This is a genomic window from Streptomyces sp. NRRL S-87 (assembly GCF_000719335.1).
In the GTDB taxonomy this organism is placed as follows: domain Bacteria; phylum Actinomycetota; class Actinomycetes; order Streptomycetales; family Streptomycetaceae; genus Streptomyces.
In genome coordinates, this window is the sequence record NZ_JOGB01000004.1 from 1 (window position 1) to 57,671 (window position 57,671).

At 74.4% G+C, this 57,671-nt stretch carries 46 protein-coding genes and 1 tRNA gene (1 of these 47 running past the window's edge); 34 read left to right on the forward strand and 13 right to left on the reverse strand.

Annotation, left to right across the window (positions count from 1 at the left end):
• The 7 genes from IF43_RS0103830 to IF43_RS0103860 all read left to right on the forward strand — a co-directional run.
• On the forward strand, positions 1-412 hold a 412-nt coding region (locus tag IF43_RS0103830; protein WP_030193748.1), incomplete at its 5' end, for a sugar phosphate nucleotidyltransferase.
• 4 nt (positions 413-416) lie between these two features.
• Positions 417-1,751, forward strand: a complete 1,335-nt coding sequence (gene glp / locus IF43_RS0103835) for a gephyrin-like molybdotransferase Glp (protein ID WP_051794643.1) — start codon at positions 417-419, stop codon at positions 1,749-1,751.
• 71 nt (positions 1,752-1,822) lie between these two features.
• A complete protein-coding gene (gene moaC, locus IF43_RS0103840) occupies positions 1,823-2,302 on the forward strand; it encodes a cyclic pyranopterin monophosphate synthase MoaC (protein WP_030193753.1) in 480 nt (159 codons plus the stop codon).
• A gap of 119 nt (positions 2,303-2,421) precedes the next feature.
• A complete protein-coding gene (locus IF43_RS0103845; protein ID WP_030193756.1) occupies positions 2,422-2,910 on the forward strand; it encodes a molybdenum cofactor biosynthesis protein B in 489 nt (162 codons plus the stop codon).
• Positions 2,911-2,927: 17 nt separating this feature from the next.
• Positions 2,928-3,533, forward strand: a complete 606-nt coding sequence (locus IF43_RS0103850; protein ID WP_030193759.1) for a GNAT family N-acetyltransferase — start codon at positions 2,928-2,930, stop codon at positions 3,531-3,533.
• A 152-nt stretch (positions 3,534-3,685) separates the two neighbouring features.
• Positions 3,686-4,768, forward strand: coding sequence for a membrane protein (locus IF43_RS0103855; RefSeq protein ID WP_030193762.1), 1,083 nt, complete (start codon positions 3,686-3,688; stop codon positions 4,766-4,768).
• Between the two features lie 138 nt (positions 4,769-4,906).
• A tRNA-Ala gene (locus tag IF43_RS0103860) sits at positions 4,907-4,980 on the forward strand.
• Positions 4,981-5,099: 119 nt separating this feature from the next.
• Here the strand turns inward: IF43_RS0103860 and IF43_RS0103865 are convergent.
• Entirely contained in the window at positions 5,100-5,621 is a 522-nt protein-coding gene (locus IF43_RS0103865) for a GNAT family N-acetyltransferase (protein WP_234331934.1), read from the reverse strand.
• Between the two features lie 112 nt (positions 5,622-5,733).
• On the opposite strand from IF43_RS0103865, the gene IF43_RS0103870 reads away from it, so the two are divergent.
• Entirely contained in the window at positions 5,734-6,531 is a 798-nt protein-coding gene (locus IF43_RS0103870; protein ID WP_030193768.1) for an exodeoxyribonuclease III, read from the forward strand.
• 9 nt (positions 6,532-6,540) lie between these two features.
• On the opposite strand, the gene IF43_RS0103875 is transcribed toward IF43_RS0103870, so the two are convergent.
• Positions 6,541-7,299 carry a MerR family transcriptional regulator gene (locus IF43_RS0103875; protein ID WP_051794646.1) on the reverse strand — a complete coding sequence of 253 codons (759 nt, stop codon included), beginning with the start codon at positions 7,297-7,299 and terminating at the stop codon, positions 6,541-6,543.
• 155 nt (positions 7,300-7,454) lie between these two features.
• Here IF43_RS0103875 and IF43_RS0103880 point away from each other — a divergent pair, with 155 nt between their 5' ends.
• Genes IF43_RS0103880 through IF43_RS0103890 form a run of 3 tightly spaced genes read left to right on the forward strand, consistent with a single transcriptional unit; the run spans position 7,455 to position 10,791 of the window.
• Positions 7,455-8,987, forward strand: coding sequence for an NAD(P)/FAD-dependent oxidoreductase (locus IF43_RS0103880; protein ID WP_030193772.1), 1,533 nt, complete (start codon positions 7,455-7,457; stop codon positions 8,985-8,987).
• A complete protein-coding gene (locus IF43_RS0103885) occupies positions 8,984-9,910 on the forward strand; it encodes an alpha/beta fold hydrolase (protein ID WP_030193773.1) in 927 nt (308 codons plus the stop codon). The genes IF43_RS0103880 and IF43_RS0103885 overlap by 4 nt, the downstream gene beginning before the upstream one ends.
• A complete protein-coding gene (locus IF43_RS0103890; RefSeq protein WP_030193776.1) occupies positions 9,907-10,791 on the forward strand; it encodes an SDR family oxidoreductase in 885 nt (294 codons plus the stop codon). Before IF43_RS0103885 ends, IF43_RS0103890 begins: the two co-directional genes overlap by 4 nt.
• A 142-nt stretch (positions 10,792-10,933) precedes the next feature.
• Here the strand turns inward: IF43_RS0103890 and IF43_RS0103895 are convergent, their stop codons facing one another.
• A complete protein-coding gene (locus tag IF43_RS0103895) occupies positions 10,934-14,206 on the reverse strand; it encodes a S41 family peptidase (RefSeq protein WP_030193778.1) in 3,273 nt (1,090 codons plus the stop codon).
• Between the two features lie 283 nt (positions 14,207-14,489).
• Here IF43_RS0103895 and IF43_RS0103900 point away from each other — a divergent pair, with 283 nt between their 5' ends.
• Positions 14,490-15,080 carry a TetR/AcrR family transcriptional regulator gene (locus tag IF43_RS0103900; protein WP_030193783.1) on the forward strand — a complete coding sequence of 197 codons (591 nt, stop codon included), beginning with the start codon at positions 14,490-14,492 and terminating at the stop codon, positions 15,078-15,080.
• 151 nt (positions 15,081-15,231) lie between these two features.
• Positions 15,232-17,454, forward strand: a complete 2,223-nt coding sequence (locus IF43_RS0103905; protein WP_030193787.1) for an MMPL family transporter — start codon at positions 15,232-15,234, stop codon at positions 17,452-17,454.
• 7 nt (positions 17,455-17,461) lie between these two features.
• Here the strand turns inward: IF43_RS0103905 and IF43_RS0103910 are convergent, their stop codons facing one another.
• The gene (locus IF43_RS0103910; protein WP_051794648.1) at positions 17,462-17,866 is read right to left on the reverse strand and encodes an SsgA family sporulation/cell division regulator; all 405 of its coding nucleotides are present in this window, start codon (positions 17,864-17,866) and stop codon (positions 17,462-17,464) included.
• A 168-nt stretch (positions 17,867-18,034) separates the two neighbouring features.
• Here IF43_RS0103910 and IF43_RS0103915 point away from each other — a divergent pair, with 168 nt between their 5' ends.
• The 4 genes from IF43_RS0103915 to IF43_RS0103930 all read left to right on the forward strand — a co-directional run bounded on the left by IF43_RS0103915 (position 18,035) and on the right by IF43_RS0103930 (position 22,085).
• A complete protein-coding gene (locus IF43_RS0103915; RefSeq protein ID WP_030193794.1) occupies positions 18,035-19,114 on the forward strand; it encodes an energy-coupling factor ABC transporter permease in 1,080 nt (359 codons plus the stop codon).
• 1 nt (position 19,115) lies between these two features.
• The gene (cbiQ, locus tag IF43_RS0103920) at positions 19,116-19,877 is read left to right on the forward strand and encodes a cobalt ECF transporter T component CbiQ (RefSeq protein ID WP_030193797.1); all 762 of its coding nucleotides are present in this window, start codon (positions 19,116-19,118) and stop codon (positions 19,875-19,877) included.
• Positions 19,865-20,647, forward strand: coding sequence for an energy-coupling factor ABC transporter ATP-binding protein (locus tag IF43_RS0103925; RefSeq protein ID WP_030193800.1), 783 nt, complete (start codon positions 19,865-19,867; stop codon positions 20,645-20,647). The genes cbiQ and IF43_RS0103925 overlap by 13 nt, the downstream gene beginning before the upstream one ends.
• Before the next feature lie 256 nt (positions 20,648-20,903).
• Positions 20,904-22,085 (forward strand): serine hydrolase domain-containing protein, encoded by a 1,182-nt coding sequence (locus IF43_RS0103930; protein ID WP_030193803.1) that lies wholly within the window; start codon positions 20,904-20,906, stop codon positions 22,083-22,085.
• Between the two features lie 88 nt (positions 22,086-22,173).
• Here the strand turns inward: IF43_RS0103930 and IF43_RS0103935 are convergent, their stop codons facing one another.
• Positions 22,174-23,796, reverse strand: coding sequence for a penicillin-binding transpeptidase domain-containing protein (locus IF43_RS0103935; protein ID WP_030193806.1), 1,623 nt, complete (start codon positions 23,794-23,796; stop codon positions 22,174-22,176).
• A gap of 146 nt (positions 23,797-23,942) precedes the next feature.
• On the reverse strand, positions 23,943-25,685 hold the full coding sequence (locus tag IF43_RS0103940) for a dolichyl-phosphate-mannose--protein mannosyltransferase (RefSeq protein WP_030193809.1): 1,743 nt from the start codon (positions 25,683-25,685) through the stop codon (positions 23,943-23,945).
• Between the two features lie 61 nt (positions 25,686-25,746).
• On the opposite strand from IF43_RS0103940, the gene rsmI reads away from it, so the two are divergent.
• The 13 genes from rsmI to IF43_RS0104005 all read left to right on the forward strand — a co-directional run bounded on the left by rsmI (position 25,747) and on the right by IF43_RS0104005 (position 42,854).
• Positions 25,747-26,667, forward strand: a complete 921-nt coding sequence (gene rsmI / locus IF43_RS0103945; RefSeq protein ID WP_051794650.1) for a 16S rRNA (cytidine(1402)-2'-O)-methyltransferase — start codon at positions 25,747-25,749, stop codon at positions 26,665-26,667.
• 241 nt (positions 26,668-26,908) lie between these two features.
• Complete coding sequence (locus tag IF43_RS0103950) at positions 26,909-27,322, forward strand: hypothetical protein (RefSeq protein ID WP_078909909.1); 414 nt, start codon at positions 26,909-26,911, stop codon at positions 27,320-27,322.
• A gap of 152 nt (positions 27,323-27,474) precedes the next feature.
• A complete protein-coding gene (locus IF43_RS0103955) occupies positions 27,475-28,350 on the forward strand; it encodes a TatD family hydrolase (protein WP_030193815.1) in 876 nt (291 codons plus the stop codon).
• 731 nt (positions 28,351-29,081) lie between these two features.
• Positions 29,082-30,347: a resuscitation-promoting factor gene (locus IF43_RS0103960; protein WP_234331941.1), complete on the forward strand. Its 1,266-nt coding sequence runs from the start codon at positions 29,082-29,084 to the stop codon at positions 30,345-30,347.
• A gap of 140 nt (positions 30,348-30,487) precedes the next feature.
• The gene (gene rsmA, locus IF43_RS0103965; RefSeq protein WP_030193820.1) at positions 30,488-31,366 is read left to right on the forward strand and encodes a 16S rRNA (adenine(1518)-N(6)/adenine(1519)-N(6))-dimethyltransferase RsmA; all 879 of its coding nucleotides are present in this window, start codon (positions 30,488-30,490) and stop codon (positions 31,364-31,366) included.
• The gene (locus IF43_RS0103970; RefSeq protein ID WP_234331935.1) at positions 31,363-32,277 is read left to right on the forward strand and encodes a 4-(cytidine 5'-diphospho)-2-C-methyl-D-erythritol kinase; all 915 of its coding nucleotides are present in this window, start codon (positions 31,363-31,365) and stop codon (positions 32,275-32,277) included. Before rsmA ends, IF43_RS0103970 begins: the two co-directional genes overlap by 4 nt.
• Before the next feature lie 122 nt (positions 32,278-32,399).
• Positions 32,400-33,734 (forward strand): acyltransferase family protein, encoded by a 1,335-nt coding sequence (locus IF43_RS0103975; protein WP_030193829.1) that lies wholly within the window; start codon positions 32,400-32,402, stop codon positions 33,732-33,734.
• Positions 33,735-33,761: 27 nt separating this feature from the next.
• On the forward strand, positions 33,762-35,561 hold the full coding sequence (locus IF43_RS0103980) for an ABC-F family ATP-binding cassette domain-containing protein (RefSeq protein ID WP_030193832.1): 1,800 nt from the start codon (positions 33,762-33,764) through the stop codon (positions 35,559-35,561).
• Between the two features lie 175 nt (positions 35,562-35,736).
• Positions 35,737-37,545: a PQQ-binding-like beta-propeller repeat protein gene (locus IF43_RS0103985; protein WP_030193835.1), complete on the forward strand. Its 1,809-nt coding sequence runs from the start codon at positions 35,737-35,739 to the stop codon at positions 37,543-37,545.
• Positions 37,546-37,603: 58 nt separating this feature from the next.
• Positions 37,604-39,430: a PQQ-binding-like beta-propeller repeat protein gene (locus IF43_RS0103990; RefSeq protein WP_030193838.1), complete on the forward strand. Its 1,827-nt coding sequence runs from the start codon at positions 37,604-37,606 to the stop codon at positions 39,428-39,430.
• Positions 39,431-39,575: 145 nt separating this feature from the next.
• Positions 39,576-40,292 carry a response regulator transcription factor gene (locus IF43_RS0103995; protein WP_051794652.1) on the forward strand — a complete coding sequence of 239 codons (717 nt, stop codon included), beginning with the start codon at positions 39,576-39,578 and terminating at the stop codon, positions 40,290-40,292.
• Positions 40,293-40,512: 220 nt separating this feature from the next.
• Entirely contained in the window at positions 40,513-41,490 is a 978-nt protein-coding gene (gene galE, locus IF43_RS0104000; RefSeq protein ID WP_030193843.1) for a UDP-glucose 4-epimerase GalE, read from the forward strand.
• 563 nt (positions 41,491-42,053) lie between these two features.
• Positions 42,054-42,854 (forward strand): response regulator transcription factor, encoded by an 801-nt coding sequence (locus IF43_RS0104005; RefSeq protein WP_030193844.1) that lies wholly within the window; start codon positions 42,054-42,056, stop codon positions 42,852-42,854.
• Here IF43_RS0104005 and IF43_RS0104010 read toward each other — a convergent pair.
• Positions 42,813-43,310, reverse strand: a complete 498-nt coding sequence (locus IF43_RS0104010) for a MarR family winged helix-turn-helix transcriptional regulator (protein WP_030193845.1) — start codon at positions 43,308-43,310, stop codon at positions 42,813-42,815. The genes IF43_RS0104005 and IF43_RS0104010 overlap by 42 nt on opposite strands.
• A 130-nt stretch (positions 43,311-43,440) precedes the next feature.
• Here IF43_RS0104010 and IF43_RS0104015 point away from each other — a divergent pair, with 130 nt between their 5' ends.
• Together IF43_RS0104015 and IF43_RS0104020 are read left to right on the forward strand one after the other, a co-directional pair.
• Positions 43,441-44,319: a trans-aconitate 2-methyltransferase gene (locus IF43_RS0104015; RefSeq protein ID WP_051794653.1), complete on the forward strand. Its 879-nt coding sequence runs from the start codon at positions 43,441-43,443 to the stop codon at positions 44,317-44,319.
• Positions 44,319-44,681: a VOC family protein gene (locus IF43_RS0104020; protein ID WP_030193847.1), complete on the forward strand. Its 363-nt coding sequence runs from the start codon at positions 44,319-44,321 to the stop codon at positions 44,679-44,681. The genes IF43_RS0104015 and IF43_RS0104020 overlap by 1 nt, the downstream gene beginning before the upstream one ends.
• Before the next feature lie 132 nt (positions 44,682-44,813).
• Here IF43_RS0104020 and IF43_RS0104025 read toward each other — a convergent pair whose 3' ends face one another.
• From IF43_RS0104025 to IF43_RS0104050, 6 genes are all read right to left on the reverse strand, one after another.
• Positions 44,814-46,574 (reverse strand): FG-GAP-like repeat-containing protein, encoded by a 1,761-nt coding sequence (locus tag IF43_RS0104025; RefSeq protein ID WP_030193848.1) that lies wholly within the window; start codon positions 46,572-46,574, stop codon positions 44,814-44,816.
• 129 nt (positions 46,575-46,703) lie between these two features.
• Positions 46,704-48,425, reverse strand: a complete 1,722-nt coding sequence (locus IF43_RS0104030) for a VCBS repeat-containing protein (protein ID WP_030193850.1) — start codon at positions 48,423-48,425, stop codon at positions 46,704-46,706.
• 175 nt (positions 48,426-48,600) lie between these two features.
• On the reverse strand, positions 48,601-50,337 hold the full coding sequence (locus IF43_RS0104035; protein WP_030193854.1) for a VCBS repeat-containing protein: 1,737 nt from the start codon (positions 50,335-50,337) through the stop codon (positions 48,601-48,603).
• Between the two features lie 190 nt (positions 50,338-50,527).
• A complete protein-coding gene (locus tag IF43_RS0104040) occupies positions 50,528-52,297 on the reverse strand; it encodes an FG-GAP-like repeat-containing protein (protein WP_030193856.1) in 1,770 nt (589 codons plus the stop codon).
• A 307-nt stretch (positions 52,298-52,604) separates the two neighbouring features.
• The gene (locus IF43_RS0104045) at positions 52,605-53,294 is read right to left on the reverse strand and encodes a TetR/AcrR family transcriptional regulator (protein ID WP_078909892.1); all 690 of its coding nucleotides are present in this window, start codon (positions 53,292-53,294) and stop codon (positions 52,605-52,607) included.
• Complete coding sequence (locus tag IF43_RS0104050; RefSeq protein WP_030193863.1) at positions 53,291-54,271, reverse strand: fatty acid desaturase; 981 nt, start codon at positions 54,269-54,271, stop codon at positions 53,291-53,293. Before IF43_RS0104050 ends, IF43_RS0104045 begins: the two co-directional genes overlap by 4 nt.
• A 552-nt stretch (positions 54,272-54,823) precedes the next feature.
• On the opposite strand from IF43_RS0104050, the gene ppc reads away from it, so the two are divergent.
• Both ppc and IF43_RS42330 read left to right on the forward strand, forming a co-directional pair.
• Positions 54,824-57,556 (forward strand): phosphoenolpyruvate carboxylase, encoded by a 2,733-nt coding sequence (ppc, locus tag IF43_RS0104055; protein WP_030193865.1) that lies wholly within the window; start codon positions 54,824-54,826, stop codon positions 57,554-57,556.
• A gap of 56 nt (positions 57,557-57,612) precedes the next feature.
• A protein-coding gene (locus IF43_RS42330; RefSeq protein ID WP_234331936.1) for a hypothetical protein crosses the window boundary here: on the forward strand, positions 57,613-57,671 show its beginning. It continues 82 nt past the right edge of the window; 59 of the gene's 141 nt are visible here — the first part of the coding sequence; its start codon is at positions 57,613-57,615; the stop codon falls past the right edge of the window.

The following is a 57,671-nucleotide window of genomic DNA, read 5'->3' on the forward strand; positions in this document are numbered from 1 at the left end:
GGAGGTCGACCCCGCCCAGATCCACCTCTACGGCTGCGCGGCCGTGAAGCCCACCGAGGACGAGGACGTCGTCCGCATCACCGACCTGGTGGAGAAGCCGGGCCCCGGCGAGGCCCCCAGCAACTACGCGATCATCGGACGGTATGTCCTGAACCCCGCCGTGTTCGCCATACTGCGGGAGACCGAGCCGGGCCGCGGCGGCGAGATCCAGCTGACCGACGCCCTGCAGAAGCTGGCCGCCGACGAGACCGTCGGGGGACCGGTGCACGGGGTGGTCTTCAAGGGCCGCCGCTATGACACCGGGGACCGGGGAGACTATCTCCGGGCCATCGTCAGACTCGCGTGCGAACGTGAGGACCTGGGCCCCGAGTTCCGGACCTGGCTTCGCAGTTACGTCACCGAGGAGATGTAGCACCTTGAGCAGCACCGCACCGCAGGACACCGGCGCCGGCCCGCAGCGGCTCTGGTCGGTGGACGAGCACCTGGCGGACATCCTCGCGGCCGTCCGCCCCCTGGAACCGATCGAGCTCCAACTGCTCGACGCCCAGGGCTGCGTCCTCGTCGAGGACGTCACCGTGCCCGTCGCCCTGCCGCCCTTCGACAACAGCTCCATGGACGGGTACGCCGTCCGGGTGGCGGACGTCGCCGGGGCGAGCGAGGAGTTCCCCGCGGTGCTGACCGTCGTCGGCGACGTCGCGGCGGGCAGCGGCGAACTGCCCACCGTCCGCCCCGGCGAGGCCGCCCGGATCATGACCGGCGCGCCGCTGCCGCCCGGCGCCGAGGCGGTCGTCCCCGTCGAGTGGACCGACGGCGGCACCGGCGGCGGCGCCGCCACCGGCATGACGGCCGCCAGCCAGGCCCCCGAGGGCGCCGAGGGCGAGGTCCGCGTGCACCGCGCCGCCGAGGCGCGGGCGCACGTGCGCGCACGCGGCAGCGACGTGAAGGCCGGCGCCCTCGCCCTCGAGGCCGGCACCGTCCTCGGACCGCCGCAGATCGCCCTGCTCGCCGCCATCGGACGCGGCACGGTCCGGGTCCGGCCCCGCCCGCGCGTCGTCGTCCTGTCCACCGGCAGCGAGCTCGTCCAGCCCGGCGAACCGCTGACCGAGGGCCGGATCTACGACTCCAACAGCTTCGCCCTGGCGGCCGCCGCCCGGGACGCCGGCGCCATCGCCTACCGCGTCGGGGCCGTCGCCGACGACGCCGACGGCCTGCGCGCCACCATCGAGGACCAACTGGTCCGCGCCGACCTGCTCGTCACCACGGGCGGCGTCAGCGTCGGGGCGTACGACGTGGTCAAGGAGGCCCTGTCCGCCGTCGGCGACGAGGACGAGCCCGGCGGCGGCGTCGACTTCCGCAAGCTCGCCATGCAGCCCGGCAAGCCGCAGGGCTTCGGCTCCGTCGGCCCCGACCACACCCCGCTGATGGCCCTGCCCGGCAACCCCGTCTCCTCGTACGTCTCCTTCGAGCTGTTCGTCCGGCCGGCCATCCGCACCCTGATGGGCCTGCCCGACGTCAGCCGGCCCAGCGTCCGCGCCGTCCTGAAGGCCGACAAGGCGCTCACCTCGCCGGCCGCCCGCCGCCAGTTCCTGCGGGGGGCGTACGACCCGGTCGCGGGCACCGTCAGCCCCGTGGGCGGCTCCGGCTCGCACCTGATCGCCGCGCTGGCCCACGCCGACTGCCTCCTCGTCGTACCCGAGGACGCCACCTCCGTGGAGCCCGGGGCCGAGCTCGAGGTGGTCCTGCTCGGCTGAACCCCCTCCGGTGCGGGTACCGTGTCGCCCACACAGGCCCTTGCGGGGCCCGGACGGGAGCGGCACAGCACATGAGTACCGAGAGCAAGCTGACCCACATCGACGAGGCCGGTGCGGCCCGCATGGTCGACGTGTCCGAGAAGGCCGTCACCACCCGCACGGCACGCGCCAGCGGGCGCGTGCTCGTCTCGCCCCGGGTGATCGAGCTGCTGCGCGGCGAGGGCGTCCCCAAGGGCGACGCCCTCGCCACCGCGCGCATCGCCGGGATCATGGGGGCCAAGAGGACCCCCGACCTGATCCCGCTGTGCCACCCGCTCGCGGTCTCCGGCGTCAAGGTCGACCTCACGGTCGCCGACGACGCCGTGGAGATCCTGGCCACCGTCAAGACCTCCGACCGCACGGGCGTGGAGATGGAGGCCCTCACGGCCGTCGCGGTCGCCGGGCTCACCGTCGTCGACATGGTCAAGGCGGTCGACAAGGGCGCGGTCATCACCGACGTCCGGGTCGAGGAGAAGACCGGCGGCAAGTCCGGCGACTGGAGCCGGTCGTGACCCCCCGCGGCGCCGAGGTGCACAGCCACAGCCACGGCCCGGTCCCGGCGGTCGGGAGCGAACCCCCCGTGGCCGGCGAGGCCTGGGCCGAGCAGCCCCCCGCCGAGCCCGCCCGGGGCATGCGCGCCCTGGTCGTCACCGCCTCCAACCGCGCCGCGGCCGGCGTGTACGAGGACAAGGGCGGCCCGCTGCTCGCCGAGAGCCTCGCACGGCTCGGCTTCGAGGTCTCCGGCCCCCGCGTGGTGCCGGACGGCGACCCGGTCGAGCGGGCGCTGCGCGACGGCGTCGCGGCCGGTATGGACGTCATCCTCACCACCGGGGGCACCGGCATCTCGCCCACCGACCGCACCCCGGACGCCACCGCCCGCGTCCTGGACTACGAGGTGCCCGGCATCCCGCAGGCCATCCGCGCCGAGGGCCTGGCCAAGGTGCCCACCGCGGCCCTGTCCCGCGGCCTGGCCGGCGTCAGCGGCCACACCCTGATCGTCAACCTGCCCGGCTCGACCGGCGGCGTGCGCGACGGACTGGCCGTGCTGGAGCGGATCCTCCCGCACGCCGTCGACCAGATCCGCGGCGGCGACCACCCCAGACCGGGGAGCCCGAGCTGAACCGCCCCTCCTGGCCCGTGGTGCTGGCGGACGGCGACGTCGTCCTCCGGCCCATAAGGCTGCGCGACCAACGCGCCTGGCGCGAGGTCAACCGCCGCAACCGCGAGTGGCTGCGCCCGTGGGAGGCGACCATCCCGCCGCCCGCGCCCTGGGGGCCGGTCATCCAGCGGCCCACCTACCGGCAGATGGTCCGACACCTGCGGGCCGAGGCCAACGCGGGCCGCATGCTGCCCTTCGTCATCGAGTACGAGGGCCGGCTGGTCGGTCAGCTCACGGTCGCCGGGATCACCTGGGGCTCCATGTGCGCCGCCCACGTCGGCTACTGGGTCGACCAGGACGTGGCCGGCCGCGGTGTCATGCCCACGGCCGTGGCCCTGGCCGTCGACCACTGCTTCCGTACGGTCGGCCTGCACCGCATCGAGGTGTGCATCCGCCCCGAGAACGGCCCCAGCCGGCGGGTGGTGGAGAAGCTCGGATTCCGGGAGGAGGGGCTGCGGCCCCGGTACCTGCACATCGACGGGGCCTGGCGGGACCACCTCGTCTTCGCGCTCACCGCGGACGAGGTCCCCGAGGGGATGCTGCACCGGTGGCACGTGGCCCGTCCCGGCACCCCGCAGAAATAAAAAATCTGTTCGAATTATGGTCGGCCCGATTCCGAGTCACCCATAACCTGATCCGAAGAATCACAAAAAAAGTCGGTGATATCAGCCGGATCGTGCGACACACCGGCCCAATTGGCGGATGCGGTCGCCCGGACCCCTCTACCGTGTGGGGTGTGAGCAGCAGCGGCCTCATCTACGCAGTCATTGTCGGGGCCTGGGCCGCCTACTTGGTGCCGATGTGGCTCCGGAGGCAGGACGAGCTGAACGAGGCCCGTCCGACGGAACGCTTCTCCACCGCCATCCGGCTGTTGTCCGGCCGGGCGGGGATGGAGCGCCGTTACGCCAAGGGCCTGCGTGAGCGCGGCGAGGTGGCGGAGCCCCGCGTGGAGCCGGACGCCGTCACGGAAGCGATCAGTTCCGTGGACGTCGACGTCCGGGACTCCGTCGTGCCTCCGACCCGTCCCGAGCCGGCGGTCGTGACGGCCGAGCGGGCCCGCCGCATCCAGCGCACCAAGGTGCTGGCCCGGCGCCGCCGCACGACGGCGCTCCTCTTCCTCGGCTTCACCTTCGGCGCGGTCGTCGCCGCGGTGGGCGGACTGCGGTTCCTGTGGGCCCCGGCCGTCCCGGCCGTCATGCTGAGCTCGTACATCGTCTACCTGCGGGTGCAGGAGCGGCGGCGGTTCGCGTTCACGATGGACCGGCGCCGGGCGGAGGCGGCCGCGCAGCGGCTCCGCGAGAGCCGTCGGCACCCCGCCCCGGACGTCGAGCCGGGTGACGCGCCCGTGCGGCCCGCCGAGCCCGAGCCGGCGCCCGCCGTCTCGCCGCAGGAGGCCGGGCGGCGCGCGCTGGTCGAACAGACCGACCACGCCGAGTGGGTGGACCAGCAGCGCGAGCGCGGCCGGGGTCCGGCGCGCGGCGACAGCTGGGAGCCGGTGCCGGTTCCGCTGCCGACGTACGTGACGGCCCCGGTGGCCCCGCGCGCGACCGGCCCGTCCGTCGCGGACGGCTGGAGCCCGGCGCGCTCCTCGACGGCCGAGCCCACCGACCCGCGCCTGAAGGTGCGGCCGGGCAACCCGTCCGGCACCGCTCCCGCGAAGGGCGGCCCGCCGCCGACCGGTGCCGCGCAGCCCGGAGAGCCGGGGGCCGCGCCGGGCCAGCAGCGGCCCGCGCCCCCGCGCCGTCCGCGCGACCGCGGCCGCACCCCGCTCTTCGACCAGTTCGACCCCGACAACCGCCCCCGCGCCGCCAACGAGTGACACGGCGCCCCCGCTCCACCCGGCCCCCGCCGGCGGCTCCCCGCCGCCGCGGGGGCCCTTCGTCTCCTGCTCGATGACCTGCGGGGGAGCGGATTTTGGAGCCGCGCGGATCACCTGCTAATGTTTCACACGTCGCAAGGGCCTGTGGCGCAGTCTGGTAGCGCACCTCGTTCGCATCGAGGGGGTCTGGGGTTCAAATCCCCACAGGTCCACAAACGACAGTTCTCGGATAGCTACCGGGAAACGTCACGAGATCCCGCCGGTCGAAAGACCGAGCGGGATCTCGGCGTTTCAGGCGCCGGTGCCCGGCCCGTGACGCCCGGGGGCGCGGTCAGGAGCCGGGCTGCGCCAGGGGCTTCGCCATGCAGCGGCTGGAGTCGTAGAAGCGGTAGTAGCCGAACTTGTCGCAGAAGTCGTAGCCGCTGGAGCGGTAGAGGGCGATGGCCTCGGGCTGCTGGTCGCCGGTCTCCAGGACCATGCGGACGCGGCCGGCGGCGCGGGCGGAGTCCTCGAGTGCGGAGAGGATGCGGCGGGCCAGGCCGAGGCCGCGGGCGCCGGGCACGACGTACATGCGCTTCAGTTCGGCGTCGCCGTCGGAGTAGCCCTCCTCGTTGCGCTCCTGGGCGCGCCAGCCGCCGCTCGCGACGGGCTCGCCGTCCTCCTCGTCGTACGCCAGCAGGTACAGCCCGTTCGGCGCCGTGAACATCGCCGGGTCGAGCGGCGTCTCGTCGCCCTCGCCGTCGTAGCGCTCGGCGTACTCCAGCTGCACCTGGTCGTTGAGGCGCACTGCGTCGGGGTGGTCGTACGTGCTGGGGCGGATGGTGATGTTCCGGCGGCGGGTCTGCTGAGGCATTCGAACATCGTACTGAGGGGCGACCGGGTAGGCCCGAGGGCTGAGACGGACCCCCTTCCCCGGAGGCGCACGGGTAGGCTGCACCCGTTTTGTGCGATCTGGGGAGCTTGTGTTGCTGACTGTGACGACCGTCAACGTGAACGGCATCCGCGCGGCCGCCAAGAAGGGCCTGGTCCCGTGGCTGGCCGGGACGGACGCCGACGTGATCTGCCTGCAGGAGGTCCGGGCGGAGGCGGGCCAGATCCCCGACGAGGTGCGCGACCCCGAGGGCTGGCACACCGTGTTCGCCCCGGCCGCCGCCAAGGGCCGGGCCGGGGTCGCCCTCTACACCCGCCGGGCGCCCGAGCGCGTGCAGGTCGGTTTCGGCAGCGACGAGTTCGACGGCAGCGGCCGGTACGTGGAGTGCGACCTGCCGGGCGTCACGGTCGCGAGCCTCTACCTGCCCTCGGGCGAGGCGGGCACGGAGAAGCAGGACGAGAAGTACCGGTTCATGGGTGAGTTCCTGCCCTACCTGAAGGCCCTCAAGGAGCGCGCGGCCGCCGGCGGCCGCGAGGTCGTGGTCTGCGGCGACTGGAACATCTGCCACCAGGAGGCCGACCTCAAGAACTGGAAGACCAACCGCAAGAGCGCCGGCTTCCTGCCCGAGGAGCGGGAGTGGCTCGGCCGGGTGTACGAGGAGGCCGGGTACGTCGACGTGGTCCGGGCCCTGCACCCCGAGCAGGCGGGGCCGTACTCGTGGTGGTCCTACCGCGGCCGGGCGTTCGACAACGACGCCGGCTGGCGCATCGACCTCCAGGTCGCGACCCCCGGTCTGGCGGCCAGGGCGGTCAAGGGCTTCGTCGAGCGCGCCGAGACGCACCCCGAGCGGTGGTCCGACCACGCACCCGTGACGGTCGTCTACGAGCGGTAGGGAAGTCCTTCAGGAGCCGGCCGCGGGCGGCCTGAGGCGACGGTCCATCGCCATGGACAGCTCCGCCTCCACCACGCTCTTCGCCAGCGGCCGCAGCCGGTCCACCGCCTTCACCAGGGACTCCGGGTCCACCGCGTCGGCGGCCGCCGCGCCGGCGGGGGCGGCGTGGGTCGCGATCAGGTCCGTGAACAGGGCCGCCAGCGCTTCGGCGTGCTCGCGCACCCGGCGGCCGGTCTCCAGGACGACCGCGAGCGGGACCCCCTCGCGCACCAGCGCCGAGGACACGTCCAGCAGGCGGCGGCTGACGTGCACGATCTCGTCGCCGTCCACGGCCAGGTAGCCGAGGTCCAGCGAGGCGGCCAGGTTCTCCGGCGTGACCTCGCCCGCGAAGTAGTCCGCGAGCTCCTCGGGCGTCAGTCGCACCGGGGTCTCCTCGGACCAGCCGAGGCCGTCGCCGTCCAGACCGAGCAGTTCGCCGAGCTGGTTCACGTCCCGGCCGTTCTCGAAGGCCGCGGTCAGCTCCGCGATGCCGCCCAGGGTGTGGCCGCGGTCCAGGAGCGCGGCGATGGTGCGCAGCCGGGCCAGGTGGTGGTCGTCGTACCAGGCGATCCGGCCCTCGCGGCGGGGCGGCGGCAGCAGCTTGCGCTCCCGGTAGAAGCGCAGCGTGCGCACCGTGATCCCGGCCGCATCGGCCAGCTCCTCCGTCCGGTACTCGCGTACCGTGCCCCTGGGCTCCGCGCCGCCGGGTTCCGCCTCATGTTCCGACACACCCGCAGCCTAAGCGGTCGCAGGCCGGACCAGGGCAGTCCCGTACCGCCGGTAACTTTCCGGTGCGGACCCCCTACCCATGAGTACGGAGCTGCTCTACGCTCCATCGTGCCAGTGATTGCTGGCAGAGTCGCGGACTGCGGGAGGGCGGCGGCATGGCCGAGCGCGAGCACGTACGGGTGGCGGTGGTCGGATCCGGATTCGGAGGCCTCGGGGCCGCGGTGCGGCTGCGCCGCGAGGGCATCACCGACTTCGTCGTCCTGGAGCGGGCGGGCTCGGTCGGCGGCACCTGGCGCGACAACAGCTACCCGGGGTGCGCCTGCGACGTGCCCTCGCACCTCTACTCGTTCTCCTTCGCGCCGAACCCCGACTGGCCGCGCACCTTCTCCGGCCAGCCGCACATCCGCGCCTACCTGGAGCACGTCGCCGACACCTTCGGACTGCGCCCGCACATCCGGCTGAACCACGACGTGCGGATGATGCGCTGGGACGCCGCGGAGCTGCGGTGGGAGATCGAGACCGCCGGCGGGGACTTCACCGCCGACGTGGTCGTCTCGGCGACCGGCCCGCTGTCGGACCCCAAGACGCCCGACGTCCCGGGTCTGGACACCTTCCCCGGCAAGGTCTTCCACTCCGCCCGCTGGGACCACGACTACGACCTGCGCGGCAAGCGCGTGGCCGTGATCGGCACCGGTGCCTCCGCCATCCAAATCGTCCCGGCCATCGCCGGGGAGGTGGCCCGGCTGACGCTCTTCCAGCGGACCCCGCCGTGGGTGCTGCCGCGCACCGACCGGGCGATCAGCGGGCTGGAGCGCTGGCTGCACCGGCAGCTGCCGGTCACCCGGGCCGCCCGCCGCGGGCTGCTGTGGGGCATCCGGGAGCTCCAGGTCAGCGCCTTCACCAAGCGCCCCAACCAGCTCGGCTTCATCGAGGCCCTGGCGAAGAGGAACATGGCACGGGCGGTCAAGGACCCGCAGCTGCGGGCCAAGCTCACGCCCGACTACCGGATCGGCTGCAAGCGGATCCTCCTGTCGAGCGAGTACTACCCGGCGGTGGCCCGCCCCGACGTCGACCTGGTGGCCTCCGGGCTGAAGGAGGTCCGCGGCTCGGTGCTGGTGGCCGCCGACGGTACCGAGACCGAGGTCGACGCCGTCGTCTTCTCGACCGGCTTCCACGTGACCGACATGCCGATCGCCGACCGGGTCGTGGGCGCCGACGGCCACACCCTCGCGGAGGCCTGGAAGGACGGGATGCAGTCGCTGCGCGGCGCGACGGCCGCCGGCTTCCCGAACTGGATGACGATCATCGGCCCGAACACCGGTCTCGGCAACAGCTCGATGATCCTCATGATCGAGTCCCAGCTGAACTACATGGCCGACTACGTGCGCCAGCTGAACGTCCTCGGCGGTCGCGTGGCCCTGGCGGCCCGGCCCTCGGCCGTGCACACCTGGAACCGCAAGGTGCAGGCCCGGATGGAGCGCACCGTGTGGAACACGGGCGGCTGCACGAGCTGGTACCTCGACGCGAACGGCCGCAACACGACGGTGTGGCCCGGTACGACGGGCGAGTTCCGGCGCGAGACGCGGGCCGTGGACCTGGGCGAGTACGAGATCCAGCGCGTCGGGACGCGGGTCCCGGCCCAGGCCTCCGCGGCGAAGCCGGCAACCGCCGAGGGGAGCGCCGCGTGAGCCGCCGTCCCGCCCACGTCACCGAGGGCCCCTACGCCCCGCCCGCCCCGGTCCGCGAGCTGACCGCCGTCTCCGCCGACGGAGCCCGTCTGCACGTCGAGGTGCACGGCCCCGGGACGGCCCCGGCCGTCGTCCTCGCCCACGGCTGGACCTGCTCCACCGCGTTCTGGGCCGCCCAGATCCGCGCCCTGTCCGCCGCCCACCGCGTCATCGCGTACGACCAGCGCGGTCACGGCCGCAGCCCGGCCACCCCCGGCCGCTACAGCACCGACGCCCTCGCCGACGACCTGGTCGCCGTCCTCGGGACGGCCCTCGCGCCGGGCGAGCGCGCGGTGGTGGCCGGCCACTCCATGGGCGGAATGACGGTCATGGCCGCGGCCCGCCGGCCCGAGTTCGCCGAGCACGCCGCCGCCGTCCTGCTCTGCAGCACCGGCAGCGCCCGCCTCGTCGACGAGGCCCTGGTCGTACCGGGCCCGGCCGGCCGGGTGCGCTCCCGGCTGACCCGCGCCGTGCTCGGCTCGCGGGCCCCGCTCGGCCCGGTCACGCCGGTCGGGAAGAAGGTCCTGCGGTACGCCACCATGGGACCGGGCTCAGCACCCGGGCGGGTCGAGGCCTGCGCCCGGATCGTGCACGCCTGCCCGACCCCGGTCCGGCACGGCTGGTCCCAGGTGCTGGCCGAGCTCGACCTAAACGCCGGGGTCAAGGCCCTCGGCGTCCCCGCCGCCGTCCTGGTGGGCACCGCCGACCGGCTCACCCCGGTCGTGCACGCCCGCGGCCTGGCCGCCGCGCTGCCGCGCTGCGTGGGCCTGACCGAACTCGCGGGCATGGGCCACATGACGCCCGTGGAGGCCCCCGAGGCCGTCACCCGCACCCTCGCCGAACTCGCCGCCGAGTACGTACCCGCCAAGGAGGAGACGCCGTGAGCGCACGCAGGAGTCTGGAAGGCCAGGTCGCCGTCGTCACCGGCGCCGCGCGGGGCGTCGGCGAGCTGCTGGCCCGCAAGCTCTCCGCCCGCGGCGCCCGGATCGCGCTGGTCGGCCTGGAGCCGGAGGCCCTCAAGGAGGTCTCGGAGCGGCTGCACACCGACAGCGACCACTGGCACGCCGACGTCACCGACCACGCCGCCATGGCCCGGGTCGCGGAGGAGGTCAAGCAGCGTTTCGGCAAGGTGGACATCGTGGTCGCCAACGCCGGGGTCGCGGCGGGCGGCCCGTTCGTCGACTCCGACCCGGACGCCTGGCGCCGCGTCATCGAGGTCAACCTGATCGGCGGGGCGGTGACCGCCCGCGCCTTCCTGCCCGTCCTGATGGAGAGCCGGGGCTACTTCCTCCAGATCGCCTCGCTGGCCGCCATCACCCCGGCACCGATGATGACCGCGTACTGCGCCTCCAAGTCGGGGGTCGAGGCCTTCGCGCACAGCCTGCGCGCCGAAGTGGCCCACAAGGGCGTCCGCGTGGGCGTGGGCTACCTGTCGTGGACCGACACCGACATGGTGCGCGGGGCCGACCAGGACGACGTCATGCGCGAGCTGCGGCAGCGCCTGCCGTGGCCGGCGAACCGCACGTACCCGCTGGGCCCGGCCGTGGACCGCATCGTGGCCGGTGTCGAGCGGCGCTCGGCGCACGTGTACGCGCAGTGGTGGCTGCGCGGGATGCAGCCGGTGCGCGGCTACCTGCCGGGGCTCATCGGGACCGTGGGCCAGCGCGAGGTACGGCGCTTCGACGGGCGGATGGGCTCGGTGCGCACCGGGCTGGTCGGGGCCGGCGGGGCCGCGGACGAGCAGGAGCGGTCCCCCCGCCCCTGACGGGCGGCCCGGACGCGTGGAAGGGGCGCGCGGAAGGGGCGCGGTCGTTCGGGAACGGCCCGCCCTTCCGCGCGGGCGCGTGCGGGACCGGCGCCGGCAGCCCCCCGGCTCCGAGGGGCCGGGGGTGTGGGGTGTCCCTTCCTCACGACCGCGGCGGCAGCTTCGGACGCCGCCGGTCGGGTACGTCGTCGTAGCCCGGCGGCACCGAGGCGGGGTGCTGCTCGAGCAGCTCCAGCGCCAGGTGGACGGCGTCGTCGAGCTGCGCGTGCCGCCCCTCGGCCCAGTCGAGCGGGGTGCGCTCTATCTCCAGGTCCGGCTCGACGCCCCGGTTCTCCACGGACCAGCCGTACGCGTCGAACCAGGCCGCGTTCATCGGGACGGTGATCACGCTGCCGTCGCCGAGGGTGTGCCGCCCCGTCATGCCGACCACGCCGCCCCAGGTCCGCTGGCCCACCACGGGGCCCAGACCCAGCAGCCGGAAGGCCGCGGTGATCATGTCGCCGTCGGAGGAGGTGGCCTCGTCGGCCAGGGCCACCACCGGTCCCCGGGGGGAGTTGGAGGCGTACGACACCGCCTGCGCGTCGCGGGTCAGGTCCCAGCCCAGGATGCGCCGGGTGAGCTTCTCGACGACCAGCTCGCTGATGTGGCCGCCGGCGTTGCCCCGGACGTCCACGATCAGGGCCGGCCGGGAGACCTCCATGCGCAGGTCCCGGTTGAACTGGGCCCAGCCCGACCCGCCCATGTCCGGGATGTGCAGGTACCCGCACTTGCCGCCGCTCACCTCGCGGACCACGGCCCGCCGCTTGGCCACCCAGTCCTGGTAGCGCAGCGGCCGCTCGTCGACGAGCGGCACGATCGCCACCCGGCGGGATCGGCCCGTGCCCTCGGCCGGCTGGAAGGTGAGCTCGACGGTGGTCCCGCCGGCCGCCGCGAGCAGCGGGAACGGGCCGGCGACCGGGTCGACCGGGCGGCCGTCGACGTGGGTGAGGACCGCGCCCTCCCGGATGCCCATCCCGGCCAGCGGCGAACGGGCCTTGGAGTCGGAGGAGTCACCGGGCAGGATCCGGCGCACCACCCAGGTGCCGTCGTGCGGCACGAGGTTGGCGCCGAGCAGGCCCATGGCCCGCTGGTAGTGCGGCGGGCCCTCGTTGCGGCGGGCGGGGGAGACGTACGCGTGCGAGGTGCCGAGCTCGCCGAGCACCTCGCGCAGCAGGTCGGCGAACTCGTCGGGGGAGGCGACGCGTTCGACCAGGGGCCGGTACTGGGTCAGCACCCCGGCCCAGTCGATCCCGCACATGTCCGGCTCCCAGAAGTACGCCCGGATGAGCCGTCCGGCCTCCTCGTAGGCCTGCCGCCACTCGGCCGCCGGGTCCACCTCGTGCAGGATCCGCCGCAGGTCGAGGTAGACGGTGGAGTCGCCGTCGCCGGACTCGGTGGCGGGCACGGCCCTGAGGTCGCCGTCGTCGGCCACCACCAGCCGGGTGCCGTCGCCGCTGACCGAGAACCAGTCCAGGTCGCCGACCAGTTCGGTCTTGCGGGCCTTGGTGATGTCGAAGTGCTCCAGGCTCGGCTTGCCGGAGACGTCGGCGGGGTTGGCGAAGGTCTCGCCGAGCGCGCCCGAGATGGGCCAGCGCATCCACACCAGGCCGCCGCCGCTGACCGGGTGCAGCGCGGAGTACTTGGAGGCGGTCACGGGGAAGGGGAAGACCCGGTTCTCCAGGCCCTCGATCTCGACCGTCACCGCGCCGTCGCCCCCCTCGTTCTCGGTCGGGTCCAGGCCGCCGGCCGCCGGGCGGCCGTCGGGCAGCAGCGCGAAGGGCGAGGGCGTGGCGGAGGAGAGCGGGACGAGGTACGGGCGGCAGCCGAGCGGGAAGGACAGGTCGCCGGTGTGGACGTCGTACACCGGGTCGAAGCCGCGCCAGGAGAGGAAGGCGAGGTAGCGGCCGTCCCGGGTGAAGACCGGGTTCTCGTCCTCGAAGCGGCCGTTGGTGACGTCCACGATGACGCGCGCGCCGGGGCCGGCGATGCGGGCCATCTTGATCTGGCGCAGCGAGCGGCCGATGCCCGGGTGCGACCAGGTCAGCCAGCCGCCGTCGGGGGAGAACGACAGGTCGCGGGCCGGCCCGTTGGTGGACCGGATCAGTTCGCTGACCTCCCCGTTGGAGTCCTCGGTGGCGTCGAGGAGCAGCACCCGCCCGTCGTGCGAGGCGATCGCCAGGCGCTCCCCCTCCGGGTCGGAGACCAGCTCCAGTACGCGCCCCAGGTCGCCCGAGGCGAGCCGGCGCGGCTCGCGGTCGCCGCTGGCGCGGGGCAGGTAGGCGATCTCGATGGCGTCCTCGCCCTCGGCGTCGGTGACGTACGCGACCTGGCCCGCCGAGCCCAGCATCTCCGGGAGCCGGACCCGCACCCCGGGGGTGTCCGCGATGGTGCGGGCCGGGCCGTCGCGGTGGGTGAGCCAGTACAGCGAGCCGCGGACGACCACCGCGCTGGCCCGTCCGGTGGTGTCCACCGAGACGGAGTCCACGTGGCTGGCGGCCGGCACCGAGTAGGTGCGCCGGCCCGTGCGCGCCCCGCCGAGCCGGACCGCGAGCCGGCGCGGTCCGGCCCCGGGCGCGAGGGAGTCGACCAGCCACAGGTCTCCGGCGCACTGGTAGACCACGCGGCGGCCGTCGCTGGAGGCGTGCCGGGCGTAGAACTCGTCGTGGTCGGTGTGGCGGCGCAGGTCGGTGCCGTCGGGCAGGCAGGAGTAGAGGTTGCCGATCCCCTCGTGGTCGGAGAGGAAGGCGATCCGGCCGTCGACGAACATCGCGCAGTCGAGGTGCCCGCCGATGTCGGGCAGCAGCCGCTCGCCGTGCAGCCACAGCCGGCCCGTCGCGCCGCCGCGGTAGCGCTTCCACGCCGCGGGTTCGTGCGGCGGCTTCCCGGTCAGCAGCAGGGTCCTGCGCTCCCCGTCGAGCTCGCCGACGGCGATGTCGGAGACCGGGCCCCAGGGCAGGCGCTTGCCGGGGCTGCCGTCGGTGGCCTGGGTGTAGGCCCACGAGTAGTACGAGAAGGGCTGGCCGTGCGAGGAGACGGCCAGGATGTCGCTGCGGCCGCCCTCGTCGGGCGGGGTCCACCCGCACACCCGGGTGTCGGTGGAGCCCCAGTAGGACAGCCGCCGGGCCGTGCCGCCGGCCGTGGGGACCAGGTGGATCTCGGGGTCGAGGCTGCGCCAGGTGGTGAAGGCGATCCGGCTGCCGTCCGGCGAGAAGCGGGGGTGGCCGATGCGGGTCCGGTCGACGGTGAGCCGCCAGGCCCGGCCGGGTGGCTCCCCCTCGGGGACCAGCGGGGCGACCCACAGGTCGTCCTCGGCGGCGAAGCACAGGAGGTCGTCGTGCAGGTGCGGGAACCGGAGGTAGGCGAGGTCGTGGCTCACCCCTAAATGCTTTCCGCGCCCGGGGGGCGCGGCAACTCGTACAGGCGAACGCAAGGGGGCGCGGGCGGGGGCGCGCGGGGGCGCGGACGGGAGGCGGACGGGCGCCGGACGGCTGCAGGCCGGATGCTGACGCGCCGGAGACGTGACGGAGCCCACCTCGAGAACGAAACGAAACCGTTTCGTTTCGTGGGCCGCCGGGAGTATCGTCGTACGCGTACGGAACGGTTTCGTTCGGCTCGCCGGACGGACCGCTGGACGGTCGGAAGGTCGAGGAGGCCGGAAGATGGCGGACACGGGCGTCGCACGGCGCAGCCGGATCACCCCCGAGCGGGAGGCCGAGCTGCACGAGGCCGTGCTCGAGCTCCTGCGCGAGGTCGGCTACGACGCCCTGACGATGGACGCCGTCGCCGCCCGTACGAAGTCCAGCAAGGCGACCCTCTACCGCCAGTGGGGGAGCAAGCCGGAGCTGGTCGCGAAGGCCCTGCGCTGCACCCAGCCGGTCTCCCTGCGGGAGATCGACACGGGCACGCTGCGCGGCGACTTCGCGGTCATGGTCGAGAACTCCGACGACGCGCAGATGGCCAAGGACACCGCGCTCATGCGGGGTCTGGCCCATGCCGTCCACACGAGCCCCGAGCTGCACAGGGCGCTCCGCGAACTGCTCATGGAGCCCGAGATCACCGGCCTGAACGCGATGCTGCGGCGGGCCGTGGACCGGGGCGAGGTGGCCGCCGACTGTCCCGCCCTGACCTACGTGCCCCACATGCTCATCGGCGCCTTCATCGCGCTGCCGCTGATGGAGGACCGGTGTCCGGACCGGGCGTTCCTGGCCGACTTCATCGACTCCGTGGTCTTCCCCGCCCTCGGCGTCTGACACCGCGGCGTCCGGCACTCCGCCGGCCGCACCGCACCGACCGCACGTCCCGCACAAGCCCCATCAGGACCACCTGACACGCCGCTCTCGTCGTCGGGCCGGATTCCGCATGCCCTGATCCACACCACGACCGGAACGGGAGACCCATCTCGTGGCCACCTTCCTCTACCGACTCGGCAGGGGCGCCTTCAGGCGCCGCCGCCTCGTCGCCCTCGTCTGGGTGGCGCTGCTCGTGCTCGCCGGCTTCGGCGCGTCCTCGGCGGCGACCCCGACCTCCAGCTCCTTCTCGATGCCCGGCACGGAGGCCCAGAAGGCCTTCGACCTGCTGGAGAAGCGTTTCCCCGGCTCGCGCGCCGACGGCGCCACCGCCCGGGTGGTCTTCAAGGCCCCGGCCGGCCGGAAGATCACCGACCCGGCCGAGAAGGCGCAGGTCGAGAAGGCGGTCGCCGACCTCAGGTCCGGCTCGGACCAGGTCGAGCGCGTCGTCGACCCGTACCAGGGCCAGGCGGTCAGCCAGGACGGCACCACCGCCTACGCCCAGGTCACCTACAAGGTCAGCGGCATGGAGCTGACCGACGAGACCCGTGAGGCCCTCAAGGGCTCCGGCAAGGCCGCCCAGGCGGCCGGCCTGAAGGTCGAGATCGGTGGCGACGCCCTCATGGCCGTCCCCGAGAGCGGCCCCGGCGAGGTCGTCGGCGTGGTCATCGCCGGCATCGTGCTGGTCATCACCTTCGGCTCGCTGGTCGCGGCCGGGCTGCCGCTGCTGACCGCCCTGCTCGGCGTGGGCATCGGCGTCTCCTCCATCACCGCCCTGGCCAACGTCCTGGACCTCGGCACCACCACCTCCACCCTCGCGATGATGATCGGCCTGGCGGTCGGCATCGACTACGCGCTCTTCATCGTCTCCCGCTACCGCGCGGAGCTCGCCGAGGGCCGCGAGCGCGACGAGGCGGCCGGCCGGGCCGTCGGCACGGCCGGCTCCGCGGTGGTCTTCGCGGGCCTCACCGTGGTCATCGCCCTCGTGGGCCTGGCCGTCGTGAACATCCCGATGCTCAGCAAGATGGGCTTCGCGGCCGCCGGCACCGTGGTCATCGCCGTCCTCGTCGCCCTCACCCTGATCCCGGCGATGCTCGGGTTCGCCGGCCGCCGCGTGCTGCCCATGGGCACCAAGAGCAAGCTGTTCGGCGGGAGCGCGGCCAAGGCCGCCGCGGCCGCCGGGAAGCCCAACATGGGCACCCGCTGGGCCCGCTTCGTCCTGCGCCGCCCGGTGACGGTCCTGCTCGCCGGCGTCATCGGCCTGGGCGCCGTCGCCATCCCGGCGGCCAAGCTGGAGATGGGCCTGCCGGACGACGGCTCGCAGCCGGTCTCCACGACCCAGCGCAAGGCCTACGACATGCTCTCCGACGGCTTCGGCCCGGGCTTCAACGGCCCGCTGCTGGTCGTGGTCGACGGCGGCAAGGCGGTCGCGGACAAGACCGTGGACGACATCAAGGGCATGCAGGGCGTCGTGGCCGTCACCCCGCCGACCATGAACAAGGCCGGCGACACCGCGATGATCACCGTGGTGCCGAAGGACCGCCCGTCCTCCGCCGCCACCGAGGACCTGGTCCACACGATCCGCGACAAGAGCGGCGACGACGTCCTGGTCACCGGCCAGACCGCGATGAACATCGACTTCTCGCAGAAGATGAACGACGCGCTGCTGCCCTACCTGGGGCTCGTCGTCGGCCTCGCCTTCCTGCTCCTGATGGTGGTCTTCCGCTCGGTGCTGGTCCCGCTCAAGGCCGCCCTCGGCTTCCTCCTCTCGGTGGTCGCCGCCCTCGGCGCGGTGGTCGCGGTCTTCCAGTGGGGCTGGCTGGGCTCGCTCTTCGGGGTCGAGCAGACCGGTCCGATCATGAGCATGATGCCGATCTTCATGGTGGGCGTGGTGTTCGGCCTGGCGATGGACTACGAGGTCTTCCTCGTCACCCGCATGCGCGAGGCGTACGTCCACGGCGAGCGGCCGGGTCAGGCCATCGTCACCGGCTTCCGGCACGGCGCCCGGGTGGTCGTGGCCGCGGCGGTCATCATGATCGCGGTGTTCGCGGGCTTCATCGGCTCCAGCGAGCAGATGGTCAAGATGATCGGCTTCGGCCTGGCGGTGGCGGTGTTCTTCGACGCCTTCGTCGTCCGCATGGCCGTCGTCCCCGCCGTCCTGGCCCTGCTGGGCCACAGGGCCTGGTGGCTGCCGCGCTGGCTGGACCGCCTGCTGCCGAACGTGGACGTCGAGGGCGAGGGGCTGCGCAAGCACCTCGGCGACGACGCCTCCCACGCCGCCGGCCAGGGGCAGGCCGACCCCGACGCCGACCCCGAGCGGGAGCTGGTCCGCGCCTGACCCCCGCTCAGCGCTGAACCGAGGGCCCGGCCGCACTCTCCTGGTGCGGCCGGGCCTTGTACGTGGGGCCGGGCGCGTACGTGCGGCGCAGGAACCGGCGCAGCGCCGGGGTGTCGAACTGCACCACCGCCACGCCCTCGGGGGAGTGGAACTCCACGATCGTCTGGACCCGCCCGCACGGCCACACCCGGACGTCCCCGCTGCCGGTCGGGGACTGCAGCCCCGTCTCCAGCAGGGTGCGCGAGAAGACCCACTCGTTCTCCGACCCCTCGGGCGAGAGGCCCGCGGGGAAGACCACCCGTACGGCCAGCGGCTCCGAGGGCAGGAAGCGGAGCGCCACCGGGATCGTGCGGTACAGGGGGTCGTCGGTGACGACACGGCCGCGGACGCGCTCTTCGATGGGAGAACTCACGGACCGGACTCCTCACACTCGCGACCTTTATCCCAAATGTCGCATATTTTCCGGCGGGTGCTCGTAGGGTTTTTGGTATCCGGACGCTCTTGCTACCTCTTTGCAACTGGGCTCTATTATCAAACGTTGCCCGGCCGGGCCCCGAAGAGCACAGGAAGCGGAGCATCCATGCACGTCCCCGACGGATTCATCGACGCCCCGGTCTCCGCGGCCGCCGCAGTGGTGGCCGCCGGAGCCGTCGCCGTCAGCCTGCGCGGCGCCCGCCGCGAACTGGGGGACGCCTCCGGAGCCGCGGGCTTCGGAGGAGAGCGGACCGCGCCGCTCGCGGGCCTGGTTGCCGCGTTCATCTTCGCCGTGCAGATGCTCAACTTCCCCGTCGCCGCAGGCACCAGCGGGCACCTGCTGGGCGGCGCCCTGGCCGCCGTCCTCGTCGGCCCGTACACCGGCGTGCTCTGCGTCGCCGTGGTCCTGCTGATGCAGGGCATCCTGTTCGCCGACGGCGGCCTGACCGCCCTCGGCGTCAACATCACCACCATGGGCGTGGTGACCGTGCTGGTCTCCTACGGCGTCTTCAAGGGGCTGGTGAAGGTCCTGCCCAGGACCCGCCGCTCGGTCACCGCGGCGGCCTTCCTCGGCGCACTGCTGTCCGTACCGGCCGCCGCCGCGTTCTTCACCCTCCTGTACGCCGTCGGGGGCACCACCGACGTCCCCGTCGGCAAGGTGCTGACCGCGATGGTCGGCGTGCACGTCCTCATCGGCATCGGCGAGGCCTTCATCACCGCCCTGACCGTGGGCGCCGTCCTGGCCGTCCGGCCCGACCTCGTGCACGGCGCCCGCGGCCTGACCACCCGGCTCAAGCTCCGCATCGGCGGCGAGCTCGTGGACGCTCCCGCGGCGGTCCCCCTCGCCGCGGCGAGGGGCCGCTCCACCAAGAAGGTGTGGGCCACCGGCCTGGTCACCGCCCTCGCCCTGGCGGGCTTCGTCTCCTTCTACGCCTCCGCCAGCCCCGACGGCCTGGAGAAGGTCGCCGCCGACAAGGGCATCGACAGCAAGGTCGAACCGCACGCCGCCGCCGACTCCCCGCTCGCCGACTACGGCGTCAAGGACGTCGCGAACGCCCGCCTCTCCGGCGGCCTCGCCGGCGTGATCGGCGTCGGCGCGACGGTCGTCGTCGGCTCGGGCGTCTTCTGGGCTGTACGGCGCCGCCGCGCCGAGCCCGCCCCCACCACCCCCTCTCCGGTGGCCTGACGTGGGCGCGGGCCACGCCCACAAGCTTTTCCGGCACGGACACTCCCCGGTCCACCGGCTGCCGCCGCACTGCAAGCTCGCCGCCGCGTTCGGCTTCGTCGTGGTGGTCGTCGCGACCCCGCGCGAGGCGGTCTGGGCCTTCGGCCTGTACGCCGCCCTGCTCGCCGGGGTCGCGGCGGTCGCCCGCGTCCCCGCCGGCTTCGTACTGCGACGGATGCTGATCGAGGTGCCGTTCGTCCTCTTCGCCGTCCTCATGCCCTTCGTCGCGCAGGGCGAGCGGGTGGAGGTGCTCGGCACGTCCCTCAGCGTCTCCGGCCTGTGGGGCGCCTGGAACGTCCTGGCCAAGGGCACGCTCGGGGTCGCCGCCTCGGTCCTGCTGGCCGCCACCACCGAACTGCGCGAGCTGCTGCTCGGCCTGCAGCGGCTGAAGCTGCCGCCGCTGCTCGTCCAGATCGCCGCCTTCATGATCCGCTACGGCGACGTGATCACCGACGAGCTCCGCCGGATGTCCGTCGCCCGCCGCTCCCGGGGCTTCGAGGCCCGCGGCGTACGCCACTGGGGAGTGCTGGCCAAGACGGCCGGTGCCCTGTTCATCCGCTCCTACGAGCGCGGCGAGCGGGTGCACCTGGCCATGGTCAGCCGGGGCTACACCGGGACCATGCCGGTGATCGACGACGTGACCGCTTCGCGCACGCAGTGGGCGTACGCGGCCGCACTGCCCGCCGCGGCCAGCGCCGTGTGCCTGATGGGATGGACCCTGTGACTGCCTCCGACACCCCGACCCGCCCCGCCCCCTCGCTGGAGGTCGCCGGCCTCGCCTTCGCCTACCCCGACGGCCACCAGGCCCTCTTCGGCGTCGACCTCAGCATCGGCCGCGGCGAGCGGGTCGCCCTGCTCGGCCCCAACGGCGCCGGCAAGACCACCCTGGTCCTGCACCTCAACGGCATCCTGGGCGGCGGGGTCGGCACCGTGAAGGTGGCCGGCCTGCCCGTCGAGAAGCGCCACCTCGCCGAGATCCGCCGCCGCGTCGGCATCGTCTTCCAGGACCCCGACGACCAGCTCTTCATGCCCACCGTGCGCGAGGACGTCGCCTTCGGCCCGGCCGCCGCCGGACTGCGCGGTGCCGAGCTGGAGGCCCGCGTGCGCGCCGCGTTGGAGCGGGTCGGCATGGCGGAGTACGCCGACCGGCCCCCGCACCACCTGTCCTTCGGGCAGCGCCGCCGCGTCGCCGTGGCGACCGTGCTGGCCATGGAGCCCGAGATCCTCGTGCTCGACGAGCCCTCCTCCAACCTCGACCCGGCCTCGCGGCGCGAGCTGGCGGACGTCCTGCGCTCCCTCGACGTGACCGTGCTGATGGTCACCCACGACCTGCCCTACGCCCTGGAGCTGTGCCCGCGCTCGGTGGTGCTCAGCGAGGGCGTGATCACCGCCGACGGCCGCACCCAGGACCTGCTGTGCGACGACGCGATGATGCGCGCGCACCGGCTGGAGCTCCCGTTCGGCTTCGACCCGCGGTCCGTCACCGTCTCCTAAGGTCCGTCACCGTCTCCCAGGGTCCGTCACCGTCTCCTAGGGTCCGTCACCGTCTCCCAGGGTCCGTCACCGTCTCCTGGCGTCCGGTGCCGACTCCCGGTCCGGAGTCCGGGATTCCGACTCCCGGACCCGGAAGCAACGCGGATCGTTTCACGTTGCACCATGTTGGTCGGCGCCGGTCGGGTCCGGTCGACGCCGGACGCATCGGACGGCACCCTCCCCGGGTGCCGGTGGCAGCACAGCGAGGAGCAGGAACGTGGAGGGCGAGGTCCAGGGCTTCGTGGCGGACGGGTACGAGCCCGTCAGGGACGCCTTCGTACGCAACTTCACCGACCGGGGCGACCGCGGCGCCGCCGTCACCGTCTACCGGGACGGCCGCCCGGTCGTGGACCTGTGGGGCGGCGTACGGGACGCGGACGCGCCGGCCGGGCCGTCCGCGCCGTGGGCCGAGGACACCGCGCAGGTCGTCCGCTCCGCCGGCAAGGGCGTGGCCGCCGCCGTCCCCCTGCTCCTGCACGAGCGCGGGCTGCTCGACCTCGACGCGCCCGTGGCCGAGTACTGGCCCGAGTTCAAGGCGGGCGGCAAGGAGCGGGCCCTGGTCCGGCACCTGCTGTCCCACCGGGTCGGCGTCCCCGCGCTGGACCCCGGGCTCACCCCGGAGCAGGCCGTGGACGGCACGTCCGGGCCGCGCGCGGTCGCCGAGCAGACCCCGTTCTGGGAGCCGGGCACCGACCACGGCTACCACGCACAGACCTTCAGCTGGTTGCTCGGCGAGCTGGTGGAGCGGGTCGCCGGCCGCTCGCTGGGCCGCTGGCTGGCCGAGGAGGTGTCCGGCCCGCTCGGCATGGACCTGTGGATCGGCCTGCCGACCGACCGCGTCCACCGGGTCGGCCGGGTCGCGGCCGTCGAGCCGCCGCCGGTGGCGGCGGGCGGCCTGAGGACCCGGCCCCGGCGCAACGTCACCGCGGCCTACGACGACCCGGCCTCGCTCACCCGCCGGGCCTTCGCCGCGATCGACCCCCTCCCCGACGAGAACGACCCCGGCTACCGGGCCGCCGAGCTGCCTGCCTCCAACGGCATCGCCACCGCCCGCGCCCTGGCCCGCTTCTACGCGGCCACCTTCGGCGAGGTGGAGGGCGGCCACCGGCTCTTCGCCCCGGCCACCACCGCCCTGGCCGGGCAGGAGTTCGCCGCGGGCCCCGACCGGGTGCTGGTCGTGAACACCCGCTTCGGGCCGGGCTTCATGCTGCACGGCCCCGCCTCGCCGCTGCTCTCCCCGGCCTCGTACGGGCACCCCGGCCGCGGCGGCTCGCTCGGCTTCGCCGACCCGGACGCGGGCATCGGTTTCGGCTACGTCACCAACGCGCTCGCCAGGTCCGTCACCGCCGACCCGCGCGCCCAGGCGCTGATCCGGGCGGTGAAGGCGGCCACGGCCTGAGCAAGCCGTCCCCCCGGGCGCGGCCGTCCCGGCCGGGCGCGGCCGTCCCGCCCCGGGGCCGTCACCCCGGGGCCGTCACCCCGGGGCGTCACCCCGCCCTGAGCACCGTCGCCACCAGCGGTCCCGCGGCCTCGCCGCCGTGGCCGCCGCCCGCGACGTAGGCCGCCGCGGCCAGGTCGCCGCTGTACCCGGTGAACCAGCTGTCCGGGTTCACCCGCCCGTCGACCTCCGCCGAACCGGTCTTCGCACCCTTCGGCCCGGGCACCCCGGCCATCGCACCGGCGGCCGTGCCGCTGACCGCGGTCTGCCGGAGCAGCTGCCGCAGCTGGGCGGCGACCTCCGGCTTCATGGCCCGCTCGGCGGTGGCGACCGGCCGGTGGTCCCAGTCCGCGGGCACCAGCACCGGCTGGCGGAACACCCCGGTCTTGGCGGTGGCGATGACGGAGGCGACGGTCAGCGGGTTCATCCGGACCCGACCCTGCCCGATGTACTCCGCGGCCGCCTCCGCGCCCGCCGCCTCCGGCACGTCGCCGTCGAAGCTGGCCACGCCGGTGCGCCACTCCAGACCCAGTCCGAAGACCTCGCGGGCCTCCCTCGCCAGCGCCGCGTCGTCGTCCACCGCCTTGATCTTCTTGATGAAGGCCGTGTTGCAGGAGCGGGCGAAGGCGGTGCCGAAGCTGCTGCCGGACAGCGAGAAGCCGCCCTGGTTGCGGAAGGACTTCCCGTACCAGGACACCGTCGCCGGGCACTCGGCCGGCCCGTCGGCCGTCACCAGGCCCCGGTCCAGCAGCATCGCGGCCGTCACGATCTTCAGGGTGGAGCCCGACGGGGTGGTGCCCAGCATGGCCGCGTCGAAGCCGTCCGCACGGTGGTTGGCCACCGCCAGCACGTCGCCCGTACTCGGCCGGAGCGCCACCACCGAGGCGTCCTGGTACCGGAGCGCCGCCCGCTCGGCCGCCGCCTGGAGCCCGGCGTCCAGCACCGTCCGGACGGACCCCGGCCGGCCGGGGTCCACGGTCAGCAGCGTCCGCTTCGGCGCGTCCGCGCGGGCGGGCTCGATCCACAGCTCGGTGCCGCCCGTACCGCCCGCCCGGGGGGCGTACCTGGCCCGCAGCTCGTCGAGGATCCGGCGCAGCGACGGGTACGCGCCGGCGGTGAGCTCCTTGCCGTTGCGGTCCGTGATCCGCACCGGCGGGGCGTCCGGGGTGCCCGTCCGCAGCTTCTCGTCCTTCCGCAGCTGCGGGTGCAGGACCGCGGGCTGCCAGTCCACCAGGGGCTTCTTCGAGGTGAGCCCGCGCACGACCGTCAGCGAGGAGGCGTACGCCAGCGGCTTGCCGTGCCCGCCGTACGAGACCTCCGCGCGGACCGTGAACGGGACCAGGGCGCCCCGGGGCGTACCCGGGGTGATCACCGCCCGGGTGATGTGCGCCTTGGTGCGGTAGTCGGCTACCGCGTACTGCGTGGCCTCGGGGTCGTTCGACAGGTCCGCCGCGGCGCGGGCGTCGCCCGCAGCCCATGCGGCGAGGAACGCCCTGGCCGTGGTGAGCACCTCCGCCGCGGTCGGCGGGCCCGATCCGACCTCCGCGGCCGTCGCCGCCGCCGGGCCGCCCTCCCCGGCGTCCCCCACCATCGCGTACATCCCGTACCCGGCCCCGCCCGCCATCGCCAGGAACACCCCGACGGCGATCGCGCCCTTCGTCGCACCCCGCATCCCACGCCCCTCCCCAGAGCACTTTTGAACGCGCTCAAAATAAGCGGGAGGCCCGTCCCGTGTCCTGAGTACCTGTACTCAGACCCCCGGACTCGGCCGAAAACCATCGGGCGGGTCGGGGCGGGACGGGCCGCCGGGCGGTGCCGTCAGACCCAGGTGTCCAGCCACATGCGGGCCCGCCACTGGTCCATCGGCAGGGTCTGGCCGGTGTAGACGGGCCAGAAGTAGATGAAGTTCCAGACGATGAGCAGGACCAGCACGCCCGCCCCCACCGCGCCGAGCGTGCGCCGGCGCTCGGAGGAGCCGGGCGGGCCGAGGAGCGCGCCGACCGTCATCGCCACCGCCAGGCACAGGTACGGGACGAACACCACCGCGTAGAAGAAGAAGATGGTGCGCTCCTGGTAGTTGAACCAGGGCAGGTACCCGGCCGCCACGCCGCAGGCGATCGCGCCCGCCCGCCAGTCGCGCCGGAAGAACCACCGCCACAGCACGTACAGCAGCGCGAAACAGGCCGCCCACCAGAGCAGCGGCGTGCCCAGGGCCAGCACCTCGCGGGCGCACTTGCCGGTCTCGCTGGCCGGGCAGCCGTCCGTACCGGGCGCCGGGGACTCGTAGAAGTACGAGACCGGGCGGCCCAGGACCAGCCAGCTCCAGGGGTTCGACTCGTAGGTGTGGCCCGTGGTCAGGCCCACGTGGAACTTGTAGACCTCGGTCTCGTAGTGCCACAGGCTCGTCAGCCAGTCGGGCAGCCACGCCACGCCGCCCTGCTTGGCCGACCAGTCGCGGAAGTAGCCGCCCTTGCCGTCGTCCGGGCTGAGGATCCAGCCGGTCCAGGAGGCGAGGTACACGCCGATCGCCACCGGCACGGTGGAGGCGAAGGCCGGCAGCGCGTCCCGCTTGAGCATCGCCGCGTACGGCGCCCCGGCACCCGCCACGCGGCGCGCGGCCGCGTCCCACAGGACCGTCAGCACCCCGAAGAACGCCAGCACGACCAGGCCGTTCCACTTCGTGCCGAACGCCAGGCCCAGGCACACACCGGCCAGCAGCCGCCACGGCCGCCACCCCAGGCGCAGCGTCTCCGCGACCTGCGCGTCCGGCCGCACCCGGCCGTCCGCGTCCACCGGCAGCGCCGCCGCGAGCCGCCGGCGGGCCCAGTCCCGGTCGATCAGGAGCGACCCGAACGCCGCCAGCACGAAGAACATCAGGACCAGGTCCAGCAGTGCGGTCCGGCTCATCACCAGGTGCAGGCCGTCCACCGCCAGCAGCAGGCCCGCCAGGCAGCCCAGGAAGGTCGACCGGAACAGCCGTCGGCCGATCCGGCACAGCATCAGCACGGACAGCGTGCCGAGCAGCGCGGTCATGAACCGCCAGCCGAAGGGATCGAAGCCGAACAGCCACTCGCCGGCGCCGATCACCCACTTGCCGACCGGCGGGTGCACGACGTACCCGGGGTCCAGCGGCAGGGCCACCCCCGACGGGTCGCCGATGATCGCCTTGTCGACGTCCTTGGGCCAGTTCAGCTCGTAGCCCTTGTGGATGACCGCCCAGGAGTCCTTGGCGTAGTACGTCTCGTCGAATATCACCGCCTTCGGGCTGCCCAGGCGCCAGAACCGCAGGGCCCCGGCGACCAGCGCCACCAGCAGCGGGCCCGCCCACGCCAGCAGGCGCGCGGTCCGCTCCCCGGCGGCCGCGGACATCCCGAACACCGCCCACAGCCGCGGCGAGGGCTGCGCGTACGGGGGGACCAGGCGCGTCCGGACGTCGGCGGCCGGGGCGGCCGGCACGTACCCGAACCGGCGCAGCCGGCGCGGCCAGGCAGGCGTCTCGTCGCCGGCGGGGGCGGACAGGGCCCCCGCGGGGCTGGGCTGAGGCGTCGCGGTACTGGTCACCGGGTCATCGTAGGGAACACATCTGTGTCAGACCCCTGTTCCGGGCTGCGAGGATGGACGGGTGACAGATCAGCAGCCGCACACCAGCAGCCACCAGCCGAGCTCCGCCGGAGTGCTCGTCCTCGCCGGAACCCCCATCGGGGACATCGCGGACGCCCCGCCGCGGCTGGCCGCCGAGCTGCAGGGCGCCGACGTGGTGGCCGCGGAGGACACCCGGCGGCTGCGCGGTCTGACCCGGGCCCTGGGCATCCACACCTCCGGGCGGGTCGTGTCGTACTTCGAGGGCAACGAGTCCGCCCGCACCCCCGAGCTGGTCGAGGCGTTGGAGGGCGGCGCGCGCGTGCTGCTGGTCACCGACGCCGGCATGCCCTCGGTCTCCGACCCCGGCTACCGGCTCGTCGCGGCGGCCGTCGAGAAGGACATCAAGGTCACGGCCGTGCCCGGCCCGTCCGCCGTGCTGACCGCGCTCGCGCTGTCCGGACTGCCCGTGGACCGGTTCTGCTTCGAGGGCTTCCTGCCCCGCAAGGCCGGCGAGCGGCTCGGCCGGCTGCGCGAGGTGGGCGAAGAGCGCCGCACGCTCGTCTACTTCGAGGCCCCGCACCGGCTCGACGACACCCTCGCCGCGATGGCCGAGGTGTTCGGCGCCGACCGGCGCGCCGCGGTCTGCCGCGAGCTGACCAAGACCTACGAGGAGGTCAGGCGCGGCCCGCTCGGCGAGCTCGCGCAGTGGGCCGCCGAGGGCGTACGGGGCGAGATCACCGTGGTCGTCGAGGGAGCGCCGGAGACCGGGCCCGAGGAACTGGACGCCGCGGAGCTGGTGCGGCGGGTCCGGATCCGCGAGGAGGCCGGGGAGCGCCGCAAGGAGGCCATCGCGGCCGTGGCTGCGGAGGCAGGGCTACCCAAGCGCGAGGTCTTCGACGCGGTGGTGGCGGCAAAGAATGCGGCTGAAAAGAGCCCCCAGGACGGTAAAGGGCTAACCTGAAAAGCAAAGATCAGACCGCGCACCGGGCGCTTTGGGCATGAACGGCCCAAAGTCCGTCCATGAGTCGACAGGGCCTGATGCGCTCCAGCCGGAACAGGCGTCCACTGGCCAGTGACACCAGCGGACCAGAGGAGCTGGCATGAGTGAGATCGCAGACACCCCCGTCCCCGCTTCGGCCCCCACCCGCCCGGTCACCGGCGCCGGCATACAGACCGTCCGCGAGGCGTACTCCTTCGCCTGCATGCGCTGCGGATACGGCTGGGAGCAGTCGTTCGACATCGAGCACCACGTGGACGGGAAGGGCCAGCCGTTCCTCATCTACACGATCGACGGCGAGCGGGTGCCCTCGCCGCTGTCCAACCCCACCTGCCTGAACTGCGGCGGGCACGTGGTGCGCATCATGCGCGAGGGCCAGGTCTCCTCGGTCCTGGGCACCCTGGACCGGATCTACCACGACCGCAGGATCGCCCCCGGGATCGCCGGCCCGGTGCCCGCGACGCACGAGCGGCGCGCGGAGCACCACCACGAGAAGCGCCGGTCGAACCGGCCCGCGGAGCTGCACGAGGCCCCGGGCCCGGTACCGGTGACGAGCGAGGACCGCGGGGAGCGGCGCGGTCTGCTGGCCCGGCTGAAGGGGCTCTTCCGCTCCTCCTGAGCGGCCGGGTGCACCCGCCGCACGTCGACGCGGCCTCCCGGGGGCCGCGTCCGCCGTTCCGCACACCCCGCGCCGCCTCAGCCGTCCGCACACGCGCCGCCTCAGCCGTCCGCACACGCGCCGCCTCAGCCGTTCCTCATAAGATCGGCCGTATGAGCGCAGACCCGAAGGACGCCCCGCCGCCGCTGCCCGAACCGCTGCGCGTGCCGGTGGCCGACTCGCACACCCACCTGGACATGCAGTCCGGCACCGTGGAGGAGGGCCTGCGCAAGGCCGCCGCCGTCGGGGTGGCCACGGTCGTCCAGGTGGGCTGCGACGTGAAGGGCTCGCGCTGGGCCGCCGAGACGGCCGCCGCCCACGCGAACGTCCACGCGGCGGTCGCCCTGCACCCGAACGAGGCGCCCCGCATCGTCCACGGCGATCCGGACGGCTGGTCCCGCCAGGGCGCCCGCCCGGGCGGCGGGGACACGGCCCTCGACGAGGCGCTGGCCGAGATCGAGCGGCTGGCGGCCCTCCCGCACGTCAAGGCCGTCGGCGAGACCGGTCTCGACTACTTCCGCACCGGGCCCGAGGGCATGGCCGCCCAGGAGCGGTCCTTCCGCGCCCACATCGAGATCGCCAAGCGGCAGGGCAAGGCACTCGTCATCCACGACCGGGAGGCGCACGCCGACGTGCTGCGCGTCCTGCGCGAGGAGGGCGCCCCCGAGCGGACCGTGTTCCACTGCTACTCCGGCGACGCCGACATGGCCAAGAAGTGCGCGGAGGCCGGGTACTTCATGTCCTTCGCCGGCAACGTCACCTTCAAGAACGCCCAGCACCTGCGCGACGCGCTGGCGGTGGCGCCGCTGGAGCTCGTGCTGGTCGAGACGGACGCCCCGTTCCTGACCCCGGCGCCGTACCGCGGACGGCCCAACGCGCCCTATCTCATTCCGGTCACGGTGCGCGCGATGGCCGCCGTGCGCGGGATCGGCGAGGACGCGATGGCCGAGGCACTGGGCGCCAACACCGCGCGGGCGTTCGACTACTGAGCGGAGGTTCGACACTCTCCGTGGTCGTGCCGCTTTGGTGAGTGACCGCCGCTCCGCTAGTGTCCCGTGCCCGTCCCCGCCGCCGGGCGGGGGGCCAGGACCGGTGGGAGCGCGTCGTGACCGATGGGCAGGGCAGTCATCGAGCCCCTTCGGGGCCCCCGCGGCACTCCGCGCCGTTCGAGGGCCCGAGCGGGCTGAGCCCCGAGTGGTTCGCCGCGGCCGAGACCCTCGCGGCCGTCCCGTACGACGGCCGCGGCGGCCCCGGCGTGCCGTACGAGGACCCGTACGCCCCCGCGTACGAGACGCTGGCGCCGGGCACGGGGCGCCGCCGCCGCGCCGCACCGGGCGCATTGGGCGAACCGTCCGGGCCGGGCGCACCGGTCGTGCCGGGGCCGGCCGCCGCGCCGCCGGACGCGGGCCGGTACGCCGACGCGCCGGGCGACCCGGGGAGCGGGTACGCGCCGCCGCCGTACGCGGCCGCGCACGCCCCCGCCTTCCAGGACGCGTACGCCCCCGCCGTGGAGGACACGTACGACGCCCGCGGCACCGCGCCCGCCGACGAGGACGCGTACGGCCATGCGCTCGCCCCCGGAACCGGACGGCGGCGCGCGGCACCGGCCCCGCCGGCCCCGGACGACGGACCGGAGCCCGGCTCCGGTCCCGCCGCCGGGCCCCCGCCGGGGCCCGCCACCCCGCGCGGCCGGCGGCGCGCGGCGGCGGCCGGCGGGGGCCTGGCGGCCGTGCCGGCGCCCCGCTCCGGAGCCGACCGGCGGGCCGCGCGACGCCGCCGCGCCGCCGCGGGCGGCCCCGGCACCGGCGGCCCCGCGGGTGACCCGGCCCCCGGCGCCGGCGGCCCGGGCGACGGGGCGGGCGCCCGCCAGGCGACCCGGGCCGCCGCCTCCCGCGGCGAGACGTGGCGGCGGCTGGTCCCGCAGGCCCTCGTCGTCGCGTTCCTCGCCGGCGGCACCTCCGCCTTCGTCGCCAGCGACAAGGCGATCCGCCTCACCGTCGACGGCACCCCCCGCACCCTGCACACCTTCGCCGACGACGTCGGCGAGCTCCTCGCCCAGCAGGGCGTCGCCGTCGGCGACCACGACCTCGTGGCCCCCGCCCCCGGGGACGACCTCGCCGACGGCGACGAGGTCGTCGTCCGCTACGGCCGGCCCGTGCTCCTCACCCTCGACGGCACCCGCCGCCGGGTGTGGACCACCGCCCGCACCGTCGAGGCCGCCCTGCGCCAGCTCGGCATCCGCGCCGAGGGCGCGTACCTGTCCGCCGCCCGGACCACCCCCATCGCCCGCGACGGCATGACCCTGAGCGTGCGCACCGAGCGGACCGTCACCTTCCTCGCCGACGGCCGCGAGCGGACCGTCCGCACCAACGCCGCCACCGTCCGCGAGGCCCTCGAACAGGCCGGCATCACCCTCCAGGGCCAGGACACCACCTCCGTACCGCCCGCCTCCTTCCCCCGCGACGGCCAGACCGTCACCGTGCTGCGCATCACCGGCACCCGGGAGGTCCGCGAGGAGCTCGTCCCGTACGCCACGGAGCGGGTGGCGGACGACGGCCTCTTCGCCGGCACCGAGGTCGTCGACCGGGCCGGCCGGCCCGGCGCCCGCCGGGTCACGTACACCCTGCGCACCGTCAACGGCGTCCGCCAGAAGCCGCGCCGGGTCGCCGAGGAGGTGATCCGCGAGCCGGTCACCCAGAAGATCCGCGTCGGCACCCGCCCGCTGCCCACCTCCGTCGCCGGGGCCGACGGACTCGACTGGGGCGCCCTCGCCCACTGCGAGTCCGGGGGCCGGCCCGGCGCGGTCGACGGCTCCGGCACGTACGGCGGGCTCTACCAGTTCGACGTGCAGACCTGGCAGGCCCTCGGCGGCAGCGGGCGCCCGCAGGACGCGCCCGCCGGCGAGCAGACCTTCCGGGCCAAGAAGCTCTACGTGCAGCGGGGGGCGAGTCCGTGGCCGCACTGCGGCCGTAGGCTTACCCGGTGAGCACCGCAGAGCACCAGCCCGACACGCACGACGCCACGAGCGGCGAGGTCGCGACCGAGGACGTCACCACGGACGACGCCACCACGGACGACGCCACGACCGGCGAGGCCGCGGCCGACCAGGCCGCGAGCAGCGCCCCCGTGAGCGACGCCGCCGGCGACGCCCTCCTCGGCCCCGCCGACATCCGCGAACTGGCCGCGGCGCTCGGCGTGCGTCCGACGAAGCAGAAGGGCCAGAACTTCGTCATCGACGCCAACACCGTGCGCCGCATCGTGCGCACCGCCGACGTGCGCCCCGAGGACACGGTCGTCGAGGTCGGCCCCGGCCTGGGCTCGCTGACGCTCGCGCTGCTGGAGGCGGCCGACCGGGTCACCGCCGTCGAGATCGACGACCTGCTGGCCGCCGCGCTGCCCGCCACCATCGCGGCCCGCATGCCCGCCCGGGCCGAGCGGTTCGCCCTCGTCCACTCCGACGCCATGCACGTCCAGGAGCTGCCCGGCCCGCCGCCCACCGCGCTGGTCGCGAACCTCCCGTACAACGTCGCCGTACCCGTGCTGCTGCACATGCTCGACCGCTTCCCGAGCATCGAGCGCACCCTCGTCATGGTGCAGTCCGAGGTCGCCGACCGGCTCGCCGCCCGCCCCGGCAACAAGGTCTACGGCGTGCCCTCGGTCAAGGCCAACTGGTACTGCGAGGTCAAGCGGGCCGGGGCCATCGGCCGCAACGTCTTCTGGCCCGCGCCCAACGTCGACTCCGGCCTGGTCTCGCTGGTGCGCCGCGCCGAGCCCGTCAAGACCACCGCCACCAAGGGCGAGGTGTTCGCGGTCGTCGACGCGGCCTTCGCGCAGCGCCGCAAGACCCTGCGCGCCGCACTGGCCGGCTGGGCCGGCTCGGCCGCCGGCGCCGAGGCCGCCCTCGTGGCCGCCGGGATCTCCCCGCAGGCCCGCGGCGAGGCCCTGACCGTCGAGGAGTTCGCCCGCATCGCCGAGCACCGCCCCGTGCCGGAGGGGGCCCTGTGAGCGCCACCGGTCCCGCCGGCGTGACCGTACGGGTCCCCGCCAAGGTCAACGTCCAGCTGGCGGTCGGCGCCGCGCGCGCCGACGGCTTCCACGACCTGGCCAACGTCTTCCTCGCCGTCTCCCTCTACGACCGGGTCACCGCCACCCCCGCCGAGGAGCTGCGCGTCACCTGCGCCGGCCCCGACGCCGACCAGGTGCCGCTGGACCGGACGAACCTGGCCGCCCGCGCCGCCGAACTCCTCGGCGCCCGGCACGGCATCGAGCCCCGCGTCCACCTGCACATCGACAAGGCCATCCCGGTCGCCGGCGGCATGGCCGGCGGCAGCGCCGACGGCGCCGCCGCCCTGCTGGCCTGCGACGCCCTGTGGGGCACCGGCGCGTCCCGCGAGGAGCTCCTCGACATCTGCGCCGAGCTCGGCAGCGACGTGCCCTTCAGCCTGGTCGGCGGCGCCGCGCTCGGCACCGGCCGCGGGGAGCTGCTGACCCCGCTGGAGACCGGCGGCACCTTCCACTGGGTCTTCGCGACGGCCCACGGCGGACTGTCCACGCCGGCCGTCTTCCGCGAGTTCGACCGGCTCGCCGAGGGCCGCGACCTCCCCGTGCCCGCCGCCTCCCAGGACCTGCTGGACGCCCTGGCCAAGGGCGACACCCAGGGCCTGGCCGCCGCGCTCGTCAACGACCTCCAGCCCGCGGCCCTCTCGCTGCGGCCCGAGCTCGCCGACACCCTCGCCGCCGGCCGGGCGGCCGGTGCACCGGCCGCCCTGGTCTCCGGCTCCGGCCCGACCACCGCCTTCCTGGTCCCCGACGCCGAGTCCGCGGCCCGGGTAGCCGCCGCCCTCGCCGCCGCCCCCACCGTCCGCACCACCCGCACCGCCACCTCCCCGGCCCGCGGCGCCACCGTCGTCACCTGACCCGGCCCGCCCCGTCCCGGCGCTGCCCCCCGGCGGCGCCGGGAGCACGGGTGCGGGTACTCAGGGCGAACTGAGTACCCGGGCCCTGCCGGGGGAGCGGCGGTGCCCGCGACGGTGGGGGCATGCGACACACCGCCGCCGAACTCGCCGCCGCCACACCGGGGAACCGCGACCGCTACGTCGACCTGCTCCGGGTCGCCTCGCTCGGCACGGTCGTGCTCGGGCACTGGCTCATGGCCGCCGTCACCCCCGACGGGGTCGGCAACCTGCTCGCCCTCGTGCCCGGCCTGCAGCTGCTCACCTGGGCGCTCCAGGTCATGCCCGTGTTCTTCTTCGTCGGCGGGTTCTCCCACGCCCTGTCCTACCGCTCGCTGGCCCGGCGACAGCCGCACGCGCCGGTCTACGCCGCCTTCCTGCGCGCCCGGCTCCGCCGGCTGCTGCGCCCCACGCTGGCGTTCGTCGTGGTGTGGGCCGCGGCAGCCGTCGTCGTCCAGCTGGCCGGGGGCGGCGGCGGACTCACCGGCGCCGCGCTGCGCCTGGTGACCCAGCCGCTGTGGTTCATCGGGATCTACCTCGTGATGGTCGCCCTCACCCCGCCGCTGCTCCGGATGCACGAACGGCACGGCTGGGCGGCCTTCTGGGCCCTCGTGGCCGCGGCCGGAGCGGTGGACGTGCTGCGGTTCGCCGTCGGCGTGCCGTACGTCGAGTTCCTGAACTTCGCGCTCGTCTGGCTCGCGGTCCACCAGCTGGGCTTCCTGCGGGCCGACCGCCAGGGCCCCGGCGGCTGGGGCCGGGTGCCCGCGACCCTGGCCCTGGGCGGGCTGGCGGCGGCCGCCGTGCTGGTCGCCGCGGGCCCGTACCCGCTCTCCATGGTCGGCATGCCCGGCGAGAAGATCTCGAACATGGCCCCGCCGACGTTCGCCCTCCTGTGCCACGGCCTCTGGCTGGTCGGGGCGGTCGAGCTGCTGCGCGGCCCCGTCACCCGCCGGCTGGCCGCCCCGCGGCTGTGGCGCACCGTCGTCGCCGCCAACGGCGTCGCCATGACGGCCTTCCTGTGGCACCTCACCGCCATGCTCGGCGTCTACGGGGCCCAGCTGGCGCTCGGCCTGCGGCTGCCCCGCCCCGCGACGGCCGCCTGGTGGGCCCAGGCGCCGGCCCGCCTGGTCGCCGCCGCCCTCCTCACGGCGCTCCTCGTCGCGGCGTTCCGCGTCTTCGAGCGGCCCGCCCCCGCGGCCCCCACCCCCTCGTCCGGCCCGGTCGCCGCCGCCGGCATCACCCTGTGCCTCCTGGGAGTCCTCGGGCTCTCGCTCACCGGACTGGGCGGTCTGCTGCAGGGACACAGCGCCGTCCTCGTCGCCGTACCGGTCACCGCCCCGGTCGCCATCGGGATGGTGCTCCTCGGCTGGCTGACGGTGGAGCGGACCGGGGGTGTGCGGAGCGTTAGGCTGAGGGGCTGATCGATCCCCCTTACCTGGAGCGCGTGGATGGCCGTCAATCTGGTCAATGTCGAGGCAGTCAGCAAGGTGTACGGCACCCGTACCCTGCTCGACGGCATCTCCCTCGGCGTGTCCGAGGGGGACCGGATCGGAGTCGTGGGCCGCAACGGCGACGGCAAGACCACCCTCATCCGCATGCTGGCGCGCCTCGAGGAACCCGACACCGGGCGCGTCACCCACAACGGCGGACTGCGGCTGGGCGTGCTGACCCAGCACGACTCGCTCGACTCCAAGGCGACCATCCGCCACGAGATCATCGGCGACATGGCCGACCACGAGTGGGCCGGCAACGCCAAGGTCCGCGACGTCCTCACCGGCCTGTTCGGCGGCCTCGACCTGCCCGGCTTCGGCCAGGGCCTCGACACCGTCATCGGCCCGCTCTCCGGCGGCGAGCGCCGCCGCATCGCGCTGGCCAAGCTCCTCATCGCCGAGCAGGACCTGCTCGTCCTCGACGAGCCCACCAACCACCTCGACGTCGAGGGCATCGCCTGGCTCGCCGGCCACCTGCAGGTCCGCCGCAGCGCCCTCGTCTGCGTCACCCACGACCGCTGGTTCCTCGACCAGGTCTGCACCCGCATGTGGGACGTCCAGCGCGGCGCGGTCTACGAGTACGAGGGCGGCTACAGCGACTACGTGTTCGCCCGCGCCGAGCGCGAGCGCATCGCCGCCACCGAGGAGACCAAGCGGCAGAACCTCGTCCGCAAGGAGCTCGCCTGGCTGCGCCGCGGTGCCCCGGCACGCACCAGCAAGCCCCGCTTCCGCATCGAGGCCGCCAACGCCCTCATCGCGGACGTGCCCGAGCCCCGCGACCGCAGCGAGCTGATGCGCTTCGCCGGCGCCCGGCTCGGCAAGACCGTCTTCGAGTTGGAGGACGTCACCGTCGAAGCGGGCCCCAAGACCCTCCTCAAGCACCTCACCTGGCAGCTCGGCCCCGGCGACCGCATCGGTCTGGTCGGCGTCAACGGCGCCGGCAAGACCTCGCTCCTGCGCGCCCTGGCCACCGCCGCCCGCACCGAGGGCGAGACGCAGCCCGCCGCCGGCAAGGTCACCGTCGGCAAGACCGTGCGCCTGGCGTACCTCTCCCAGGAGGTCGGCGAACTCGACCCGTCCCTGCGGGTCCTGGAGGCCGTCCAGCGCGTCCGCGACCGGGTCGACCTCGGCAAGGGCCGCGAGATGACCGCCGGTCAGCTGTGCGAGCAGTTCGGCTTCACCAAGGAGAAGCAGTGGACGCCGGTCGGCGACCTCTCCGGCGGCGAGCGCCGCCGCCTGCAGCTGCTGCGCCTGCTCATGGACGAGCCCAACGTCCTCTTCCTCGACGAGCCCACCAACGACCTCGACATCGAGACCCTCACCCAGCTGGAGGACCTCCTCGACGGCTGGCCCGGCTCGATGATCGTCATCAGCCACGACCGGTACTTCATCGAGCGCACCACCGACACCGTGATGGCGCTGCTCGGCGACGCCAGCCTGCGGATGCTGCCGCGCGGCCTCGACGAGTACCTGGAGCGCCGGGCCCGCATGATCGAGGCCGCCGCCCCCGCGCCGGCCCCCGCCGCGCCCGCGAAGGAGAAGACGGCCGGCGACCAGCGCGCCCAGAAGAAGGAACTCCAGAAGATCGAGCGGCAGCTCAACAAGATCTCGGACCGCGAGACCAACCTGCACGCCCAGATCGCCGACAACGCCACCGACTTCGAGAAGGTCGCCAAGCTCGACGCCGAGCTGCGCGAACTGATCGCCGAGCGCGACGAGTTGGAGATGCGCTGGCTGGAACTGGCCGAGGACGTCTAGTCCCGGTACGGACGTCGGCGCCGGTCCGGCCGCCCGCCCGCGCCGATAACGGCCGAGTCACGGCCCGGTCCGCCCTTGGGAACAGGGGTGCGAACGGGCCGTTCGTCGTCGGTGCCGGGTGGTAGAAAGGGTGGCCTCCCCCCACCCGCCCGCCCGACGCCAGAGGTACGCGCTGATGACGACGCCGCCCCATCCGACCCCCGGCGGCTTCGGCGCCGCGCAGCAGCCGAACCAGCCGCCCCAGCAGCCGAACCAGGCGCCTCCCCAGCCGAACCAGCCGCCGCAGCAGCCCGGTTACGGCTACCCGCAGCCGGGCCAGCCGGGCCAGCCGGGCCAGCCGGGCCAGCCGGGCCCGTACGGCCGGCCCGGTCCGTACGCCCAGCCGCAGCCCGGCGCGTACGGCACCCCGCAGGGCCCCAACCCGTACGCCCAGCCGCAGCCCCAGCCCGGCCCGTACGGCGCCCAGCCCCAGCCGAACCCGTACGCCCAGCAGCCCGCCGGCCCCTACGGCCAGCCCCCGCAGCCCGGCCCCTACGGGGCCCCGCCGGTACCCCCGGCCAGCGGCGGCACGCCCCGCAAGAAGCTGACGGCCATCATCGCCGCCTCCGTCGTCGGCGTGCTCGTCATCAGCGCGGGCGCGTACTTCGCCTTCGGCCGCGACGGCGACGACCCCAAGAAGCCCGTCGCGCACAACAGCTCCGACGCCAAGCCCTCCGCCTCCCCGTCCGTCGACGAGGGCGACGGCACCGGCGACGGCGGCGCGAACAGCAAGGACCTCAACGCGGGCCGCAAGCCCGGCGAGGACAAGGTCCTCTGGCTGAAGATGAACGAGCAGGACGTGCCCGGCGACGGCGCCGACGCGAGCGGCATGTGGGTGGCCGGTGACACCGTCGCCAAGGTCGCCTACAAGACCGTCAGCGGCTACTCCGTCAAGGACGGCCGCCGCAGGTGGTCCGTGGTCCTCGACGGCGAGATCTGCGCCGTCCCCCGCCAGACCACCGCCGACCACAAGGTGGTCGTGGCCTTCAAGAAGGCCAAGACCTGCAACCAGCTGCGCCTGATCGACCTGGCGGCGGGCACCGCGGGCTGGACCAAGGAGGTCCCGCGGGAGGGCCTGTTCGACATCATGACGAGCCCCGGCCTGGCCATCCACGGGGACATCGTCACCGTCGCCCGCAGCGGCCCCTCCAGCGCCTTCAAGATCAGTGACGGCAGCAAGGTGTGGGCCCGCGCCGAGGGCAACTGCCTGCCCGACGCCTACGCCGGCGGCAGCAAGCTCATCGGCTCCGCCACCTGCACGCCCGCGAACGGCACCTACGAGGACCGCCAGGAGCAGCTGGAGGGCACCGACCCCGCCACCGGCAAGCCCACCTGGACGTACAAGCTCCCCAAGGGCTGGCGGATCAACAAGATCTACTCGGTCGACCCGGTCGTCGCCGACCTGGACAACTCCAAGGCCAAGAAGCGCGCCGTCGTCGCCCTGCGGTCCAACGGCACGCTGCGCTCCCAGCTGTCCTCCAAGGACAACTTCCAGGCCTCCTGCGTCTGGTCGGTCCTCAACCGCGACCCGCAGAGCTGCATCGGCGCCGTGGTCGACGGCGACACCTTCTACTTCCCGACCAGCGGGAGCGGAAGCAGCGGCAACGACAACGCCGTCGTCGCGTTCAACCTCGACACCGGCAAGGAGAAGTGGCGCGTCAAGGCCTCCGAGGGCCGCCAGCTCGTGCCGCTGAAGGCCGAGGGCGGCAAGGTCTACGCCTACAACAAGCCCACGTTCGACAAGGGCGGCGAGGTCGTCGCCATCACCCCGGGCGGCGGCAGGCCCCGCGCGGTGCTGCGCAACCCGACCCCCGCCAAGGACATCGAGCAGTCCTTCTTCGACCCCGAGATCCAGTACGCGGACGGCCGCCTGTTCATCTCCGTGACGCGTCTGCTCGGCAAGGACGACGCGCAGGAGAAGCTGATGATGGTCTTCGGCAAGTGACCCGCTCAGAGCCGTACGTGAGCCACGCCGACGCCGCCCACCGAGAGGTAACCACGCCATGAGTACGCCGCCCCAGCAGCCCGCCGACGGCTTCGGCGCGCCCCAGGAGCCACCGGCCGGCGGCTTCGGCGCCCCCGTCCCGCCGCCGCCGGGCCACCAGCCGGGCGCGCAGCCCGAGGCGCAGCCCGGCTACGGCTACCCGCAGCAGCAGCCCGGCCAGCCCGCCCAGCCGAACCCGTACGGCCAGCCGACGGCCCCGTACGGCCAGCCGCAGCAGAACCCGTACGGCCAGCCGCAGCCGAACCCGTACGGCCAGCCCACGCCCCCCTACGGGCAGCCGCAGCCGAACCCGTACGGCCAGCAGCCCGTCACCCAGCCGATGCACACCGCCGGCGCCCCGACCCCCGGGCGGCCCCCCAAGGCCCCCGGCGACGGCGCCAAGGCCCGCGTCGCGATCGTCGTCGCGGCCGTCGTGGCGGTCGCCGCCATCGTCGGCGGCGGCCTCTGGCTCGTGCAGGACAAGGACGGCGGCCCCGAGGGCAGCGGCTCCGACGCCAAGAACTCCGCCTCCCCCAAGCCGGGGGGCCTGGAGGACGTACCCGTCGGTCCCGCCCTCGAGAGGGCGCCGGCCGATCCCGCGGCCAAGGGCGTCATGGAGGTCGTCGTTCCCAAGGTCACGAACCTCGTGAACGTCGAGGGATCGTGGCTGACCGACACCGTCTACGCCAAGAGCGACGTCCTCAAGATCGTCGGCTACGACGCCGCAACCGGTAGCCCAAAGTGGACCCTGCCGCTGCCCGGCCAGGTCTGCGGCGCCAGCCGCGAGACCTCCAAGGACGGCAAGGCCGCCTTCCTGTACGCGGCGACCAGGCCCACCGGCACACTGCGCATCTCCCCGTGCACCGAGGTCGGCGTCTTCGACATGAACACGGGCAAGATGGACTGGACGACCTCGCTCAAGACCGAGGCCGGCGGCGACGCGAAGCTCGACTTCAAGAAGATCACCATCAGCGGCGGGACCGTGGCCGCCGGTGGTCTGAACGGAGGTGCCGCCTGGAGCCTCGCCGACGGCAAGAACCTGTGGGCGCCCAAGGTCACCGCCGACGGATGCAACGACCGCGGCTACGCGGGCGGCCCGGGCCTGGCGACCGTCCGCAAGTGCGGCCCGCACGGTGCGCAGTACCTGGAGGTCCAGGAGCTCGATCCGAAGACCGGCGCGCCCCTCTCGACGTACCGGATGTCCCCGGGCATCGAGTGGGCCTCCATCGTCTCCAGCCGGCCCTTGGTGGTGGCGGCCGACGTCGGCGACACGGCGAGCGACGGCAGCGGCATCTCCGACCTCTTCTCCATCGACGAGAAGACCGGAAAGCTGCTCCAGCGCATCCCGTTGCCGTCCGACCACTACGCGGCCAAGTGCGAAGCCACCCAGGTCGAGTCCTGCCAGCACATCGTGGTCGCCAACGGCAAGGTGTACGTGCCCACCGAGGAGCACGAGGTCAAGTCCGGCAGCTTCGACGAGACCAACGAGATCGTCTCGTTCGACATCAAGACCGGCAAGCAGACCGCGGACCGCTTCGACGCGGGCGAGGACTACACGATGTTCCCGCTCCGCACGGACGGGCCGAACGTCATCGCCTACAAGCGGCCCCCCTACCAGAAGGGCGGCCAGGTCGTCAGCATCGACACCCAAACCCTGAAGCAGACCGTGCTGATGGAGATGCCCGGCGACGCCGACATCACCGACCCGGAGACGAGCTTCTCGGCCCAGTTCGCCGAGTACCGCTACGCCAAGGGGAGGCTGTTCATCTCCGAGACGATGATCGACAAGCCGTACACCACCTCGAAGGAGAAGGACTACCTCATCGTGAGCTACACGACCGGCTGACGAGGTAGGTCCGAGCCGCCTTGGGGGGCGTCATCCGGCAACGGATGGCGCCCTCTTCGGCCTTCCGGGGGCTTCTGGGCGGTAACCGGCGCGCGGCGTCGAACAAGCGTGTAGCTTGCCGGGGCAAAAGGGTAGGGGGCACCTGATGGGTGTAAGGGTCATGGTGGTCGACGAGCACCGGCTGCTGGCCGAGGCGCTCGCCTCCGCGCTGAAACTGCGCGGGCACCGCGTGCTGGCCGCCGCCGCGCCGGCGGCCGGGGCCGCCGAGCTCGTCATCAGCCGCGCCCCCGAGGTGTGCCTGCTGGGCACCGCCACGCCCGCGGAACCGGGCGTCTTCGACCCGGTGGTGCGCATCAAGCGCGAGCGCCCGCAGATCGCCGTGGTGGTGCTCGGCCCGGTGCCGAGCCCGCGCGGGATCGCGGCCGCCTTCGCCGCCGGCGCCTCGGGGTACGTGCGCCAGGACGAGCGCATCGAGGGCGTCGAGCGCGCCCTGGCCAAGGCGCGGGCCGGCGAGGCCGCGGTGTCCCCGCAGCTCCTCCAGGGCGCGTTCGCGGAGCTCCTCAACCCCGCGGCGGCCCCCGACGACGAGGGCAGCCGGCTGCTGCAGCTGCTGACCCCGCGCGAGGTCGAGGTGCTCGTGCGGGTGGCCGAGGGCGAGGACACCCGGGTCATCGCCGCCGGCATGAGCATCGCGCCGAGCACCGCCCGCACGCACGTTCAGCGGGTGCTGATGAAGCTCGGGGTCGGCTCGCGGCTGGAGGCGGCCGCGCTGGCCGCCCGTACCGGGCTGCTGGACCGCGCGGGGACCGCGCCCCTGCCTCCGGTCCCCTCGATCCCGCTGCAGCCCGGCCCGCGCGAGTGACCGCTCCGGGCGCCTGACCGGCCCTGGCGCCCCACCGGCCCTGGCGCGGGACCGGTCCCGCCCGCGTGCCGTCCCCGTGGGGGAGCGCGCCCGCGCGCACGCCGTCCCCCGCGGGTGACCTCCCCGTACCGGCGTTGACGGACGCGGACCCCGCACAGCCCGGTCTGGCATCGTGGCGCCGCGAGTTCCACCCCATCCCCTGCGAGAGGGAGCGAGCAAAGTGAGCAAGTACCTGGTCACGGGCGGCGCCGGCTACGTCGGCAGCGTGGTCGCCGCGCACCTGCTGGAAGCCGGCCACGAAGTGGTCGTCCTGGACGACCTGTCCACCGGCCACCGCCGCGGAGTGCCCGCGGGCGCGACGTACGTCAAGGGCCGGATCCAGGACGCCGGCCGCCACCTGGACGGCTCCTTCGACGCGGTCCTGCACTTCGCCGCCTCCTCGCAGGTCGGCGAGTCGGTGGCGAACCCCGGCAAGTACTGGGACAACAACGTCGGCGGCACCCTGGAACTCCTGGGCGCCATGCGGGCGGCTGGTGTGCGGACGCTGGTGTTCTCCTCCACCGCCGCCACCTACGGGGAGCCCGCCGAAGGTCTGCTGACCGAGGCGTCGGTCACCGCGCCGACCAACCCCTACGGGGCCTCCAAGCTCGCCGTGGACCACATGATCGCCGGGGAGTGCGCGGCGCACGGCCTGGCCGCCGTCTCGCTGCGCTACTTCAACGTGGCCGGCGCCTACGGGGAGTACGGCGAGCGCCACGACCCAGAGACCCACCTCATCCCGCTGGTCCTCCAAGTGGCCCTCGGACAGCGCGCGTCGATCTCGGTCTTCGGCGACGACTACCCCACCCCGGACGGCACCTGCGTCCGCGACTACATCCACGTGGCCGACCTCGCCGAGGCCCACCTCTCCGCCCTTGAGGCGGCGACGGCGGGCGAGCACCTGGTGTGCAACCTCGGCAACGGCAGCGGCTTCTCGGTCCGCGAGGTCATCGAGACCGTCCGCAAGGTCACCGGCCGGGACGTCCCCGAGGTCATCGCTCCGCGCCGGCCCGGCGACCCCGCGGTGCTGGTCGCCTCGGCCGCCACGGCCCGCGAGCGGCTCGGGTGGACCCCGCGCCGCTCCGACCTCGCCGGCATCGTCACCGACGCCTGGGAGTTCGCCCTCCGCCGCGAGGCCGAACGCGCCGACGGCGCATAGGCGTCGCACCGGCCGGTGCGCGGCCGGCGCACGGCCGGTGCGCCCGGCGCACGGTGCCGCGCCCCCGTGCGACCCCCGGTCCCGGAGGAACCGCGGGGGCGCTCGCCGTCGCAGGGTCGAGGCGCACGCGCCCGGGGGTGCGCCGGGGTCGCGCACCCTGCGCGGGCGCTCGTTGCGTACACGCCGCGTGATGCGACCCGAGTGCACCCATACACCGAACAGGGGGCGGTTTTCGGCCATGCCGGAGGTTTGTCGAACGTCCGGTTCCGCCCCCACTGGGCGAACTCCCCGTGCCGTCCTTCGGAGTTCCGTATGGCCACCGCCCAAAGAGGCGGAGAAAACTTCCGGGATTCGGCCAACTCCGGGGCCCCGTCCCCGTACGCTGATGAGCGGCACCGGTGGGGGCCGGTGCTGATTCAGGGGTCGAGACAGTCGGGTACGACGTCCGGGCCGGGGTAGCAGTCCAGTTGCGGCGGCGGCCGTGACACCGGACCGCGGAACACCCAGCTCCGTTCCGGGCGTCGTACCCGCGCCGGTCCGTTCCCCGACCCTTGGGGGTGTCTGTGGTTCGTATCCGGGTCCTCGTGGTGGACGATCACCGCATCTTCGCCGAATCGCTGGCCGCGGCGCTCGCGGCCGAGCCCGACGTGGACGTGTCCGCGGCCGGCAGCGGTCCGGCCGCCTTGCGCTGTCTGGACCGCGCGGCGGCCGAAGGGCGCAGGTTCGACGTGCTGCTGGTGGACGCCGACCTCGGCGCCGCGGCCGGGTCCCCGCCCGGCGGTGGGGCGGCGGTCCGCGTCCCCGAGCCGGGCGGCGGGCCCTCACCCGGCCCGCGCTGGGAGGGGCCGCCGGACGGCATCGCGCTGGTCGCGAGCGTGCGCGGCGCCCAACCCGCGGTCCGTACGGTCGTCCTCGCCGAGCGCGACGACCCCCGCCGGGCGGCGCTGGCCCTGCAGGCCGGGGCCTCCGGCTGGGTGGCCAAGGACTGCTCGCTCTCCCGCCTGCTCGCCGTCATCCGCGGCGTGCTGCGGGAGGAGACGCACCTGCCGCCGGCGCTGCTCACCGGGGTCCTGCGGGAGCTGACGGCGGCCCGCAAGCACCGCACCGACAGCGAGCGCCTGGTGGAGTCCCTGACCCCGCGCGAGCACGAGGTGCTGCGGTGCATGGTGGCCGGACTCAACCGCAAGGACGTGGCCGCGCGCCTCTTCCTCTCCCCGCACACCGTGCGCACGCACATGCAGAACGTGCTGGGGAAGCTGGGTGTGCACTCGACCCTCGCCGCCGTGGCGCTCGCCCGGCGGGCCGGCGTACGGCCGGTGGAGCTACCCGGGGATGTTGTCGAACGGAGCGGTCAACTGGCGTAGCAGTCCCGCCAGTTCCGTGCGCCGCTCGCGCGGGAGCCGGGCCAGGATGGCCCGCTCCTGGGCGAGCAGGCCGGCCAGGGCCTGGTCGGCGCTTTCGCGACCCTCGGGGGTGAGGCGGACCAGGACGCCGCGCCGGTCGCTGGGGTCCGGGAGGCGCTCGACCAGGCCCTTCTTGGCGAGCCGGTCGATGCGGTTGGTCATCGTCCCCGAGGTGACCAGCGTCTGCGTCAGTAGCTGGCCGGGGGAGAGCTGGTAGGGGGCGCCGGCGCGGCGCAGCGACGTGAGGACGTCGAACTCCCAGGGCTCCAGGTTGTGCTCGGCGAACGCAAGGCGGCGGGCCCGGTCGAGGTGGCGGGCGAGCCTGCTGACCCGACTGAGCACTTCGAGCGGTTCCACGTCGAGGTCAGGGCGCTCCCGACGCCATGCCGCGACCAATCGGTCGACCTCGTCCTCCATGCCGATCAGTGTAAGGGGTCTGTCGATGTGAAGTCTCTTGACGTCAAGATATATTTTCGACGACCATGGGGCATGGAGGGCCCGGAACAGCTTCCGCTTTAGCTCGCCCAGCCAGTAGGGAGGCTCGAACATGCATTCCGATACCGCGCCGTCCACGAGCTCCGCGGCGACCACCACGGTCGCGGCCCCCGCGCCGCCCGTGTGGGACCCCCAGCAGTACCTGCGGCACGCGGACCACCGCACCCGGCCGTTCACCGACCTCCTCGCCCGGATACCGGAGCTCCCGGCCCCCGCCGACCGCCCGCTGCGCATCGCCGACCTAGGCTGCGGCCCCGGCAACGTCACCGTCCTCCTCGCCGACCGGTGGCCCGGGGCCCGCATCACCGGCTTCGACCTCTCGCCCGAGATGCTCGCCCGCGCCGACCAGGAGTACGCCGGCCCCACCAAGGGCGGCGGCACCCTCGACTTCCGCCGGGCCGACCTCGCGCGCTGGGTCCCCGAGGAGCCGTACGACCTGATCGTCTCCAACGCGGCCCTCCAATGGGTGCCCAGCCACCCCGGCTCGTTCCCGGCCTGGGTCAACGCCCTCCCTCCCGGAGGCACGTTCGCCTTCCAGATCCCCGGCAACTTCACCTCCCCCAGCCACGCCCTGCTCGCCGCCCTGTGCGACACCCCGCGCTGGCGCGACCGGCTCGCCGGCCACGGCGCCCGCTACATCCACCTCCTCGAACCGGCCGAGTACCTCGCCCGCCTCACGGAACTCGGCTGCACCGCCGACGTCTGGGAGACCACCTACTACCAGCTGCTCCAAGGACCCGACCCGGTCCTCGACTGGGTGAAGGGCACCGCCCTGCGTCCCGTCCTGACCGCCCTCCGGGACGACCCCGCCGCCACCGAGCACTTCCTCGGGCAGTACCGCGACCTGCTGCGCAGCGCCTATCCGCCCGGCCCGCGCGGCACCGTCTTCCCGTTCCGGCGGATCTTCGCCATCGCCCGCAAGGAGGCCTGATGCTCGTCGCCGTCGACCACGTCCAGCTCGCGGCACCGCCCGGGTCCGAGGACCTGCTGCGCACCTACTACACCGAGGTGCTGGGCATGACCGAGGTCCCCAAACCCCCGGTACTCGCGGCGCGCGGGGGGTGCTGGTTCGCGGCCGGCCCGGTGCAGCTGCACCTGGGCACCGAGGCGGACTTCCGTCCGGCACGCAAAGCCCACCCCGGTCTGAGAGTCCGTGAGATCGAGGCGTACGCCCGACGCCTGGAGGAGCGCGGGGCCAAGGTGGTCTGGGACGACAACCTCCCCGGCCACCGGCGCTTCTACTCCGAGGACCCGGTCGGCAACCGGCTGGAGTTCCTCGAACCGCTCGACTGACGGGCGGGCCCCTCGGGGAGGCCCGCCCACCACGGCCCGCAGGGCCGGGCACACGACGGCGCCCCGGCACCGGAAACCCCCGGTGCCGTGGCGCCGCCCCGCGCACGGGCCGCGCGGCCCGTACGCCACCGCTCAGATCAGGAAGCGGTACGCGCCCCAGCCGCCGCCCACCCTCGTGCGCGGCCCGAACGCGGCCGTGCCGCGGTGGCCCGTGGCCGCGTACGCCCACAGGACGCCGGCCCGGTCGCGCGCCACCAGGTCGGCCCGGCCGTCCCCGGTGAGGTCCCCGGGTCCGGCCAGCGCGTCGTACCCGCCCCAGCCGGACCCCACCAGCACCCGCCCCCCGAACGGCGCGGCCGCCGAGCCGGTGCCCGCGTACAGGTACAGCCGGCCGGAGCGGTCCCGGGCCAGCAGGTCCGCCCGCCCGTCACCGGTGCAGTCGCCCGCCCCGGCCAGCGCGTCGTACCCGCCCCAGCCGCCGCCGACCCGGACCGGAGCGCCCAGCTTCGACGCGACGGCCCCGTCGCCCGGGTACAGGACCAGCCGGCCGGCCGCGTCGACGCCGACCAGATCGCCCCTGCCGTCACCGGTGAGGTCGCCCGGACCCGCGGTCAACCGGTACGTCCAACCACGCGCGGCGAGGCCGTCGTCGACGTACAGCCGCGCGTCCTGCAGCACGACCAGGCTGGCGCGGCGGCGGTCGTTCATCGCGGCGGCGTAGTACAGCCGCGTCCCGGAGGGCAGCGGCTGCGACCCCGCGTCGATCTCCCGGCGGGGGGTGAACCGCCCGTCCGCCAGGGACCGGTACGTGAACCAGCGGCCGTCGCGGGTGACGCCGAGCACCTGGTGCTTGCCGTAGTCGCGCACGCCCCCGCCGCCGGGCATCAGGTCCACGTACTGCCAGCCCGCGCCGTAGCTCCCGCGCGGCCCGAACCGGCCGCCGCCGGTGGAGAGGTACCACCAGGTCCGGCCCGAGCCGTCGCGCGCCAGCAGGTCGGCGCGGCCGTCGCCGTCGAGGTCGTCCGCGCCGGCGATCTCGTTGTACGCGTTCCAGCCCGGCCCGACCTTCACCCGGGTCCTGAACGGCACGGTCGCCGAGCCGGTCCCCTTGTAGAAGTACAGGTCGCCGGCCAGGTTGCGGGCCAGCAGGTCGCCGGTGCCGTCCCGGTCGAGGTCGCCGGCGCCGACCAGCTGGTCGTACGCGCCCCACCCGCCCCCGACGCGGATCCGGCGGCCGAACGGGTCGGAGTCGACGCGCCCGGTGCTCCGGTACAGGAAGAGGTCCCCGGCCGGGGTGCGGGCCAGCAGGTCGGGGCGGCCGTCCCGGGTCAGGTCACCGGGGGAGAGCACCTTGTTGTAGGCCTGCCAGCCGGTGCCGGACCAGCGGCGGGCGCCGGTCGACCGGCCGCCCGCGCGGACGCTCACCAGGGACAGCCGGCCGGTGACCGACAGGGTCAGCAGCTCGGGCCGCCCGTCGCCGCCCAGGTCGCCGACGGGCAGCAGGTCCTTGAAGACCTCGGCGGCCGGGTCGCCGGGACCGCTCCCGGCTACCTCCAGCTCCACCCGCCCGCCGCCGCGGGACGGGAACCACAGCACGCGTTCGTCGAGGCCGCGGTACAGGACGTCGCCGAGCCCGTCGCCGTCGTAGTCGTGCAGGGGGCGGGCGGCGGGGGTGGCGTACGGGGCCCGGGCCGGGGCCGTGCGGGGGGCCGCCGCGGTCGGCCGCGGCGCGCTCCCGGTGGTGCCGGCCGCGGACGCGGCGGCGGGTGCCGGGGCCGGTACCGGCGGCCCGGCCGCACCGGCGGGCGCACTGCCGAGCAGGGCGCCCGCGGAGAGCGCGAGGGCGGTGCAGGCGGCGAGGCGGGCCAGCCGCGTGGAGCGCGTGAACGACAAGGGTCCCCCCTGGGACGGAACGGCCCGGCCCGGGACGCGGCCCGACCGGGAGGCGGTCGTCGGGCCGGGCCCGCGGGCCCGGCCGTCCGGACGGTGCGTCCGGCCGGCCGGCCCCGCGCGGCGCACGGCCTAGTACACGCCGGTGTACACGTTCCAGCCGCCGCCGACCAGGCCGCGCGGCGCGAAGGTGGCCGAGCCGGAGCGGCCGGTGGCCGTGTAGCGCCACAGGCGGCCGGAGCCGTCGCGGGCCACCAGGTCGGCGCGGCCGTCGCCGTTCAGGTCGCCGGGCGAGGCGAGCCGGTCGTAGGTGCTCCAGCCCGTGCCGATCGTGCTGCGCCTGGCGAACGGCACGGCGGCCGAGCCGGTGCCCGGGAACAGGTACAGCGTGCCGCCCTTGCGCGCGACCAGGTCGGCCCGGCCGTCGCCGGTGACGTCACCGCCGCCGACCAGCGCGTCGTAGGCGTCCCAGCCGTTGCCGACCTTCACCGCGGCCTTGAAGACCTCGCGGGAGCCGGTGCCCGGGTGCAGCCAGAGCCGGCCCGCGGAGTCGCGGCTGAGCAGGTCGCCGCGGCCGTCGCCGGTCAGGTCGCCGGGACCGGCCACGAGCGCCGTGCCGGCCGGCAGGCCGGTCCGGCGGGCGCCGTCGGAGTACGGGATGGAGACGGTGCCGTCGGCCTTGGTCTCCAGCGGGGTGCCCCAGTTGAACTTGTCCAGCCCGGCCGCGTAGGTCAGCTTCGAGGAGGCCGGCAGGGGCGTCCAGTTCGTGAGCCGCTTCGGGAAGAAGGCGCCGTTGGTCTTGCCGACGTACTCGTACAGCTTCCCGTCGGTGCCCCGGGCCTCGATGCTGTGCTTGCCGAGGTTCGGGGTGATGCCGGAGCCGAAGAAGAACTCCGCGCCCTCCCAGCCGCTGGCGGCCTCCCGGCGCGGGGCGAACCGGCCGCCGCCGGTGGACAGGTACCAGTAGACCTTGCCGTTGAAGGCGCGGGCCAGGACGTCGGCCCGGCCGTCGCCGTCGGCGTCGTCGACCGCGGTGATCTGGTTGTACGCGTTCCAGCCGGGGCCCACCTTGACCCGGGCCCTGAACGGCTTCGCCGCCGAGCCGGTGCCCTTGTAGACGAAGAGGTTGCCGGCGAGGGTGCGGGCGAGCAGGTCCGCGACGCCGTCGCCGTCGAGGTCGCCGGTGCCGACCAGCTGGTCGTACGCGCCCCAGCCCGGGCCCACCTTGGTCCGGGGGGCGAAGGGCTGGCCGGTCAGCTTTCCGGTGCCCTTGTACAGGTACATGTCGCCCGAAGGGGTGCGGGCGAGCAGGTCGGGGTGGCCGTCGCGGTTGAGGTCGCCCGCGCCGATGACACGGTTGTAGACCTGCCAGCCGTACCCCGACCAGGTGGGTGCGCCCGCGCCCTTCGTGGTGGTCGGGTGCAGCGAGAGGCGGCCGTCGAAGGACAGCGTCAGCAGCTCCGGCCGCGAGGAGCCGCCCACGTTGCCGACCGCGATGATGTCCCGCACGGTCTCCAGCGTGTCGTGGTGGATCGTGAAGTCCGTCGCCTCGGTGGCGCCGGAACCGGTGAGGTAGGTGCCGCAGAAGCCGAAGACGCCGCGCCAGACCCAGTCCGACCAGCCGTCTCCGTCCAGGTCGAGGCGCGGCCTGGCCCGCGTGCCGGCGTAGGTGGTGGCCGACCGGCCCGCGGCGCGGGGCAGTTCGAAGGCCGGCCGGTGGCCCGCGGAGGCGGACGGCGCGGGCCGGCCGTCGGCGGCCGTGGCCGGGACGGCCGACAGCAGCGTGCCGGCGGCGAGCGCGAGCGCCGTGCACGCCGCGATTCCGGCCGGGCGGGTGGAGCGGATGAGCGACACGGGTCCCCCCAGGGACGAGAAGTGGTCGAGGAGTGAGGAGCGGATTGCGAGGCGGGAGGCGGGAGCGGGAGGCGCGAGGCGCGAGGAGCGCCGGCGCGCGGTGCGGCCGCCGGACGCGGGGCCGCCCGCCCGGCACGTAAGGCCGGACGGGCGGACCCGACGGGGTGGCTGCGGTCTAGGACAGGCCGGTGTAGGCGTTCCAGCCGCCGCCGATCAGGACGCGGGCCGCGAACGTGGCCGTACCGCCCCTGCCGGTGGCCGAGTAGCGGTAGAGGGACCCCGCGGTGTCGCGGGCCACGAGGTCGGCCCGGCCGTCGCCGTCGAGGTCGCCGGGCGAGGCGAGCCGCGTGTAGCCGCTCCAGCCCGTGCCGATCGTCGTACGGGCTCCGAACGGGGCCGTGGCCGAGCCGGTACCCGGGAACAGGTACAGCGTGCCGCCGGAGCGCGCGACCAGGTCGGGACGGCCGTCACCGGTGACGTCACCCGCGCCCGTCAGCACGTCGTACGCGTCCCAGCCCGCGCCCACCCGCACCCGCGGCGTGAACCCGGTGCCCGTGCCGTCCCCCGGGTGCAGGAACAGCAGGCCGAACGCGTCGCGGCTGAGCAGGTCGCCGCGGCCGTCGCCGGTCAGGTCGCCGGGGCCGGCCACGACCTTGGTGCCGTCCGGGATGCCGCCGGCCAGCCCCGCGACGTTGGCGCGGTGGATCCACACGCTCGCGCCCCGGGTCTCCACCGGCGTGGCCCAGTTGATCTTGTCCAGGCCGGTCGCGGACAGCAGCCCGCTGCCCGGCACGAGGAGGGTGTAGGGGGCCTTCGCCCGGCCCGCGAACGTACCGTCGGCGCGGGTCAGGTACACGTACGCGGTGCCGTCCGCGGTCCGGGCGAGCAGCGTGTGCTTGCCGTACGAGGGCGTGATGCCGGCGCCGACGACGAACTCGATGTCCTTCCAGCTCGTCGCCCCGTCCACGCGCGCACCGAACCGGCCGCTGCCGGTGGACAGGTAGAGGTAGACGCGGCCCGCGTAGGTGCGGGCGAGCAGGTCGGTGCGGCCGTCGCCGTTCAGGTCGTCGGCGGCGATGATCTGGTTGTACGCGTTCCAGCCCGGGCCGACCTTCACGGGCTTCGAGAACGGCACGGTCGCCGAGCCGGTGCCCCGGTAGAAGTACAGGTCGCCGGCCGTCGTGCGGCCCAGCAGGTCGGCGACGCCGTCGCGGTCGAGGTCGCCGGAGCCCACGAGCTGGTCGTACTGGCCCCAGCCGGTGCCGACCCTGATGCGCGGGGCGAACGGCTGGCCGGTCAGCGTGCCGGTGCCCTTGTAGAGGAACAGCTCGCCGCCCGGGGTGCGGGCCAGCAGGTCCGGGCGCCCGTCCTTGGTGAGGTCGCCCGCGCCGATGACGCGGTTGTAGACCTGCCAGCCGTAGCCCGACCAGGTCGGGGCGCCCGCGCCCTTGGCCGTGGTGGGGTGCAGCGAGAGCCGGCCGTCGTAGGACAGGGTCAGCAGCTCGGGGGCGGCGGTGCCGCCCGCGTTGCCGACCTGGATGACGTCCTTGACCGTCTCCTGGGTGTCGCCGTGGATCGCGAAGGGCTCCGAGCTGTCGCTCTGCGAGCCGGACAGCAGCACCTGGCTGGAGCCGTCCACGAAGCGCAGCAACTGGTCGGCCTGGCCGTCCCGGTCGAGGTCCAGCCGCGGCCTGGCCGCCACCGTCGCGTACGGCACGGGCGTGCGGGCCGCGTCCGCGCCGAGGTGCGGCCGCGCCACGGAGAGGGCGGCGGGCCGGACGGGGGTCCGGTCGACGGCCGCGGCCGGGCCGGCCGACAGCAGCGTGCCGGCCGACAGGGCGAGGGCGGTGCAGGCCGCCAGGCGTGCCAGCCGCCGGGGGCGGGCGGCCCGCGGGGGACGGGGGTCGTACATGGGTCCCTCCAGGGACGGGGTTGGTGCGGGGTGGTGCAGGGGGGTTGCAGGGGGTGGAGCGGAGGTGGCAACGGGGGTGGAAACAGCGGGAAAGCGGAGAGCGGCGGCGGAAGCGCGAGCAGGGGTGCCGACAGGGTGTCAGGCCGCGCGCCCGGCCGGGGCGTCCGGCCGGGCGCGTGTCGACGGGGTGTCAGGCCAGGTTCGCGTAGTCGCCCCAGCCGGTGGCGATGCGGACGCGCGGCGCGAAGACCGCGGTCCCGCCCTGCCCGGTGGCCGCGTAGCGGTAGACGGCGCCGGCGGCGTCCCGGGCGATCAGGTCGGCGCGGCCGTCGCCGTCGAGGTCGCCGGGCGCGGCGAGGTCGGCGTACCCCGACCAGCCCGGGCCGACCGGCACCCGCGCCCCGAACGGGGCGGCCGCCGAGCCGGTGCCCGGGAACAGGTACAGCCGTCCGGCGGTGTCGCGGGCGACCAGGTCGGGGCGGCCGTCACCGCTGACGTCCCCGGCGCCGACGAGCCGGTCGTACGCCCCCCAGCCGGTGCCGACCCGCACGGGCGCGCCGACCGCCAGGCCCCGCCCGTCGCCGGCGTGCAGCCACAGCGTCCCGGCCGCGTCGCGGGTCAGCAGGTCGCCCTTGCCGTCGCCGGTCAGGTCGCCGACGCCCAGCAGCAGCTTCGCGTCGGTCCAGGTGCCGGCGACCGCGGTGTCCGTCTCGTAGTTGTGCACGCCCGTGGAGCTCAGCTTCAGCAGGCGCGCGTCGTCGCCGACGTCCAGGCCGGCGGCGAAGACCGGGCGGCCCGACCAGGTGCCGTCGAACCCGGCCGGGCTGCGCGGGCGGAACGTTCCGTCGGCCAGTTCCAGGTACTCGTACAGCTTCTTGTCGGAGCCGAGCGCGAGCACGCTGTGCTTGCCGTAGTCCGGCACGCCGCCGTGCCCGACGACGAAGCGCAGTGCGTGGCCGCCGGTGCCGTACCTCGTCCGCGCCGCGAACACCCCGCTGCCGGTGGAGCGGTAGAACCACAGCGTCCCGTCGAAGGCACGCGCGACGAGGTCGGTGCGGCCGTCGCGGTCGACGTCGTCGGCGGCGACGAGCTGGTTGTACGCGTTCCAGCCCGGCCCCACCCGCACGCGCGCCCTGAACGGCGTGGTGGCCGAGCCGGTGCCCTTGTAGAAGAACAGGTCACCGGCGAGGCTCTTGGCGACCAGGTCGCCGATGCCGTCGCGGTCGAGGTCGCCCGCGCCGACCAGCTGGTCGTACGCGCCCCAGCCGGGGCCGACCCGCACGCGCGCCCCGAACGGCTCACCGGTCAGTGCCCCCGTGGACCGGTACAGGTACAGGTCACCGCCCGGGGTGCGGGCCAGCAGGTCGGGCCGGCCGTCGCGGGTCAGGTCGCCGGCGGCCAGGACCTTGTTGTACGCCTGCCAGCCCGTGCCGTACCACAGGCGGCGGGTGGTGCCGTACGGGCCGTCGGCGCTGTACAGCGCCAGGGTGCCCCAGGCCGACAGGGTCAGCAGCTCGGGCGCCGCGTCGCCGCCCAGGTCGCCCGGGGCCAGGACGTCCTTGGACACCTCGGCCATGTCCGGCGCCTGGATGTTGAAGTCCACCGTCTCGTGCGTGCGCGACAGCGTCGCGGCCACCCGGCCCTCCACGTCGCGCACCAGGTCGTCCGGCAGCCCGTCGCCGTCGAGGTCGAGCCGCGGCCGGGCGCCCGCGGCGGCAGCGGCGCCCGCGGCGGAGCCGGCGGGTGCGCCCGACGGGCCGGCCGCCCCCGCGGCCGGCCGCTTCGGCAGGCCGAGCCGCACCTCGGGCAGCCCGGAGCCCGCGCCGCCCGACGGGCCGGTGGCGGTGACGGCGGCCGGAGCACCGGCGGCGGAAGCGTCGGTGGCGGGCAGCAGGGCGCCCGCCGACAGGGCCAGCGCGGTGCAGGCCGCCAGGCGGCCCACCCGCGCGGCAGCACGCACGGAGTGCCGCGAAAAGATCAAGGGTCCCCCCCGGGACGTGGATCAGGTGCCCCGACGCTAACCCCGCCGCCCCGCGAAAAAGAAGCGGTTTCTCGTACAACCTTTTCGCCCCGTACGGTCCAGTCCGAGCAACGACATCGCAGGTGGGGGCCTGTCCGCCTCGGCCGGCCCGCGCCGGGGAAGGGGCCGGAACCGCCCCTGCCCCGAACGCGCGACGGGGCCCGGCACGGCGCCGGACCCCGTCGTCGGTCCCGTCGGCGGTCAGACCCCGTCGCCAGTCCCGTCGTCGGTCAGACCCCGTCGTCGGTCAGCTCTTGCGGTGCCCCACCAGCCGCGGCTTCGCCTCCAGGCCGTCCAGCCCGTGCCAGGCCAGGTTCACCAGGTGCGCCGCCACCTCGGCCTTCTCCGGCCGCCGCGTCTCCAGCCACCACTGCCCGGTCAGCGCCACCATGCCCACCAGCGCCTGCGCGTACAGCGGTGCCAGCTTCGGGTCGAAGCCCCGCGCCTTGAACTCCAGACCCAGGATGTCCTCGACCTGCGTGGCGATGTCGCTGATCAGCGACGCGAACGTACCCGTCGACTGCGCCACCGGCGAGTCCCGCACCAGGATGCGGAAACCGTCCGTGTAGGCCTCGATGTAGTCGAGCAGCGCGAACGCGGCCTGCTCGAGCAGCTCCCGCGGGTGCCCGGCCGTCAGCGCCCCGGTCACCATGTCCAGCAGCTGGCGCATCTCCCGGTCCACCACGACCGCGTAGAGCCCCTCCTTGCCGCCGAAGTGCTCGTACACCACCGGCTTGGAGACCCCGGCCTTCGCCGCGATCTCCTCCACCGACGTGCCCTCGAAGCCCTTCTCCGCGAACAGGGCGCGACCGATGTCCAACAGCTGCTGCCGGCGCTCCGCGCCGGTCATCCGGACCCGTCGGCCACTGCGCCGCGGTTTGTCGCTGCTGGAGGAAGGGGAGGATGTACCGCCGTCGATCGCCACGTCCCCCATCATGCCGCGTTCGCGGCCTTGTCCCTGCGCCGGGAGTCGATCCGCGCCTCGGACGGCCACCGCACGTCGGAGGCCCACCCCGCCAGCTCGAACCAGCGGATCAGCCGCGCACTGGAGTCGACCTGGCCGCGCAGCACCCCGTGCCGGGCCGACGTCGGGTCCGCGTGGTGCAGGTTGTGCCACGACTCACCGCACGACAGCACCGCCAGCCACCACACGTTGCCGCTCATGTCCCGGGACCGGAACGGCCGCTTGCCCACCGCGTGGCAGATCGAGTTGATCGACCACGTCACGTGGTGCAGCAGCGCCACCCGCACCAGCGAACCCCAGAAGAACGCCGTGAACGCCCCCCACCACGACATCGTCACCAGGCCGCCCACCAGCGGCGGGATCAGCAGCGACAGCAGCGTCCAGAACGCGAAGTCCCGCGAGATCCGACGGATCACCGGGTCCTTGACCAGGTCCGGCGCGTACTTCTCCTGCGGCGTCTGCTCCTCGTCGAACATCCAGCCGATGTGCGCCCACCACAGGCCCTTCATCAGCGCCGGCACCGTGTCCCCGAACCGCCACGGCGAATGCGGGTCGCCCTCCGCGTCGGAGAACTTGTGGTGCTTGCGGTGGTCCGCCACCCACCGCACCAGCGGCCCCTCCACCGCCAGCGAGCCGGCGACCGCCAGGGCGATCCGCAGCGGCCGCTTCGCCTTGAACGAACCGTGCGTGAAGTACCGGTGAAAGCCGATCGTGATCCCGTGGCAGCCCAGGAAATACATGAAGACGAGCAGGCCCAGATCCAGCCAGCTCACCCCCCAGCCCCAGACCAGCGGCACCGCCGCCAGCAGCGCCACGAACGGCACCACGATGAACAGCGCCAACGCCAGCTGCTCGACCGACCCCTTCTTCTCACCGCCGCGCGTGGCGGAACCCGGCGGCCCGCCGGCCGCCCCGAGCGACTCTTCGATCACGTCCGGGCTGGTGGTCATGAGGCATCCCCTGAAGGGTGAGAAGTCGGTGGGTACCGGGTACGGACCTACGGCCCCGTAACCTACGGCAACGTAAGTATCCCAGCGCCGCAGCGCCCGGCAAGGGGGACACCCGGGTGCCGAACCGGCGCACGGGCGCACGGGCGCACACCCCGCCGATGCTCGCCGCAGCACCGCCCCAAACCCCGCCCGCCCGCGCCCCGCCTGCCCGCGCCACGCCCACCCCGCCACCCCGCCCGAACCCCGCCCGCGCCACCCTGCGGACCCGCCCCGCGCCACCCCGCGGACCCGCCCCGCGCCACCCCGCGACCCCGCCCCGCGCCACTCCCGACCGGCCGCCCCTGGCCGGAACCCACCCGGACACCATGGCCACCACGTGGACACCTTGACCGGGCCACCAGCGAAGACCCATATCCTGGGTCCCGTCGGACAGCGCGGTCCGCACGAGCAGCCCGGGAGCTGCGCACGCACCGGCGGTCACCGCCGCGCGCTCGCGCCCCGGAAACCTCACCTCCCAGTAGTAGCGCTCGAACACTGCAAGGAGCCGCACCTGTGAGCAGTGCTGACCAGACCACCACCGGCAACGCAGAGCTGCGCGCCGACATCCGCCGCCTCGGCGACCTCCTCGGCGAGACCCTCGTACGCCAAGAAGGCCAGGAGCTCCTCGACCTCGTCGAACAGGTGCGCGCCCTCACCCGCACCGACGGCGAGGCCGCCGCCGCCCTCCTCGGCGAAACCGACCTCGACACCGCCGCCAAGCTCGTGCGCGCCTTCTCCACCTACTTCCACCTCGCCAACGTCACCGAGCAGGTGCACCGCGGCCGCGAGCTGCGCACCCTGCGCGCCGCCGAGGGCGGCCTCCTCGCCCGCACCGCGGACATGCTCAAGGACGCCGACCCCGAACACCTGCGCGAGACGGTCAAGAACCTCAACGTCCGCCCCGTCTTCACCGCACACCCCACCGAAGCCGCCCGGCGCAGCGTCCTCAACAAGCTCCGCCGCATCGCCGCCCTCCTCGAGGAGCCCGTCAGCGGCGCCGGCGACCGCCGCCGCCACGACCTGCGCCTCGCCGAGAACATCGACCTCGTCTGGCAGACCGACGAACTGCGCGTCGCCCGCCCCGAGCCCGCCGACGAGGCCCGCAACGCCATCTACTACCTCGACGAGCTCCACGCCGGAGCCGTCGGCGACGTCCTCGAGGACCTCGCCGCCGAGCTCCAGCGCGTCGGCGTCGACCTCCCCGCCGGCACCCGCCCCCTCACCTTCGGCACCTGGATCGGCGGCGACCGCGACGGCAACCCCAACGTCACCCCCGACGTCACCCGCGAAGTGCTGATCCTCCAGCACGAGCACGGCATCACCGACGCCCTCGAGCTCGTCGACTTCCTGCGCGGATTGCTCTCCAACTCCGTCCGCATCGCCGGCGCCAACGAGGAGCTCCTCTCCTCCCTCCAGGCCGACCTCGAACGCCTCCCCGAGATCAGCCCCCGCTACAAGCGCCTCAACGCCGAAGAGCCCTACCGCCTCAAGGCCACCTGCATCCGCCAGAAGCTCCTCAACACCCGCGAGCGACTGGCCAAGGGCACCCCCCACGAGGACGGCCGCGACTACCTCGGCACCGCCGAGCTCCTCGCCGACCTCACCCTCATCCAGACCTCCCTGCGCGAACACCGCGGCGCCCTCTTCGCCGACGGCCGCATGGACCGCACCATCCGCACCCTCGCCGCCTTCGGCCTCCAGCTCGCCACCATGGACGTCCGCGAACACGCCGACGCCCACCACCACGCCCTCGGCCAGCTCTTCGACCGCCTCGGCGAGGAGTCCTGGCGCTACGCCGACATGCCGCGCGACTACCGCCAGCGCCTCCTCGCCAAGGAGCTCCGCTCCCGCCGGCCGCTCGCACCCACCCCCGCCCCCCTCGACGAGGCCGGCCAGAAGACCCTCGGCGTGTTCTTCACCATCAAGGACGCCTTCGAGAAGTTCGGCCCCGAGGTCATCGAGTCCTACATCATCTCGATGTGCCAGGGCGCCGACGACGTCTTCGCCGCCGCCGTCCTCGCCCGCGAGGCCGGCCTCGTCGACCTCCACGCCGGCTGGGCCAAGATCGGCATCGTGCCCCTCCTGGAGACCACCGACGAGCTCCGCGCCGCCGACGTCATCCTCGGCGACATGCTCTCCGACCCCTCCTACCGCCGCCTCGTCGCCCTCCGCGGCGACGTCCAGGAGGTCATGCTCGGCTACTCCGACTCCTCCAAGTTCGGCGGCATCACCACCAGCCAGTGGGAGATCCACCGCGCCCAGCGCCGCCTGCGCGACGTCGCCCACCGGCACGGCGTCCGGCTGCGCCTCTTCCACGGCCGCGGCGGCACCGTCGGCCGCGGCGGCGGCCCCTCCCACGACGCGATCCTCGCCCAGCCCTGGGGCACCCTCGAAGGCGAGATCAAGGTCACCGAGCAGGGCGAGGTCATCTCCGACAAGTACCTCGTGCCGTCCCTGGCCCGCGAGAACCTCGAACTCACCGTCGCGGCCACCCTGCAGGCCTCCGCCCTGCACACCTCACCGCGCCAGTCCAGCGAGGACCTGGCCCGCTGGGACGCCGCCATGGACACCGTCTCCGACGCCGCCCACGCCGCCTACCGGCGCCTCGTCGAGGACCCCGACCTGCCGGCGTACTTCTTCGCCGCCACCCCCGTCGACCAGCTCGCCGACCTCCACCTCGGCTCCCGGCCCTCCCGCCGCCCCGACTCCGGAGCCGGCCTCGACGGACTGCGCGCCATCCCGTGGGTCTTCGGCTGGACCCAGTCCCGCCAGATCGTCCCCGGCTGGTACGGCGTCGGCTCCGGCCTCAAGGCCCTGCGCGCGGCCGGCCTCGACAGCGAGCTGGAGGAGATGGCCACCCGCTGGCACTTCTTCCGCAACTTCCTCTCCAACGTCGAGATGACGCTCGCCAAGACCGACCTGCGGATCGCCCAGCACTACGTCGACACCCTCGTCCCCGAGCACCTGCGCCACGTCTTCGACCTCATCAAGGCCGAGCACGACCTCACCGTCGCCGAAGTCCTGAAGATCACCGGCGGCGAGAAGCTCCTCGACGCCCAGCCCGTCCTCCAGCAGACCTTCGCCGTCCGCGACGCCTACCTGGACCCCATCTCCTACCTCCAGGTCTCCCTCCTGGCCCGCCAGCGCGCCGCCGCGGCCGCCGGCGAACCCGCCGACCCGCTCCTGAGCCGCGCCCTGCTGCTCACCGTCAACGGCGTCGCCGCCGGCCTGCGCAACACCGGCTGACCCGGACGGTCGAACGAACGGCCGGTGTCCGCACCCGTCACACGACGTGACGACGGGTGCGGACACCGGTCGTGTACGTCTACGAACTGGACCCACACACGCGCGCGTACGTCTG

Bases quoted from the DNA above. Each gene is read 5' to 3' on its own strand.
- moaC (WP_030193753.1), top strand. From the start codon at position 1,823: ATGAGTACCGAGAGCAAGCTGACCCACATCGACGAGGCCGGTGCGGCC.
- IF43_RS0103845 (WP_030193756.1), top strand. From the start codon at position 2,422: ATGCGCGCCCTGGTCGTCACCGCCTCCAACCGCGCCGCGGCCGGCGTG.
- IF43_RS0103865 (WP_234331934.1), bottom strand. From the start codon at position 5,621: ATGCCTCAGCAGACCCGCCGCCGGAACATCACCATCCGCCCCAGCACG.
- IF43_RS0103880 (WP_030193772.1), top strand. From the start codon at position 7,455: ATGGCCGAGCGCGAGCACGTACGGGTGGCGGTGGTCGGATCCGGATTC.
- IF43_RS0103900 (WP_030193783.1), top strand. From the start codon at position 14,490: ATGGCGGACACGGGCGTCGCACGGCGCAGCCGGATCACCCCCGAGCGG.
- IF43_RS0103915 (WP_030193794.1), top strand. From the start codon at position 18,035: ATGCACGTCCCCGACGGATTCATCGACGCCCCGGTCTCCGCGGCCGCC.
- IF43_RS0103925 (WP_030193800.1), top strand. From the start codon at position 19,865: ATGGACCCTGTGACTGCCTCCGACACCCCGACCCGCCCCGCCCCCTCG.
- IF43_RS0103935 (WP_030193806.1), bottom strand. From the start codon at position 23,796: ATGCGGGGTGCGACGAAGGGCGCGATCGCCGTCGGGGTGTTCCTGGCG.
- IF43_RS0103950 (WP_078909909.1), top strand. From the start codon at position 26,909: ATGCGCTGCGGATACGGCTGGGAGCAGTCGTTCGACATCGAGCACCAC.
- IF43_RS0103955 (WP_030193815.1), top strand. From the start codon at position 27,475: ATGAGCGCAGACCCGAAGGACGCCCCGCCGCCGCTGCCCGAACCGCTG.
- IF43_RS0103975 (WP_030193829.1), top strand. From the start codon at position 32,400: ATGCGACACACCGCCGCCGAACTCGCCGCCGCCACACCGGGGAACCGC.
- IF43_RS0103980 (WP_030193832.1), top strand. From the start codon at position 33,762: ATGGCCGTCAATCTGGTCAATGTCGAGGCAGTCAGCAAGGTGTACGGC.
- IF43_RS0103985 (WP_030193835.1), top strand. From the start codon at position 35,737: ATGACGACGCCGCCCCATCCGACCCCCGGCGGCTTCGGCGCCGCGCAG.
- IF43_RS0103990 (WP_030193838.1), top strand. From the start codon at position 37,604: ATGAGTACGCCGCCCCAGCAGCCCGCCGACGGCTTCGGCGCGCCCCAG.
- IF43_RS0103995 (WP_051794652.1), top strand. From the start codon at position 39,576: ATGGGTGTAAGGGTCATGGTGGTCGACGAGCACCGGCTGCTGGCCGAG.
- IF43_RS0104010 (WP_030193845.1), bottom strand. From the start codon at position 43,310: ATGGAGGACGAGGTCGACCGATTGGTCGCGGCATGGCGTCGGGAGCGC.
- IF43_RS0104015 (WP_051794653.1), top strand. From the start codon at position 43,441: ATGCATTCCGATACCGCGCCGTCCACGAGCTCCGCGGCGACCACCACG.
- IF43_RS0104020 (WP_030193847.1), top strand. From the start codon at position 44,319: ATGCTCGTCGCCGTCGACCACGTCCAGCTCGCGGCACCGCCCGGGTCC.
- IF43_RS0104035 (WP_030193854.1), bottom strand. From the start codon at position 50,337: ATGTACGACCCCCGTCCCCCGCGGGCCGCCCGCCCCCGGCGGCTGGCA.
- IF43_RS0104045 (WP_078909892.1), bottom strand. From the start codon at position 53,294: ATGATGGGGGACGTGGCGATCGACGGCGGTACATCCTCCCCTTCCTCC.
- IF43_RS0104050 (WP_030193863.1), bottom strand. From the start codon at position 54,271: ATGACCACCAGCCCGGACGTGATCGAAGAGTCGCTCGGGGCGGCCGGC.